Origin of the sequence: Rhodococcus sp. OK519, from assembly GCF_003051005.1 — a bacterium.
In the GTDB taxonomy this organism is placed as follows: domain Bacteria; phylum Actinomycetota; class Actinomycetes; order Mycobacteriales; family Mycobacteriaceae; genus Prescottella.
In genome coordinates, this window is record NZ_QAOW01000001.1 from 453,779 (window position 1) to 510,619 (window position 56,841).

The following is a 56,841-nucleotide window of genomic DNA, read 5'->3' on the forward strand; positions in this document are numbered from 1 at the left end:
GGGTGCCGGTTGCCCTCACACGATCCGCCGACGCCGTGATCGCGGCGTGGGCGGTGCTCAAGTCGGGCGCAGCACTCGCGCCGATCGACACTGCCATCACTCGGGAATCGTTCGTCTCCGATCTTCCGGCGAAGGTGGGGATCACCGATTCCCGCTACCGGGACGCCGACCACGAGGGCGTCGAATGGATCGTGCTCGACGACGCGGCCGACCTGGCGCGGATCGAAGAGCAGCCCGGCAGGCCCGTCTCGTACTCCGAGCGGACCCGCCTGCTCGAGGCGAGCGATCCGGCCGTCACCCTGGCCGACAACTCACTCGTCCTCAGTCACGGACACGCGGTGGCGCTGGCCGAACGGGACCGCGCCACGTACGAGGTCACCTACGAGTCGAGGACCGTATGCCTCGAACCGCTGACGAGTATCTGGGCCGTCACGGAGCTGCTGCTGGCGGCCACGACGGGCGCGGTGACCGTTGTCACCGAAGCCTCGGACAGTAACGTCACCGACGTTCTGGCCGACGAATGGGTGACCCACGCATTCGTGTCGAATGCCTGCGCACAGGCGCTCGACGTGGAAGAACTCGAGGACCTGGACGTCCTGGTGCTCACCGACGGCGAAGGCTCGGAGGGCGCCCCGGACGTCCGACGTGTCGTTGCCGGCGCGAACGCGTGGTCGGTGTGAGGCGATAATGATGGTTTGTTCTGGGCGATGTCGATGTGAGGAATGAGTCACTGTGGTGCGTTGTGAGATGCCGACGAGCGGTACACGAGGTGTTCGGAACGCATGAGCGAGCAGGGTCGGGAGCTGCAGGGAACGGACGGTAACGAGGGGAAGCGGGCGCGCCGCCCGCGCCCCGAGCGTCGGGAACGACCCGCGCGACGGAGTCGTACCCGGACACGGACGTTGCCGCAGTTGCTGGCAGCCGCCGTCGAACGGGCCCCGGCAGCGACCGCCCTGGTCGACGGAGACCGCTCCCGCAGCTACGCCGACCTCGACGCCTGGTCCTCGCGGCTCGCTCGCATCCTCATCGAGCGTGGCATCGGCCCGGGCGACTCGGTGGCCATCGCCGTACCCCGCTCGATCGAATCGGTGTCCGCGGTCTGGGGTGTCGCAAAGTCCGGTGCCGCGTACGTGCCCATCGATCCGAACTATCCGGCCGACCGTGTCTCCCACATGGTGGCGGACTCCGGAGTAGTCCTGGGCCTGACCACCGCCGAGGCTCACGCTTCCCTCCCCGGCGCGGTCGAATGGATGGTGCTGGGTGACGACTTCGAACGCGCCCTCGCGGAGCGCTCACCGGAACCGATCTCCTTCGCCGACCGCACCCGGACCCTGACCGACACCGACGCCGCCTACGTCATCTACACGTCCGGTTCGACAGGGCGCCCCAAGGGTGTCGTGGTCACCCAGGCGGGCCTCGGGGACTTCTGTGCCGAACAGGTGCAGCGGTACAAACTCACCCCGCAATCGCGGACCCTGCACTTCGCCTCGCCCAGCTTCGACGCCTCCGTCCTCGAACTGCTCCTTGCGGTGGGCGCGGGATCGACGATGGTGATCGCGCCACCCACGGTGTACGGCGGCGAGGAACTGGCAGCACTCATCACCACGCAACAGGTCACCCACGGATTCGTGACTCCTGCTGCGCTGGCCTCCGTCGACCCCACGGGTCTGGACACGTTCCTCGACGTCGTCGTCGGCGGTGAAGCGTGCCCTCCGGACCTGGTGGCGCGGTGGGCTGTCTCCGGCCGCAGGTTCTTCAACGGCTACGGTCCCACCGAGACCACGATCATGACGGCGATCTCGGACCCCCTCGTTCCCGGACAGCCGATCACGATCGGCGGCCCGACCCAGGGCATGTCGCTGGTCGTGCTCGACGATCGACTCCGCCCGACACCGGTCGGTGTCGCCGGCGAACTGTACGCGTGGGGCCCGGGCGTCGCGCGTGGCTACCACGACCGGTCCGCGCTCACTGCCGAGCGATTCGTCGCCTGCCCGTTCGGTGAGCCGGGCACCCGGATGTACCGCACCGGCGACGTGGTGCGGTGGAATGCCGAGCAGCAGATCGAGTACGTCGGCCGCTCCGACTTCCAGGTCAAGATCCGCGGTTTCCGCATCGAGCTCGGCGAGATCGAGACGGTCCTCGCCTCGCACGACGACGTCGACTTCGCTGCGGTCATCGCGCACGAATCCGACACGGGCAGCAAGGTTCTCGCCGCCTACGTACGCGCCGTTCCGGGGCGTTCGCTCGACACATCCGTGCTTCCCGAATTCGTGGGCCGGTCGCTGCCGCGCCACATGGTGCCGGCGACGGTGATGCTGCTCGACGAGATCCCATTGACCCCGGTGGGCAAGCTGGATCGACAGGCGCTGCCCGCGCCCATCTTCGAGGCGCGCGAATTCCGCGCACCGGTCGGGACCACCGAGGAACTCGTCGCGTCAGTCTTCGTCGACGTACTCGGCGTCGACCGCGTGGGCCGAGACGACGACTTCTTCGAACTCGGCGGAAACTCCCTCGTCGCGACGCAGGTGGTCTCCCGACTGTCCTCCGCTCTCGACGTGCAGATTCCGGTGCGTACGGTGTTCGAGTCCTCGACCGTGGAGGCGCTCGCAGCGCAGGTCGCGGGCGAATCCCGGGGGGCTTCCCGCAAGGAACTCGTGGCGGGCCCGCGCCCGGAGCGGATTCCTCTGGCGCTCGCGCAGCAGCGGATGTGGTTCCTCAATCGGTTCGAGCCCGAGTCGACGGTGAACAACGTTCCCGTCGCGATCCGGCTCACCGGATCGCTCGATGTCGCGGCGCTCCAGTCGGCCGTGACGGATGTCGTGAGTCGGCACGAGTCGCTGCGGACCGTGTTCCCGGACATCGACGGTGTCGGCTACCAGGTGGTCCGTCCGTCGACCGAGATCGGCGAACTGCTTCCCATCGAGAATGTCTCGGCGGACGGCCTTCTCGACCGGGTCGCCGCTCTGCTGGGGACCGGATTCGATCTCACCGTCGACATCCCGCTGCGGGCCGCGCTGCTCGCGGTGTCGCCGACCGAGCACGCGTTGGTCTTCGTCGTCCACCACATCGCGGCCGACGGCTTCTCGATCGGTCCGCTGACGCGAGACGTGATGGTGGCCTACGCTGCCCGCTCCGCGGGAGTCGAGCCCACCTGGGAACCGCTCGCGGTGCAGTACCCCGACTTCACGCTGTGGCAGCGGGAGGTTCTCGGTGCCGAGAACGATCCGGATTCGGCGATGTCGCGGCAGATCGGCTACTGGACGCAGGCCCTGACGGGCCTTCCGGACCAGCTCGATCTGCCCGCGGACCGTCCGCGCCCCGCGATCGCGACGAACCGCGGTGCCACGCACCGGTTCGGTCTCGACGCCGACCTGTCGGCAGCGATCGACGAGTTCGCCCGCCAGCACGCCGCCACGCCGTTCATGGTGGTGCATGCGGCGCTGTCGGTGCTCTTGGCGCGCCTGAGCGGGACGTCGGACATCGCGGTCGGTACTCCCGTGGCGGGTCGGGGCGAGCAGGTGCTCGACGACGTGATCGGCATGTTCGTGAACACCTTGGTGTTGCGCGCCGATGTGCAGCCGGGAGCGTCGTTCGACGAGTTGCTGACGCAGGTGCGATCGTCGGATCTCGCGGCGTTCGGGCACGCGGACGTGCCGTTCGAGCGTCTGGTCGAGATCCTCGATCCGGCACGCTCACAATCGCGTCATCCCTTGTTCCAGGTGATGCTCACCTTCCAGAACCTCGGGAAGGCTGAGTTCGCGCTCGGCGACCTCGCGGTCTCCGAGGTCGAGTTCGACTCCGCCACAGCCAAGTTCGATCTTCAGGTCACGGTGCTCGAGGCATCGGACGAGTCGGCCTACACGGTCGCGCTCACGTACGCGACGGATCTGTTCGACGCACCGTCGATGCACGCGTTCGGAGACAGGTTCGTGCGCCTTCTCGGCTCGGTCGTCACGGACCCCGAGATCCTCGTCGGCGATATCGAGTTGCTCGAGGATGCCGAGCGGTCACTGGTGGTCGAGGAGTGGAACGCGACGTCTCACCCGGTTTCGGATGACACGTTGGTGGGTCTGTTCGAGGCGCAGGTGGCGCGGACGCCGGACGCGACGGCGTTGGTGTTCGAGGGCGAGGCGCTGAGCTACGGCGAGTTCGCTGCGCGAGTGCATCGGACGGCCCGTCTGCTGGTGGATCGCGGTGTCGGACCCGACTCGCTCGTCGGCCTCGGCGTGCGGCGTTCGTTGGATCTGTTGGTGGGCATGTACGCGGTGCTCGAGGCGGGCGGCGCCTACGTTCCGATCGATCCGGATCAACCGGCCGATCGCAATGGCTACATCCTCGACATTGCTGCGCCCGCGTTGGTGTTGTCGACTGCGCGAGACGGGTTCGAGATTGTGGGGGAGAGGTCTGTCTCCGTCGTGAACCTCGACGACACCGATGTCTCGGAGTATTCGGACGCGCCACTGTCGGACGCGGATCGTGTTGCTCCGTTGCGTGGTTCGAATGTGGCGTACGTGATTTTCACGTCGGGTTCGACGGGTCGGCCGAAGGGTGTGGCGGTCGAGCATGCGGCGATTGTGAATCGTTTGGTGTGGATGCAGGCCGAGTACGGTTTGCGTGCTGATGATGTGGTGTTGCAGAAGACGCCGTTCACGTTCGATGTGTCGGTGTGGGAGTTTTTCTGGCCGTTGCAGACCGGTGCGCGTTTGGTGGTGGCGGCTCCGGATGGTCATCGGGATCCGGCGTATCTGGCGAATGCCATGGTCGATCACGGTGTGACGACCGCGCATTTCGTGCCGTCGATGTTGTCGGTGTTCGTGGCGGAGCCGGCAGCGAAGAGTGTGTCGACGTTGCGGAACGTGTTTGCCTCCGGTGAGGCGTTGCCGGCGCAGACTGCGGATCGGTTCCGGTCGATCTCGGGTGCGGCGCTGCACAATTTGTACGGCCCGACCGAGGCTGCGGTGGATGTGACGTTCCACGAGGTCACGGCTGCCGATACCACGGGTGTGCCGATCGGTGCGCCGGTGTGGAATACGCAGTTGTTCGTGTTGGATGGGCGGCTGTCGCCGGTGCCGGTGGGTGTTCCGGGTGAGTTGTATCTGGCGGGTGTGCAGTTGGCGCGCGGGTATGTTTCGCGGGCGGATTTGACGGCGGATCGGTTCGTGGCGAACCCGCTGTCGGTGTCCGGTGAGCGGATGTACCGCACGGGCGACCTGGTGAAGTGGAATGCTTCGGGTGAGCTGGAGTATTTGGGCCGCACCGATTTCCAGGTGAAGTTGCGTGGTCTGCGGATCGAGCTGGGGGAGATCGAGACGGCGCTCCTCGATCGGCCTGAGGTCTCGCAGTCGGTGGTGCTGGTCAAGAATGATCAGTTGGTCGCGTATGTGGTGGCGGATGATTCGTTCGACGCGGACGCCACGAGGGCTGCTCTGGCGACGAGTCTGGCGTCGTACATGGTGCCGCAGACGTTCGTGGTCCTGGATGCTTTCCCGTTGAATGCGTCGGGCAAGTTGGATCGTAAGGCGTTGCCGGAGCCGGTGTTCGAGTCCAAGGCATTCCGTGCGCCTACGACGCCGACGGAGGAGATCGTCGCGGGTGTGATCGCTGAGGTCCTGGGTCTCGAGCGGGTGGGTCTGGACGACGACTTCTTCGCGTTGGGTGGCAACTCGCTGCTGGGTACGCAGGTGGTGTCCCGTCTGGGTGCGGCACTGGATGCGCAGGTGCCGGTGCGGGTGTTGTTCGAGGCGTCGACGGTGGAGGCGCTTGCCGCGCTGGTTCAGTCGTCGGCTGGTGGTGCGCGGGCGGCGTTGGTTGCCGGTCGTCGTCCGGAGCGGATTCCGTTGTCGTTGGCGCAGCAGCGTATGTGGTTCCTGAACCGGCTCGAGCCTGAGTCCGCAGTGAACAACATTCCGCTCGCAATCAGGCTGTCGGGCGACGTGGATCCCGAGGCGCTCGCGCTGTCGGTGCAGGACGTCCTTGCCCGCCACGAATCGCTGCGGACGGTGTTCCCGGACATCGACGGAGTCGGAAGTCAGCAGATCCTCGGCCCGGACGCCGTCGACTTCGATCTCGGGATCGAGCTGGTCAGCGACGGCGCATTGGCCGGCCGTATCGAGGAGTGGGCGCTCTCGGGCTTCGACCTGACCGCCGAACTCCCGGTCCGGGCTCGGGCTTTCGCACTGTCGCCGACCGAGCTCGTCCTGGTCCTGGTGCTGCACCACATCGCGGCCGACGGCGTCTCGATGGGCCCGCTCGCGCGCGACGTGATGACGGCCTACGCGGCCCGCAGTCAGGGGGAGGCGCCCGGTTGGGCGCCGCTCGACGTGCAGTACGCCGACTACGCGCTGTGGCAGCGCGAGGTTCTCGGCAGCGAGGACGACCCGGACTCGGTGATTGCGGGACAGGCCGCCTACTGGACGTCCGCGCTCGCAGGCCTGCCCGATCAGCTCGACCTGCCGTCGGACCGTCCGCGACCCGCGGTTGCATCCAACGGTGGTGCCACGCATACGTTCTCGATAGATTCCGACCTGCGGTCTCGGATCGAGGACGTCGCCCGCACCCACGCGGCCTCGCCGTTCATGGTGGTGCATGCGGCGCTGTCGGTGCTGCTCGCACGGCTGAGCGGCACCTCGGACGTGGCGATCGGCACCCCGGTCGCCGGCCGAGGCGAGGCCGCGCTCGACGACCTGATCGGCATGTTCGTGAACACGCTGGTCCTGCGCGCCGAGATCGACGGCGGGCAGTCCTTCGCCGACCTGCTCGCGCAGGTTCGGTCCACCGACCTGGCCGCCTTCGAACACGCCGACCTGCCGTTCGAGCGCCTCGTCGAGATCCTCGACCCCGAACGCTCGCAGGCACGGCACCCGTTGTTCCAGGTCGCTCTCGCGTTCCAGAGCGGTGTGGCGGGGCAGGCCCTGGAACTGCCCGGGCTCAGCGTGTCGGGTGTCGACTTCGATATCGCGCTCGCCAAGTTCGATCTGCAGGTAACCGTCTCGGACGTCGTCGACCCCGATTCCGATCGCGCAGGGCTGTCGGTCGAAATGACCTACGCCACCGACCTGTTCGACCCTTCGACCGTCGTCTCGATCAGCGAGCGATTCGTGCGGCTCCTCGACTCGCTCGTCGCCGACGCCTCGGTGCCTGTGGGCGATGCGCTTCTGCTCTCGGATCCAGAACTCGGGGCCCTCACCGCCGTCGCCGGACCGGAGGTGACGCGACTCGAGACCCTGACCGGGATTCTCGGCCGCAACGTGGCGTCGGATCCCGACGCTCCGGCACTCAGCTGCGGCGACATCACACTGACGTACCGGAACCTCGACGAGCGTTCGAGTGTTCTCGCGCGTGAGCTGATCTCACGTGGCATCGGGCCGGAGAGCGTCGTCGCACTGTCGTTCCCGCGTTCCTGGGAGATGGTGCTGTGCGTGTGGGCGGTCGCGAAGACCGGTGCTGCCTTCGTGCCGGTGGATCCGACGTATCCGGAGGACCGAATCGAACATATGGTGACGGACTCCGCTGCGGCGCTGGGTATCGCCGTGGCCGACTCGATCACGGATCTGCCGGGTGCGGTCTCGTGGTGGTCGCTCGACGATCTCGAACGGGCTGCCGTCGAGGCCGGGCATTCCTCGCAGCCCGTCGCCGACCGTGACCGGACGCGACCCCTGCGGCTCGATCACGCCGCCTACGTGATCTACACGTCGGGTTCGACGGGCCGGCCGAAGGGCGTCGTGGTGACACACCGTGGCCTGTCGGGCCTGGTGGATCAGTCCGTGGAGCTGTACTCGGTGACCGCGTCGGATCGTGTGCTGCACATCTGCTCGCCGAGCTTCGACCCGTCGGTGTTCGAGTGGGCCCTCGCCGCGGCGGCGGGTGCGGAGCTCGTCGTCGTACCTCCGACGATCCTCGGCGGCGAGGAACTGCATGCTCTGCTCGCCGATCGCAAGGTGACCGTCGCGATCATCACGCCCGCCGTTCTCGGATCGATGAACCCCGAGGGCCTCGACGACCTGCGTCTGCTGTCCGTCGGCGGCGACGCGTCGACCACCGAACTCGTCGGGACCTGGGCGCCGGACCGGCAGTTCTTCAACGCGTACGGTCCGACCGAGACCACGATCATCTCGACGCGAGGAGAGTTGTTCGCCGGCAAGCCCGTCACGGTCGGTGGGCCGGTCCCCGGCGTGGGCGCACTCGTCCTCGACACCCGACTGCGTCCGGCGCCCCGTGGTGTCGCTGGTGAGCTGTACCTGACGGGGGGTGCGCTCGCGCGCGGCTACCACGGGCGCGCCGCGCTCACGGCGGACCGGTTCGTGGCCAACCCGTACGGCGCTGCGGGAGAACGGATGTACCGCACCGGTGACGTCGTTCGGTGGACCGCGTTGCCGAGCGGAGCGGCGGCGGGCGCCACCGACATGTCGATCGAGTACGTCGGCCGCTCGGACTTCCAGGTCAAGGTCCGCGGCTTCCGAATCGAACTCGGCGAGATCGACAGCGCGTTGACGGACTGCCCCGGAGTGTCGTTCGCGACCACGATCGGTTACCGGATGCCGTCCGGGCAGACCGCGCTGGTGTCGTATGTTCTCGCCGACCGGGTCGACACCGACACGATATCCGCGCACGTCGCGTCGCTGCTGCCGTCGTACATGGTGCCCGCGTCGATCATCGTCCTGGACGAGGTACCGCTCACCGCAGTCGGCAAGCTCGATCGTCAGGCCCTGCCGGCACCGACCTTCGAGGCGCGTGAATTCCGGGCCCCGGTGTCCGAGACGGAGGTGCTCGTCGCGCAGGCTTTCGTGGACGTGTTGGGAGTCGATCGGGCAGGCCTGGACGACGACTTCTTCGACCTCGGCGGAAACTCGCTCGTCGCGACCAAGCTCGTGGCACGGCTCGGGGCGGCCCTCGACACACGGGTCCCCGTCCGCGAGTTGTTCGATGCTTCCACCGTGGAAGCCCTTGCGGCACGCTTGGAATCGTTCACCGGTGCAGTCCGGCACGCACTCGTGGCACGACGTCACGAGGGCAGGATTCCGCTGTCGCTCGCGCAGCAGCGGATGTGGTTCCTCAATCGCCTCGAGCCCGAGTCGGCAGTGAACAACATCCCGATCGCCGTCCGGCTCACCGGAGACCTCGACGTCGAGGCGCTTCGAGAGGCGGTCGTCGACGTCGTGTCCAGACACGACGCACTGCGTACCCGGTATCCCGAGCACGGCGGTGTCGGGTACCAGTCGGTGCTCCCCGTCCAGGATGTGGTGGCCGACTGGGACTTCGGGCCCGAGCAGGTCGGCGCCGCCTCGTTGAACGAGCGGCTGAGCGCAATCGCGCTGACTGCATTCGACGTGACGGCCGAGGTGCCACTGCGGGCGCGTCTGTTCGAACTGTCGCCGTCGTCGTACGTGTTGGCGCTCGTCGTGCACCACATCTCCGCGGACGGCGTGTCGATGGGACCACTGGTTCGCGACGTCATGACCGCGTACGTCGCGCGGGCGACCAGGTCCGCTCCCGGCTGGGCTCCGCTGGACGTGCAGTACGCCGACTACGCCGTCTGGCAGCGCGAGACTCTCGGTTCCGAGAGCGATCCGGACTCGCTGATCGCGAAGCAGATCGCCTTCTGGAAGGCGAAGCTGGCGGGCATCCCGGATCAGCTCGATCTGCCCACGGATCTCCCGCGGCCGGCCGTGCAGTCGTACACCGGCGCGACAGTCGGAGCTTCGGTCGACGCCGAAACACATCGCGGCCTGGTGGAATTGGGCCGCAAGCACGGTGCGAGCCCGTTCATGGTCATGCACGCGGCTTTGGCGGTATTGCTGGCGCGACTGTCGCGCAGCAGCGACATCGTCGTCGGCACCCCGGTGGCGGGCCGCGGTGAGGCCGCGCTCGACGACCTGATCGGCATGTTCGTCAATACCCTCGCCCTGCGCGTCGAGGTCGACCTCGGGGACTCGTTCGTCGATCTGCTCGCACGCGTGCGCAGCACCGATCTCGACGCTTTCGCGAACGACGATGTTCCGTTCGAGCGTCTCGTCGAGGTCGTCAACCCGGTCCGCTCTCGGGCCCGACATCCGCTCTTCCAGGTGGGCTTCTCCTTCCAGAACATGAAGAACGAGGTCCTCGAACTTCCGGGACTCGCGGTTGCTCCGGTCGACGTCGACTTCGAACTGGCCAAGTTCGACCTGCACGCCACGATCGTCGACAACGTGGACGCGAACGGTGATCCGGCCGATTTCAGCGTCGATTTCACGTACGCGACCGACCTGTTCACCGAGGCGACGGTCCGCCGGTTCGCGCAGATGTATGCGCGGATCCTGCGCGGTGTCGTCGCCGATGCGTCGGTATCGGTCGGGGACCTCGAGATGATCGACGTCGACGAGCGTGACCAGGTACTCGGACGGTGGAATGAGACCCGGCATCCGGTCGGGAGCGACCTCACGCTGGTCGATCTGTTCGACGGCCAGGTCGCCGGCGCCCCCCACGCCCCGGCCCTCGTGGCGGCGGGCGAACGGCTCTCGTACGCGGAGTTCGACGCGCGGGTCAACCGGTTGGCCCGTCGCCTGATCGGGATGGGCGTCGGACCGGAATCCCGTGTCGCGCTGGCAATGCGGCGTTCGGTCGACCTGCTCGTCGGCATGTATGCCGTCGCGAAGGCCGGCGGCGCCTATGTGCCGATCGACCCGGACCATCCCGCGGACCGCACCGCTTATATCCTCGAGACGGCGCAGCCGGTCTGCGTGCTGGCCACCGCCCGCGAGGACGTCGAGATGCCTGTGCACCTCCCCGTGCTGCACGTCGACATCATCGACGGCACGGAACTCGACGCCAGTCCCATCACCGATCGCGAACGCACGTCACCGCTGCGACCGGCGAACACCGCCTACGTGATCTTCACGTCGGGCTCGACTGGCAGGCCCAAGGGCGTCGCCGTCAGCCACGCGGCGATCGTCAACCAATTGGAATGGAAGCGCGCCGAATACGGCCTCGACGCCTCGGACGCCGCGCTGCTCAAGACCGCGGCAACGTTCGACCTGTCGGTGTGGGAGTTCTGGTCCGCACTGACGTCGGGCGGACGCCTCGTCGTGGCGTCCCCGGACGGCCATCGGGATCCGGCCTACCTCAACGCACTGATGCGTCAGGAGGGCGTCACGACCCTGCACGCAGTCCCGTCGATGCTGCAGGCGCTGCTCGTCGAATCGGGGGACCGGCTGCCCGAGACACTGCGCCGGGTACTCGCGATCGGCGAGGTGCTGCCGGCCGACACCGCCGCACGCTTCGTGGCGGCGGGGACCGCCGACCTGTTCAACCTCTATGGACCCACCGAGGCCGCGGTATCGGTCACGGCACAGCGCGTCGAGGACACAACCGGGTCCGCGGTCCCCATCGGCGGACCCGAATGGAATACGCGACTGCTCGTCCTCGACGACCGACTGCGTCCCGTCCCGGTCGGCGTGCCCGGCGAGCTGTACCTCGCCGGTGCCCAGTTGGCGCGCGGCTACTTCGACCGCCCGGCGCTGACCGCCGACCGATTCGTCGCCGACCCGTACGGTCCGGCGGGGGAGCGGATGTACCGCACCGGGGACGTCGTCGCGTGGCGTACCGACGGCACCCTCGCCTACGTCGGGCGCGCCGATTTCCAGGTCAAGGTGCGAGGCTTCCGAATCGAACTCGGCGAGATCGAGGCGGCGTTGCGGGTGCGCACCGACCTCGCCGAGGCGGCGGTCGTCGTGCGGAACGACGGCCGATCCGGCGACCGGCTGGTTGCGTACATCGCGTCGACGGGCACCGCGCCGATCGACACCGCCGAACTTGCAGCAAGCCTCGCGGCCGCCCTGCCGTCCTACATGGTGCCGTCGGTCTTCGTCGAACTCGACGCCCTTCCGCTGAACGTGAACGGCAAGATCGACCGCAAGGCACTGCCGGCCCCGGTGGCCGAGACGCGGCAGTTCCGTGCTCCCGTGACGCCACTCGAAAATGCGGTGGCCTGTGCCTTCGCGGACGCGCTCGGGGTCGACGAGGTCGGTCTGGACGACGACTTCTTCGACCTCGGCGGCAATTCGCTCGTCGCGGTGACCGTCGTGTCCGCGCTGCGCGACGCTCTCGACGTCGCGTTGCCGCTGCAGTGGATGTTCGTCGATCCCACGGTGGAGAGCATCGCTGCGCGGATCGAATCCGGTGCGCACACCGTCGCAGACCTGGACGACGACGAGGCCGCCGGCCTCGGAGTGGTGCTGCCGGTGCGGGCCTCGGGAACCTCGGACCCACTGTTCTGCATCCACCCGGTTACCGGGCTGTCGTGGGGCTTCGCCGGATTGGCCGGGTACGTCCACGAGGACCGCCCGATCTACGGGATCCAGTCGCCCGCTCTGAGCGAAGACATTGAGCTGCCCTCGAGCATCGAGGACTGGGCCGCGCTGTACGTCGATCGGATCCGGCGAGTCCAGCCGAGCGGCCCCTACCACCTCATCGGTTGGTCCCTCGGCGGATCGATCGCCCACGCCATGGCGGTACTGCTGCGGGGCATGGGCGAAACGGTGCAGACCCTCGCCATGCTCGACAGCCATGTGGCAGATCCGGAGACGGGCGTCGCCGAGTACGAGGATCCGTCATTGGCCGACCTCCTCGGTGAGTTCGCGGCCGAACTCGCCGGCGGAGACGTCGCGCTCCGACAGTTGGATGTCGAGCGCGTCGACACCATCCTGCGCGGACTGCCGGCACCGTTCGACCGGATCACAGGTCAGGGTTGGGATCGCATTGTCGAGAGCATCTCGCATTCGTTCGGTCTCCTCGACCGCTACCGTCCGGGTGACTTCGACGGAGACCTGCTCTATTTCGGCGCGGACATGGGTGAAGCCGACGGCGTGGCAGGCTGGCGCGATTCCATCCGCGGATCGGTCGACGTGGTCCCGGTCGCGGTGGGACACCGGCAGCTGCTGTCACCGGCAGCACTCGAGGTGGTCGGACCGGAACTCGACCGATACCTGCGTCGCTGACCGGACGCACAGGTGACCGATCATTCCGGAGGGGAACCGGCCACCTGTGGGTTTCACGTCAGCAGTGGACCGCGCCGGGCAGGCTCGGGTCCAGTGCTCGCCGTACCAGGAAGACCGAGCGCGGATCGTCGAGGAGCCCCACATGCGAGACGCTCGCCGCCGGGCAACTGTCCTGGATCCATTGGTTGAGGACGGACGACCCGGGGGCGGGGACCAGGAACGACCCTTCGGGCGGCGTGACGACCGTGTCGCTGCGGGACGCGATGACCCGGTAGTCGATACCGGGCATCGTCTCGCGGCCGGCATTGAGGTCGGAGAGAAACTTCGATCCGATCATCTGCTGATACGTGGCCACCCCGAAGCCCACGCCGGCGAGCCATTCGTTGGTCGGCTCGTCGGTGAGTCGCAGCGAGGTGAAGGCGTCGACGAAGGTTTGCAGGCCGCCGAACGTCGTGCCGTGTGTCGTGGGGCCCAGCATCACCAGGCTGCGGATCTTGTTGCGCGACGGATCACCCTGATCTGCACCACCTTCGAACCGGAGGTACTGTCTCGTCATCGTTCCGCCCTGGGAATGGCCGACGACGTCCACCTGTGCGGCGCCGGTCCGTCCCCGGACCGCATCGACGAAGCCCGCCAGCTCACGCGCCGAGGCACGGATGTCGCCGCGACCCCACGCGCCCGTCGCCCGGCCGTAGTCCAGGGCGAAGACGCAGTAGCCCTCGCGTTGCAATGTGGGGGACAGCGTGCCCCAGCTGCGCATGTCCATGCCGGTGCCGTGGACGAGGATCACCGGACGTGGGTGTCGCGCGGTGGGGCGGCAGTTCCAGTCGTTGGCGCCGGGGGGAGGTATGGGCGAGGCGAGAGCCGACGGTAGGTCGGCTCGGCCCAGCCCTGGATTCGCTGTCGCGGCGGGCGGTGGAAAACCGAGTGCGCCGAGGAAGACCACAGCCGCGGCCGCGAGGAATCTCGCCGCCGGACGCCGCCGAAGAACCATTCGGATGCTCCTGGAGAACAGAAAAGGGGAGGGATGAAGCGCAGCGGACGAAAACCCAACCCTCTGAACTCACTGAAACAAATATCAGATGAAACGCACATCCGCGCCCTGGACGGGGCGAACGTGGAATGGATTCCGGACGGCCCGGTTCCCGGTACGGACCCAGATGCGAATGCCGGGGCGGATCAGCCGGTGGCCGCGGCGCGCCGGTAGCCGCGGATCGCCGGGTAGACGAACACCGCGATCATTCCGAGCGACCAAGCCAAGGTCTGCATCACGGGTATGAACACCGGTCCACCGAGGGCAAGCCCGCGCATCGCGTCGATCGCACACGACATCGGCTGCGCTGCGACCACCGGTTGCAGCCATGTCGGGTATGCCATCACAGGGACGAATCCCGAGTTGAAGAACATCAGGAGTGTGCAGCCGATCGAGACGAGCTCGACCAACGGCGCATCGCCGGAGACCGTCGCGAGAGCGGTCACCATCATGGCGAACCCCATCCCGAAGATGATCGGAAGGATGAGTAGCAGGACGCTCGGCAGGAAGCCTTGGGTGAGACGGAATCCGAGCGCAATTCCCACGATGAGGATCACGATGGTCGTCACCAGGACACGAATTGCCTCGGCCATCATTCGGCCGACCAGTCCGGCAGCCCGATGGATCGGCAGCGTCCAGAATCGGGACAGCAGGCCGGTCTTGCGCTCGACCTTCAGTCCGACCGCGCTGACGATCGACCCGAACATGGCGCCGATCAGGATGATCATCGGGACCTGGCCGTAGATGGCGGCCTGTCCGGTCGCCGCGGTGACGGTGTTGCCGATGACGATGCGGAACATGACGAGCGTCAACGCCGGGTACAGGAGTGCCTGGATCATCGTGGACGGATCGCGCGACCAGCGCGTCAACAGGCGTTTGCACTGGATGAGGCTGTGTCCCCACAGTGCTCGGAGCGACGACTCCGGCCACGGCTGGGTGGGCGCCGGAAAGTCGAACGCATCGGGTGCGATCACCGAAGTGTTCGTGGAGGTCATCGTCGATTCCTGGAACTCGCTCATTTTCGCCTCAAACTCGCCCACACGGCCAACGGTGCGAAGACCACGATCAGCCCCACACACCAGGCAACCGCGGGAAACAGGGTCGACGTATGGACCCCGCCCTCGGCCATGTCACGCATCGCGTACGAGAACTGGGAGATCGGCTGATTACGGACGAACGGACGGATCCATTCGGGGAAACCGGTCTCGGGCACGAAACCGCACGACAGCATGCCGAGGATCAGCTGAGGCAATGTCAGTGCCTGCGCGGTGGCCTCCGGCGACTTCGACAGCGTCCCGATCGCGTCGGCGCCGAGTGACAGGGCGAGGCTGATCGCCAAGGCGAAAAGGCAGAACAAGGCGGCCTGGGCCACGCCTGCACTGAAGCGGAACCCGATGGCGTAGCCGTAGCCCAGCGCGGCCGTCAGGGACAGTGCTGAGCGGACGAGGCCGCTCGTCATCCGCGACAGCAACGGAACCGGGCCGGCCACCGGCATGGTCTTCAAGCGCGTAGTCAGCCCGTGCAGCGCTTCCACCGAGGCGAGCTGGGACGCCGAGATCGCGGTGAAGGCCATGGCCTGCAGCACGATGATCGGCATCAGGAACTGGGCGTAGTCGATTCCCTGAAGCTTCATCACGAACTTCAGGGGAAGGTAGAAACCGATCGTGAAGATCAGCGGCGCGACGAGAGCCACCGCGAGTTCGCCCGTCTTCGCCATCGTCTTGAGGGTCCGGCCGGTCAGCGCGAGCCACTGCTGGAAACCGTTGGGGTCGGGTCGTCGATGTGAGCCGATCCGCCTGGCCGACACCGTCAGCGAGGACTGTCTGGCGCTCGCGGACATCGCGATTCCGTTGGCGGCGCTCTTCGCCGGCGAGGTCATCGGCTGCTCTCCGGCGCCGAGTGGCCGGTCAACGACAGGAAGACGTCGTCGAGCGACGGGCGGCGGAGCGCGATGTCGGCCAGCTCGATACCGGCCGCGTCCAGTCGGCGCAGCGCCTCGGACAACGTCGAGGCGCCGTCGGGTGCCGGGATCGACAATCGGTCGTCGCCCGGGGCGATCTCGGCCCGGGTCTCCGGAGGCACGAGATTGCCCAGCGCATGCACAGCCCACGGCAACTTCTGCGGATCGAGCGGGACAACCTCGCAGAAGCTGCCGCCCGTCCGAGCCTTGAGCTGGTCCGCGGTGCCCTCTGCGATCACCGCGCCCCGGTCGATGACGATGATGTTGTCGCTGAGCAGATCGGCCTCTTCGAGATACTGCGTGGTCAGCAGCACCGTGATGCCCTGTTCCTTGAGTGCGGTCACGAGCGACCAGACGCCCTGACGGCTGCGGGGATCGAGACCGGTGGTGGGCTCGTCCAGGAACACGACTTCGGGACGGACGACGAGGCCACACGCGATGTCGATCCGTCGGCGCATACCGCCGGAGTAGTGGCGGACGGCGCGCTTGCCGGCGTCGAGCAGATCGAACTCGTCCAGCAGCGCCTGGGCGCGCTGCTTGGCGGACCCGCGGTCCAGACCCATCAGACGGCCGAACAGTTCGATGTTCTCCCGCCCCGAGAGAGTTTCGTCGAGGGCGGCGTACTGGCCCGTCATCATGATCGACCGCCGGACCTCCGCAGCGTGCGCGACGACGTCGTGACCGGCCACCATCGCACGCCCGCTGTCGGGACGCAGCAGCGTCGACAGCACCTTGACGGCAGTGGTCTTGCCGGCTCCGTTGGGGCCGAGAATGCCCAGAACCGTTCCGCGTTTGGCTTCGAAGCTGACCCCTTGGAGGGCCTTGACGTCACCGAAGGATTTGTGGACGTCGTCGACCAACACAGCTGCGTCCTGGAATATGGGCATCGACACTCCGCTAGTTCACCTGGGTTGGATGGCTGACCGCCAATCAGGGTCCACGTGTCCATCCGTCCACGTGTACTCCCTCCGCTTCCCGGGAATGTTACCTGGCAGCCGAGCGTCGCGAGCCCCATGCGGCTTCGAGCCCGCCGGGCGGCACACGAGCAGGGGGCGAGACGTTCGACGCTGGTAGCCCGACGCGTCAGTCCCAGATTCCGACCGACTCCAGGTGTCGAACCAGGCGCGTTGCGCCGTCGTCGAAATGAGCACGGGTCTCGGCCGCGACTGCGGCGCGGTCGCCCGCGACCAGGGCGTTGATCACGCGGGTGTGACTCGCCACCGCGTCATCGCCCCACTCCCGATCCGACGAATAGAAGTGAACGGGCGTGTATCGGGTGGCGCCCATCAGGAACCAGGAGAGCTTCCGCGCGCCCGCGAGCCGGTTGAGGATGCGGTGGAAGGCGAACTCCAGCTCTTCGATTCGTGCGGCATCGCCGAGTTCCACCGCACGCCGCAGCTGATCGTTGACGTCGGTCAGTTCGGCGGCGACGTCGTCGTCCATGCAGTCGACGGCCCGGGTGGCCAACTCCTCGGCGATGCGGCCCTGCAGCCAGAACACGTCGTTGACGTCGTCCCGACTCAGAGGGGCGACCACGTATCCACGGTGGGGGACCAGTTCGACCAGTCCCTCGCCGCGCAGGGTCAGCAGTGCTTCCCGCACCGGGGTGACGCTCACGCCGAGCTCCGCGGCGGTCTCGTCGAGTCGGATGAAGTCACCGGGGCGAACCCCACCCGACATGATCACGTTCCGCACGTGCACCGCGACGTCGTCGGACAGCTGCGGTCGACGGCGGAGGTTGCCCGCGGATCGGGGGGAGACCGAGCGAGCTGCGGGCGGGGTCATGGGTACTCCTCTGCGGGGTGCGCGTGCCCGCCTCGGTCAGCCGCGACCGGACCTGGTGAATCCGACTCCGGTCCGGGCTGGTGTGATGCGCGCAACAATCGGATCGGATCAAATATATCGGGCGCCATGCGCGGGGGCGGCACGTGGTCGTGGAGGTCTGGCGGGGCTACCGGGGCAGCCCCGCGTCAGGCGGGGGTGACCCAGACGGTGATGTCGGCCCGTACGACTTCCGCGCCTGTGCGGTCGGTGATCGAGACCGGAATCGTCAGTTCCGTGCCCTCTGTGATCGAGGTGAAGTCCGGGATCGCCTCGAGCGTGGCGTACGCCCGCAGCCGTGACTCTGCCTTCGTGAGGTAGCGGACGTTCATCGACTTGGGGATCCATCGATGCGTCGATGGCACCGTTGCCTCGGCGAGCATGCCCATCGCGGCCTCGGCGAGATTGCACGCAGCGATCGCGTGGAAAGTCCCGATGTGATTGTGGACGCCCCACCACTTGGGGGCCGAGACCTCGCACCGGCCGGGCTCGAGGCGCTCCACCCTGGGGAGCACTGTCGCGAAATACGGGACCCGCACGCACATGCCGATCGAGAACAGTGCGCGCCCGAATCCGTTGGCGGGCAACTTCTGCCAACTTCGGTACGTGGCGGTGGGGGTCGTCGTCATGGCCGAAACCTTACTCTGCGGTAAGTTCCTGGTGTCGGATTTGGCGGCTGACCTCGGACGTCGAGGGGGCTGCGATTTGAACTCTGGGGTCCGCTACGGCATACTGATCGGGTTGCCTTGACCGGGACGCGATCCGTTGCGACCCGAGTCGGGCTGGATGAACGTCGAGCATCAGGTCGAAAGTCCTGGTCACGGCGAGTGCAAGACGGAAGCAGTACCCAAGCTTTGCACCCCTCGCGGGTGCATTCGGTCCGGGTTTCCGCGGCTCCTGGAAGATGATTCCGGGGCCCGGGAATGGACGGCCGGGCGACACGCCCGACCGCGTGGACCGGAGAACCATGACACATGAACAGCGGCAGCGGATCGAGTATGTCTCGGTCGCCATTCCAATGTTCGTGTCGTGTTTCAGCTCGAGGGCTGTGCAGACGAGGTAGCCCCCGGCTCGTTCGGGTTCTACGAAACGCGGCAAGAAAAGGACACTAAGCGTGGCGGGACAGAAGATCCGCATCAGGCTCAAGGCCTATGACCATGAGGCGATCGATGCGTCAGCGCGCAAGATCGTCGAGACGGTGACCCGTACCGGGGCCCGCGTGGTCGGCCCGGTGCCGTTGCCTACCGAGAAGAACGTGTACTGCGTCATCCGCTCGCCGCACAAGTACAAGGACTCGCGCGAGCACTTCGAGATGCGTACTCACAAGCGGCTGATCGACATCCTCGACCCGACGCCGAAGACGGTTGACGCGCTCATGCGCATCGACCTTCCGGCCAGCGTCGACGTGAACATCCAGTGAGCTTGGGAAGACGCAGCGGAGATATCAAATGACTAATCAGATCAAGGGAATCCTGGGCACCAAGCTCGGCATGACCCAGGTCTTCGACGAGAACAACCGGGTCGTCCCGGTCACCGTCGTCAAGGCTGGGCCGAACGTCGTCACCCAGATCCGCACCGAAGAGCGTGACGGCTACAGCGCCGTGCAGCTGGCGTTCGGCGCCATCGACCCCCGCAAGGTGAACAAGCCGACTTCCGGTCAGTTCGCCAAGGCCGGCGTCACCCCGCGTCGCCACGTCGTCGAGTTCCGCGTTGCCGACGCCTCCGAGTACGAGGTCGGCCAGGAACTCACGGCCGAGGTCTTCGAGGACGGCGCATACGTCGACGTCACCGGCACCAGCAAGGGCAAGGGCTTCGCCGGCACCATGAAGCGTCACGGCTTCGCCGGCCAGGGCGCCTCGCACGGTGCACAGGCTGTCCACCGTCGCCCGGGTTCCATCGGTGGCTGTGCCACCCCCGGTCGCGTGTTCAAGGGCATGCGCATGTCGGGCCGCATGGGCTCCGACCGCATCACGACGCAGAACCTCTCGGTCCACAAGGTGGATGCCGAGAACGGTCTGCTGCTGATCAAGGGTGCGATCCCCGGCCGCAAGGGTGGCCTCGTGATCGTCAAGACCGCAGTGAAGGGTGGTGCGTCGGCATGACCGAGACCGCAACCAAGCTGACCCTCGACGTCAAGGCTGCCGGTGGCAAGACCAACGGCACCGTCGATCTCCCCTCCGAGATCTTCGACACGACCGCGAACATCGCACTGATGCATCAGGTCGTCGTCGCGCAGCTCGCTGCGGCACGTCAGGGAACGCACTCCACCAAGACCCGCGGCGAGGTTCGCGGTGGTGGCAAGAAGCCGTACCGCCAGAAGGGCACCGGCCGCGCACGTCAGGGCTCGACCCGTGCGCCGCAGTTCGCCGGCGGTGGCGTCGTCCACGGCCCGCAGCCGCGTGACTACTCGCAGCGCACCCCCAAGAAGATGAAGGCTGCCGCACTGCGTGGCGCCCTCTCGGACCGGGCTCGCAGCGAGCGCATCCACGTGATCACCGAACTGGTTGCCGGGCAGGTCCCGTCCACCAAGTCGGCGAAGTCGTTCCTCGGCGAGATCTCCGACCGCAAGAAGTTCCTGCTGGTCGTCGGTCGCGAGGACATCGCAGCGTGGAAGAGCGTCCAGAACCTGGAAGGCGTGCATCCCATCGCACCCGACCAGCTCAACACCTATGACGTGCTCAACAGCGATGACGTCGTCTTCAGCCTCGAGGCTCTGAACGCCTTCATCGCGGGCCCGGCCAAGAACGAGGAGGAGAGCAAGTGACCACCATCGCCGACCCCCGCGACATCTTGCTGGCCCCGGTCATCTCGGAGAAGTCCTACGGACTGATCGAGGAAGGCACCTACACCTTCCTGGTGCACCCGGACTCGAACAAGACGCAGATCAAGATTGCCGTCGAGAAGGTCTTCGGCGTCACCGTGACCAGCGTCAACACCGCCAACCGTCAGGGCAAGCGCAAGCGGACCCGCTTCGGTTACGGCAAGCGCAAGGACACCAAGCGCGCGCTCGTGACCCTCTCGGCCGACAGCAAGCCCATCGAGATCTTCGGAGGCCCGGTCGCGTAAGCGTCTGGGACTTGACGAGATATAGAGGACGAGAAGACTCATGGCAATCCGTAAGTACAAGCCGACTACCCCGGGCCGGCGCGGCTCGAGCGTCTCGGACTTCGCCGAGATCACTCGGTCGACGCCCGAGAAGTCGCTGGTTCGCCCGCTGCACGGCCGTGGTGGTCGTAACGCCCACGGTCGCATCACCACCCGTCACAAGGGTGGCGGTCACAAGCGCGCCTACCGCTTGATCGATTTCCGTCGTAACGACAAGGACGGCGTGCCGGCCAAGGTCGCTCACATCGAGTACGACCCCAACCGCACTGCTCGTATCGCGCTGCTGCACTTCGCGGACGGCGAGAAGCGCTACATCATCGCCCCCAAGGGCCTGGTGCAGGGCGCCCCGATCGAGTCCGGCGCAGGCGCCGACATCAAGCCGGGCAACAACCTGCCGCTGCGCAACATCCCCACCGGTACCACGATCCACGCTGTGGAGCTGCGTCCGGGTGGCGGTGCCAAGATGGCCCGTTCCGCCGGCGCCAGCATCCAGCTGCTGGGCAAGGAAGGCCCCTACGCCACGCTGCGTATGCCGTCCGGTGAGATCCGTCGCGTCGACGTGCGCTGCCGCGCCACCGTCGGCGAGGTCGGCAACGCCGAGCAGTCGAACATCAACTGGGGCAAGGCCGGCCGCATGCGGTGGAAGGGCGTCCGCCCGACCGTCCGTGGTGTGGTCATGAACCCCGTCGACCACCCGCACGGTGGTGGTGAGGGTAAGACCTCCGGTGGTCGCCACCCGGTCAGCCCGTGGGGCAAGCCCGAGGGCCGCACCCGCAAGAACAAGGCGAGCGACAAGCTCATCGTCCGCCGTCGCCGTACCGGCAAGAACAAGCGCTAGGAGGGAGTGAAGGATGCCACGCAGCCTGAAGAAGGGCCCGTTCGTCGATGACCACCTCCTTGCGAAGGTGGACGTGCAGAACGAGAAGGGCACCAAGCAGGTCATCAAGACCTGGAGCCGTCGTTCCACGATCATTCCGGACTTCATCGGTCACACGTTTGCCGTCCACGACGGACGCAAGCACGTTCCGGTGTTCGTCTCGGATTCGATGGTTGGCCACAAGCTCGGAGAGTTTGCACCGACCAGGACGTTCAAGGGACACATCAAGGACGACCGGAAGAGCAAGCGTCGATGAGTACTGAAACCCAGAACCCCACCGCGAAGGCGGTCGCGCGCCACGTGCGTGTGACCCCCATGAAGGCGCGTCGTGTCGTGGACATCGTCCGCGGCAAGTCGGTTGACGACGCTCTGGCAATCCTCAAGTTCGCGCCGCAGGCCGCAGCCGAGCCGGTCGCGAAGGTGATCGCCAGCGCAGCTGCCAACGCGCAGAACAACCTGAACCTCGATCCCTCCACGCTCGTCGTCGCGACGGCGTTCGTGGACGAGGGTGCGACCCTCAAGCGGTTCCAGCCGCGCGCACAGGGCCGGGCCTTCCGGATCCGTAAGCGTTCGAGCCACATCACGGTCATCGTTGAGAGCCGGGCGAATGTGTCCGCTTCAGCGGGTCGTAACCGCCGGAAGGGAAGTGGTCAGTAGTGGGCCAGAAGATCAACCCGCACGGCTTCCGCCTCGGCATCACGACCGACTGGAAGTCGCGCTGGTACGCAGACAAGCAGTACGCGGAGTACGTCAAGGAAGACGTCGCGATCCGTAAGCTCCTCGCCACCGGCATGGAGCGCGCGGGCATCGCGAAGGTCGAGATCGAGCGCACCCGTGATCGTGTGCGTGTGGACATCCACACCGCACGTCCGGGCATCGTCATCGGTCGCCGCGGCGCCGAGGCCGATCGCATCCGCGCAGAGCTCGAGAAGCTGACCGGCAAGCAGGTCCAGCTGAACATCCTCGAGGTCAAGAACGCCGAGGCCGAGGCTCAGCTCGTGGCACAGGGTGTCGCCGAGCAGCTCTCGAACCGCGTTGCGTTCCGTCGTGCGATGCGCAAGGCCATTCAGTCGGCCATGCGTCAGCCGAACGTCAAGGGCATCCGCGTGCAGTGCTCGGGTCGCCTCGGCGGCGCCGAGATGAGCCGCTCGGAGTTCTACCGTGAGGGTCGTGTCCCGCTGCACACGCTGCGTGCTGACATCGACTACGGCCTGTACGAGGCCAAGACCACCTTCGGTCGCATCGGCGTGAAGGTCTGGATCTACAAGGGCGACATCGTCGGCGGCAAGCGTGAGCTGACCGCCGCCGCTGCGCCGGCCGAGCGCCCGCGTCGCGAGCGCCCGAGTCGTCCGCGTCGCTCCGGTGCCACCGGCACCACCGCGACCAGCACCGAGGCCGGTCGCGCTGCGTCCGCCACCGCCGATGCACCCGCTACGACCGAGCAGAAGGAGGGCTGACGCATGTTGATCCCGCGGAGGGTCAAGCACCGCAAGCAGCACCATCCGAGCCGTTCGGGTGCCGCCAAGGGCGGGACCCAGGTGGCCTTCGGTGAGTACGGCATCCAGGCTCTCGAGCCGGCCTACATCACCAACCGGCAGATCGAGTCCGCTCGTATCGCCATGACCCGGCACATCAAGCGTGGCGGCAAGATCTGGATCAACATCTTCCCGGATCGCCCGCTCACCAAGAAGCCGGCCGAAACCCGAATGGGTTCCGGTAAGGGTTCGCCCGAGTGGTGGATCGCGAACGTCAAGCCCGGACGGGTGATGTTCGAGATGAGCTACCCGAACGAGGAGATCGCCCGCGAGGCTCTGCGTCGCGCGATGCACAAGCTCCCGTGCAAGTGCCGGATCGTCACGAGGGAGGAGCAGTTCTGATGGCAACCACCAGCCCTGCTACAGAGCTCCGCGAGTTGACCGACGAAGAGTTGGTCACCAAGCTCCGCGAGGCGAAGGAAGAACTGTTCAACCTTCGTTTCCAGATGGCCACCGGTCAGCTGGACAACAACCGCCGGCTGCGCACGGTCCGTCACGAGATTGCGCGCATCTACACCGTCCTGCGTGAGCGTGAGCTCGGCCTGGCCTCTGGTCCGGACGCAGGTGACGCGGCATGAGTGAGGAAAAAGCAGTGAGCACCAACAACACTGAAGAGCGCGCGAGTCGTAAGGTCCGTGTCGGATACGTCGTGTCCGACAAGATGGAGAAGACGATCGTGGTCGAGCTCGAAGACCGCGTCAAGCACAAGCTCTACGGCAAGATCATCCGCCGTACGACCAAGGTGAAGGCGCACGACGAGAACAGCACCGCCGGCGTCGGCGATCGCGTTCAGCTGATGGAGACCCGTCCGCTGTCCGCGACGAAGCACTGGCGTCTTGTCGAGGTCCTCGAGAAGGCCAAGTAAGAGCCGAAGAGTGTATCCAGTACGATGGTGGGGTTGCCCTGCGAAAGCAGTGGTGGCCCCACCATCGGCGGGTACGGACCGCGCGCGTCGGGTCGGAAATCTGCCGCGCAAGATTTGGTGACTCGCGTGCGAGGTGCCACATCGAAACAAGCCAGGTCAAGGAGAAGTAAGTGATTCAGCAGGAGTCGCGACTGCGCGTCGCCGACAACACGGGTGCCAAGGAGATTCTCTGCATCCGCGTTCTCGGTGGCTCGTCTCGTCGCTACGCCGGGATCGGCGACATCATTGTCGCCACCGTCAAGGACGCGACCCCGGGTGGAAACGTGAAGAAGGGCGAGGTCGTCAAGGCCGTCATCGTCCGCACCACCAAGGAGCGCCGTCGTCCGGACGGCTCGTACATCAAGTTCGACGAGAACGCTGCCGTCATCATCAAGGCGGACAACGATCCGCGCGGCACCCGTATCTTCGGACCCGTCGGCCGTGAGCTGCGCGAGAAGAAGTTCATGAAGATCGTCTCGCTCGCCCCGGAGGTGCTGTGATGAAGGTGCACAAGGGTGACACCGTGCTGGTCGTCTCCGGCAAGGACAAGGGCGCCAAGGGCAAGGTCATTCAGGCCTACCCGGCGACCAACAAGGTCCTCGTCGAGGGCGTGAACCGCATCAAGAAGCACACCGCGGTCTCCGCTAACGAGCGTGGCGCCTCCTCCGGCGGCATCGTGACGCAGGAAGCCCCGATCCACGTTTCCAACGTCATGGTCGTCGACTCGGAGGGTAACCCCACTCGCGTGGGCTACCGCACCGATGACGAGTCCGGCAAGCGCGTTCGCATTTCCCGGAAGAACGGGAAGGACATCTGACATGACCTCCACTGAGAACAAGATCCAGCCGCGTCTGAAGACTCGCTACCGCGCGGAGATCCGTGACGCGCTGAACGCCGAGTTCGAGTACGCGAATGTCATGCAGATCCCCGGCGTCGTCAAGGTCGTCGTGAACATGGGTGTCGGCGACGCCGCCCGTGACGCGAAGCTGATCAATGGCGCGGTTGCCGATCTGGCTCTGATCACCGGTCAGAAGCCCGAGATCCGCAAGGCCCGCAAGTCCATCGCGCAGTTCAAGCTGCGTGAAGGCATGCCGATCGGTGCGCGCGTCACGCTGCGCGGCGACCGCATGTGGGAGTTCCTGGACCGTCTCGTGTCCATCGCGTTGCCCCGTATCCGCGACTTCCGCGGCCTGTCGGGCAACCAGTTCGACGGCAACGGCAACTACACGTTCGGCCTCAACGAGCAGTCGATGTTCCACGAGATCGACGTGGACAAGATCGATCGTCCGCGCGGTATGGACATCACCGTCGTGACCACCGCCACCAACAACGAAGAAGGCCGTGCGCTGCTCAAGCACCTCGGCTTCCCGTTCAAGGAGAACTGAGCCCATGGCTAAGAAGGCACTGGTCAACAAGGCCAACAAGAAGCCGAAGTTCGCGGTGCGCGCGTACACCCGCTGCCAGAAGTGCGGTCGTCCGCACGCGGTGTTCCGCAAGTTCGGTCTGTGCCGTATCTGCGTTCGCGAGATGGCACACGCAGGCGAGCTGCCGGGCGTTCACAAGAGCTCCTGGTAACCAGCCACAACAGACTTCCGGTCCGCATCCGCGGAACGGTGAAGGTAAGAACCACTTCGTTGTAGGCCCACGATCGGGCCGGCCCCGTTCCTTCCGACAAGTCGGGGGAGCGGGGTCGGTGCCGGTGTTGCATGGGAACCCCAACGAGAAAGGTGCACAGGTCAACTCATGACCATGACTGATCCGATCGCAGACTTCTTGACGCGTCTGCGTAATGCCAACTCGGCGTACCACGATGAGGTGAAGCTGCCGCACTCGAAGATCAAGGCGAACATCGCCGAGATCCTCAAGCGTGAGGGCTACATCGCGGAATACCGCACCGAGGACGCCGAGGTCGGCAAGACGCTGATCGTCGACCTCAAGTACGGCCCGAGCCGCGAGCGTAGCCTCGCCGGCATCCGCCGTGTTTCCAAGCCCGGTCTGCGCGTTTACGCGAAGTCCACCAACCTGCCCAAGGTTCTGGGCGGCCTCGGCGTGGCCATTATTTCCACGTCGTCCGGTCTGCTCACGGATCGTCAGGCGGCCAATCAGGGAGTGGGCGGGGAAGTCCTCGCCTACGTCTGGTAAGGGAGGCCACCAGAATGTCGCGTATTGGAAAGATTCCGGTCGCCGTCCCCGCGGGCGTCGACGTGACCATCGCCGGCCAGGATGTCGCGGTCAAGGGGCCCAAGGGCTCGCTGTCGCTGACCATCGCCGAGCCGATCTCGGTCGCTAAGGGTGAGGACGGTGCCCTCGAGGTCACCCGTCCCGACGACGAGCGTCGCAGCCGTGCGCTGCACGGTCTGTCGCGCACCCTCGTGCAGAACATGATCGTCGGTGTGACCGCTGGTTACACCACCAAGATGGAGATCCACGGTGTCGGTTACCGTGTGGCGCTGAAGGGGCAGGACCTCGAGTTCGCTCTCGGCTACAGCCACGCGGTCCCGATCGAGGCTCCGGAGGGCATCACCTTCGCTGTCGAGTCGCCGACCCGATTCTCGATCACCGGCATCGACAAGCAGAAGGTCGGCCAGATCGCGGCCAACATCCGCCGCCTGCGGAAGTCCGACCCGTACAAGGGCAAGGGCATCCGCTACGAGGGTGAGCAGGTCCGTCGCAAGGTCGGAAAGACGGGTAAGTGATATGAGCCAGACTGCAAACCAGAAAGCCAAGCGGATTCCGCTCGGCAAGGACGCGTCCACGACGCGTCGTCTGTCGAAGGCGCGTCGTCACTTCCGTCTCCGCAAGAAGGTCTCCGGCACCCCGGAGCGTCCCCGCCTGGTGGTGAACCGCTCCGCGCGGCACATCCACGTGCAGCTGGTGGACGATCTGGCCGGCAAGACCCTCGCCTCTGCGTCGACCATCGAAGCCGACGTGCGTGCGGTGGACGGCGACAAGAGCGCTCGCGGTGCCAAGGTCGGTCAGTTGATCGCCGAGCGCGCCAAGGCGGCCGGCGTGGAGACCGTGGTCTTCGACCGCGGTGGCCACACCTACAGCGGCCGTATCGCGGCCCTGGCAGATGCTGCTCGCGAAGGCGGGTTGAAGTTCTGATGACCAACATTAACAACGGAAGGAATGCCTGATGCCGGGACGTCAAAGGCGTGACGGCGGAAGCGGACCCGCCGGACAGAATGGCCCGAACCAGGGCGGCGACAACCGTGGCGGTGGCCGCGATCGTCGTGACAACCGTCGCGACAACGCGGCCGAGAAGTCGAACCACATCGAGCGCGTTGTCTCCATCAACCGCGTGTCGAAGGTCGTCAAGGGCGGTCGTCGCTTCAGCTTCACCGCTCTCGTGATCGTGGGCGACGGCAACGGACTCGTCGGCGTCGGCTACGGCAAGGCCAAGGAAGTTCCCGCGGCCATCCAGAAGGGCGTCGAGGAAGCTCGCAAGAGCTTCTTCCGCGTGCCGCTGATCGGCAGCACCATCACTCACCCCGTCCAGGGTGAGGCGGCTGCCGGCATCGTCATGCTGCGTCCGGCCAGCCCCGGTACCGGTGTTATCGCCGGTGGCGCGGTGCGTGCCGTGCTGGAGTGCGCGGGTGTCTCCGACATCCTCGCCAAGTCGCTCGGTAGCGACAACGCCATCAATGTTGTGCACGCGACGGTTGCCGCCCTCAAGGGTCTGCAGCGTCCGGAAGAGGTTGCAGCCCGTCGTGGCCTGCCCCTCGAGGACGTTGCCCCGGCCGGCATGCTCCGCGCTCGTGCACAGGCTGGGAGCGTGAAGTAATGGCACAGCTCAAGGTCACCCAGGTCAAGAGCACCATCGGTTCGAAGCAGAACCAGCGGAACAGCATGCGCACCCTCGGACTGAAGGGCATCCGTCAGTCCGTCGTCCGCGAGGACAACGCGCAGAACCGTGGTCTGATCAACGTTGTGCGCCACCTCGTCACGGTTGAGGAGGTCTAACCATGACCATCAAGTTGCACCACCTGCGTCCTGCCCCCGGCGCCAAGACCGACAAGACTCGCGTCGGTCGCGGTGAAGGCTCGAAGGGTAAGACCGCCGGTCGCGGTACCAAGGGCACCAAGGCCCGCAAGAACGTTTCGGCCGCCTTCGAGGGTGGACAGATGCCGCTTCACATGCGTCTGCCCAAGCTCAAGGGCTTCAAGAACGCGTTCCGTACGGAGTACCAGGTCGTCAACGTCGGCGATATCGCCCGTCTGTTCCCCGAGGGTGGACAGATCGGTGTTGCCGAGCTTGTCGCCGCGGGCGCCGTTCGCAAGAACGAGCTCGTGAAGGTGCTCGCCGAGGGCGACATCACGGTTGCCGTTCAGGTCACCGCGAACAAGTTCTCGGGCTCTGCGAAGGAAAAGATCGCCGCTGCCGGTGGTACCACCACCGAGCTGTGATCTCGTTCGTCTGATCGCAAGAATGGCCGTAACACCGTCCCTCGGGGCGGTGTTACGGCCATTCTTCGTTCAGCGGTATTCCGGTACAGGCATACTGGTGAGCGGACAGCCCGTGACGGGGCTGTAATTTCATGTGTCACTGTTAGAGTTCTAGAGTTCTGCAATCAACCGGACGGACCAATAGGTTCGCTTCCCTGTCAGTCGTGCGCCCAGGAGGATCTTTGCTTTCCGCCTTTGTCTCGGCCCTCAGGACGGTAGACCTGAGGCGGAAGATTCTCTTCACACTCGGTCTGGTCGCCCTGTATCGCCTCGGCGCGACGCTGCCGTCCCCGGGTGTCGACTACGGAAACGTCCGTGCCTGTATCGACCAGGTTTCCGGGGGTGAGTCGGCCGGCATCTACTCGCTGATCAACCTGTTCTCCGGCGGTGCGTTGCTGCAGCTGTCGGTGTTCGCGATCGGCATCATGCCGTACATCACGGCGAGCATCATCGTCCAGCTCCTCACGGTCGTCATCCCGAAGTTCGAGGAACTCCGCAAGGAGGGCCAGTCGGGCCAGGCGAAGATGACGCAGTACACGCGCTATCTGTCGATCGCGCTCGCGATCCTGCAGTCGACCGGCATCGTCGCGCTCGCGGCACGCGGTCAGCTGCTGCAGGGCTGTAGTCAACCGATCATCGCGGACGAGAGCGTTTTCGGCTTGATCATCATCGTGTTGGTGATGACGGCCGGTGCCGCGCTTGTCATGTGGTTCGGCGAGCTGATCACCGAACGCGGCGTCGGCAACGGTATGTCGCTGCTGATCTTCGCGGGTATCGCCTCGCGTATCCCGTCCGAGGGCAAGGCCATCCTCGACAGCCGCGGTGGCCTGACCTTCGCGCTCGTGTGTGTCGCCGCTCTGGCCATCATCGCGGGTGTCGTGTTCGTGGAGCAGGGTCAGCGTCGCATCCCCGTCCAGTACGCAAAACGCATGGTCGGACGTCGGATGTACGGCGGTTCCTCGACGTACTTGCCGCTCAAGGTGAACCAGGCCGGCGTCATCCCCGTGATCTTCGCGTCGTCCCTGCTGTATCTGCCGAACCTCATCGCGCAGCTCACCGGGTCCAACACGAGCACCGACCCGAGTTGGTGGCAGCGGTTCATCAACGAGTACCTGGTGAACCCGGCCAACCCGGTCTACATCCTGATCTACTTCGGCATGATCGTCTTCTTCACCTACTTCTACGTCGCGATCACCTTCAATCCGGAGGAGCGCGCGGACGAGATGAAGAAGTTCGGCGGGTTCATCCCGGGTATCCGCCCGGGACGTCCCACGGCCGACTACCTGAACTACGTACTGAGCCGTATCACGCTGCCGGGCGCCATCTACCTCGGCACCATCGCTGTCCTGCCGAATCTGTTCCTCGACATCGGCAATTCGGGCGGTGTACAGAACCTGCCGTTCGGCGGTACTGCGGTGCTGATTATGGTCAGTGTGGGCCTCGATACCGTGAAGCAGATCGAGAGCCAGCTTATGCAGCGAAACTATGAAGGGTTCCTCAAGTGAGACTTGTCCTCCTTGGTCCTCCCGGTGCCGGTAAGGGCACCCAGGCCGCGATTCTGTCGGAGAAGCTGGGCGTTCCGCACATCTCCACCGGAGACCTCTTCCGTGCGAACATCGGGCAGCAGACTCCACTGGGCCTCGAGGCCAAGAAGTACCTCGACGCCGGCGACCTGGTTCCGAGCGAGATCACGAACAACATGGTGAAGGCGCGCGTCGCCGAGCCCGACGCCGCCAACGGTTTTCTGCTCGACGGCTTCCCCCGTACGGTCGATCAGGCGAAGGCGCTCGAGGGCATCCTCGAAGGCCTGGACGCCAAGCTCGACGGTGTGCTCGCGTTCGATGTGGACGACGACGTCGTGGTCGAGCGGATGCTCTCGCGCGGTCGCGCCGACGACACCGAGGACGTCATCCGTAACCGCATGCGTGTCTACCGCGAGGAGACGGCGCCACTGCTCGACTACTACGCCGGCCAGATCGTCACCGTCGATGCTGTCGGCGCTGTCGACGAGGTCAACGCACGCGCCCTGGCCGCGCTGGGTAAGTAATGGCGTTCGGTCGCAAGCGCAAGGTCGTTCCGTTCCGCACGGCGGGTGAGCTCGACGCCATGGCGGCGGCGGGCGCGATCGTCGGTGCCGCCCTCGTGGCGGTGCGGGACGCGGCCAAGCCCGGAGTCAGCACGCTCGAGTTGGACCGGGTCGCCGAATCCGTCATCCGCGACGCCGGTGCTGTGCCGTCGTTCCTCGGTTACCACGGGTTCTCCGGTTCGATCTGCTCGTCGGTCAACGACCGAGTGGTGCACGGCATCCCGTCAGCGGACGACATCCTCGTCGAGGGTGATCTCGTGTCGATCGACTGTGGAGCAATCCTCGACGGTTGGCACGGCGATTCGGCGTGGACGTTCGGCGTCGGTCAGCTCAGCGAGGCGGATGCCCAGTTGAGCGAGGCGACACGGCTGTCGATGGAAGCCGGGATCGCGGCGATGGTCGAGGGCAATCGCCTCACCGACGTCTCGCATGCGATCGAGTTGGGGACGCGTGCCGCGGAGTCGGCGCACGGTCGTTCCTACGGCATCGTCGACGGCTACGGCGGTCATGCGATCGGCCGTGAGATGCACATGGATCCGTTCCTTCCGAACGAGGGTGCACCCGGCAAGGGCCCGCACCTGGTGATCGGATCGGTCCTCGCGATCGAGCCGATGCTCACGCTCGGGACGTACGAGACCGAGGTTCTGGGTGACGACTGGACCGTGGTGACCACGGACGGCAGTCGTGCCGCCCACTGGGAGCACACGGTCGCCGTCACCGAGGACGGTCCGCGAATCATGACTCTCCGGCCTGGCGGCAACTGAGCGGAACTTTCTCGATAGACACCGAGCGGGCAGCGACCAGTCGTTGCCCGCTCGGTGTTTTTGCGTTCCCGGCGTCAGCCCTCGAGAAGGACGGTCACAGGACCGTCGTTGACGAGGCTCACCCGCATGTGCTCGCCGAAGCGGCCGACCTCGACCATGGCGCCTAGTTCACGCAGCGCGGAACCGAACGCGTCGACGAGGGGTTCGGCGACCGCGCGCGGTGCGGCGGGTGACCACGACGGCCGTCGACTCTTGCTGGTGTCGGCCATGAGAGTGAACTGGCTGACGACGAGTACGGGTGCTTCGACGTCGGACGCGGACTTCTCCTCGTCGAGGATCCGAAGGCGCCACACCCGGCGCGCGAGGTTCGCTGCGGCGATGGGATCGTCGCCGTGTCCGACACCGAGGAGAACGAGCAGGCCCTGCCCGCCGTCGGGAGGCGAGATTCGGGCGACCTCCTCGCCGTCGACTTCGACGGCCGCCGATGTGACTCGTTGGACCAGGGCGCGCATCTGGTTGTCTCACTCCTTCGGGCTCTGACCGGGGGCGACTCGAGCCGTCATTTGGCCTGGTAGGCAAATGCCGGTAGGATGGATAAACGGTGCGCCCTGCGTATCGGTTGTTTGCGTGTCCGACCTCGTGTCGGAGAGTCGCTCTCGGCCGGAAACTTCCGCAGAGCCACCGCTGTAGCGGATACCGGTGACGGTAACCGATGCACCCATTACGCCACTCAACGGATCGCGGAGGACATGGCTAAGAAGGACGGGGCCATCGAGGTCGAGGGACGAGTAGTCGAACCGCTGCCCAATGCGATGTTCCGCATTGAGCTCGAGAACGGCCACAAGGTCCTCGCACATATCAGCGGAAAGATGCGTCAGCACTACATTCGTATTCTTCCCGAGGACCGCGTCGTCGTGGAGCTGTCGCCCTACGACCTGTCGCGTGGACGCATCGTTTACCGCTACAAGTAAAAGCTTCCCCGGCCACAACCGGCCGGGGACAACTGTGTCCGCCGTCCGGTGGACAGACAACAGGAGATCAGACGCACGTGAAGGTTCAGCCTAGCGTCAAGAAGATCTGCGAGAAGTGCAAGGTGATTCGCCGTAACGGGCGCGTCATGGTGATCTGCGAGAACCTGCGTCACAAGCAGCGTCAGGGTTAATCCCAGCAGCACACGGCTACTTCTAGATCTGCTTGGCAACAAGCGCAAAAGAAGACCTCTCAGCACCAACCACTACCCGGGCCCAGGGAATTGTCCCGAAGGCAGGTAGCGGTCTACCCCCGGCACGGAGGCCGGGGCCCCACTGCGATTCGAACGCGGAGTCTTATACGCAGGGGACGGACTGGGAGCAGACCTCCGAACACCGATAGGAATGCCACATGGCACGTCTCGCAGGTGTCGATCTTCCTCGCGAAAAGCGCATGGAGATCGCACTGACCTACATCTACGGCATCGGCCGTACCACCTCCAAGGAGATCCTGACTGCGACGGGTGTCAACCCGGATCTGCGCAGCAAGGATCTCACGGACGAGGACCTCGCGAAGCTCCGCGAGTACATCGAGGAGTCGGTGAAGGTAGAGGGTGACCTGCGCCGCGAGGTGCAGGCGGACATCCGCCGCAAGATCGAGATCGGCTGCTACCAGGGCCTGCGCCACCGTCGTGGTCTGCCCGTGCGTGGACAGCGCACCAAGACCAACGCCCGTACCCGTAAGGGTCCGAAGCGCACCGTCGCAGGGAAGAAGAAGTAATGCCTCCGAAGTCACGTAGCACCGGTCCCAAGAAGACCCAGAAGGCGCGTCGCAGGGAAAAGAAGAACATCCCGCACGGTGCCGCTCACATCAAGAGCACCTTCAACAACACGATCGTGTCGATCACCGACCCGGCCGGCAACGTCATCTCCTGGGCGTCGTCGGGCCACGTGGGCTTCAAGGGCTCGCGTAAGTCGACGCCGTTCGCTGCTCAGCTGGCTGCCGAGAACGCTGCCCGCAAGGCGCAGGAGCACGGCGTGAAGAAGGTCGACGTCTTCGTGAAGGGTCCGGGCTCGGGCCGCGAGACGGCGATCCGCTCGCTGCAGGCTGCAGGCCTCGAGGTCGGCACCATCTCTGACGTCACCCCCCAGCCGCACAACGGCTGCCGCCCGCCCAAGCGGCGTCGGGTTTAAGTAGCGGGAAGGATAGGTAAAAGAACATGGCACGTTATACCGGACCCATCACCCGCAAGTCGCGTCGTCTGCGCGTCGACCTCGTCGGAGGCGACCAGGCATTCGAGCGGCGTCCTTACCCGCCGGGCCAGCACGGCCGCGCGCGCATCAAGGAGAGCGAGTACCTGCTCCAGCTGCAGGAGAAGCAGAAGGCTCGCTTCACCTACGGCGTCATGGAGAAGCAGTTCCGCCTGTACTACAAGGAGGCGAACAACCGCCCCGGTAAGACCGGCGAGAACCTGCTTCAGATCCTGGAGTCGCGTCTCGACAACGTCGTGTACCGCGCAGGCCTCGCTCGCACCCGCCGTCAGGCGCGTCAGCTGGTCTCGCACGGCCACCTTCTCGTGAACAACAAGAAGGTCGACATCCCCAGCTACCGCGTGTCGCAGTACGACATCATCGATGTCCGCGACAAGTCGCTGGCGACCCTGCCGTTCCAGGTTGCTCGTGAGACCCAGGGCGATCGCCCGATCCCGGGCTGGCTGCAGGTCGTCGGTGGACGCCTCCGCATCCTGGTGCACCAGCTCCCCGAGCGTGCGCAGATCGATGTTCCGCTGCAGGAACAGCTGATCGTCGAGTACTACTCGAAGTAAGGCGTAATACCTGGTAGCGGCCGGCCTCGGCGGGCCGCTACCAGGTCCCAAGCCTTTCCCATCGTGGGCGTCATATGGCGGACGCCCGTACAGGAGGAAATCCAATGCTCATTTCTCAGCGACCCACGCTGACCGAAGAGGTCATCGCTGAAGACCGCTCGAAGTTCGTCATCGAGCCCCTCGAGCCAGGCTTCGGGTACACCCTCGGCAATTCGCTGCGCCGCACCCTGCTGTCGTCGATTCCCGGCGCTGCTGTCACCAGCATCCGTATCGACGGCGTCCTGCACGAGTTCACCACCGTTCCCGGCGTGAAGGAAGATGTCACCGACATCATCCTGAACCTCAAGGGCCTGGTCGTGAGCTCCGAAGAGGACGAGCCGGTCACCATGTACGTCCGCAAGCAGGGCCCCGGGGTCGTGACTGCGGGTGACATCGTTCCGCCGGCAGGCGTCACGGTCAACAACCCGGATCTGCACATCGCAACCCTGAACGACAAGGGCAAGCTGGAGATCGAGCTCGTCGTCGAGCGCGGTCGTGGCTATGTCCCCGCCGTCCAGAACAAGGCGTCCGGCGCCGAGATCGGCCGTATCCCGGTCGACTCGATCTACTCGCCGGTGCTCAAGGTCACCTACAAGGTGGAGGCCACCCGCGTCGAGCAGCGAACCGACTTCGATCGGCTCATTCTCGACGTGGAGACCAAGAACTCCATCACCGCTCGGGACGCGCTCGCTTCGGCGGGCAAGACCCTGGTTGAGCTCTTCGGCCTGGCCCGTGAGCTGAACGTCGAAGCAGAGGGCATCGAGATCGGACCCTCGCCCGCCGAGGCCGATCACATCGCTTCCTTCGGACTCCCCATCGAGGATCTGGACCTCACGGTCCGTTCCTACAACTGCCTCAAGCGCGAGGGTGTTCACACCGTCGGCGAGCTGGTTGGCCGTACCGAGTCCGATCTGCTGGACATCCGCAATTTCGGACAGAAGTCCATCGACGAGGTGAAGGTCAAGCTGCATTCGCTGGGCCTCGCCCTCAAGGACAGCCCTGCGTCCTTCGACCCCACCACCGTTGCCGGCTACGACGCCGCCACCGGGACGTGGAGCGACACGGATGCCGGTTCCTTCAGCGACGCTGAGGGCACCGAGCAGGACTACGCCGAGACCGAACAGCTGTAACCCGTATCACCCGGCACATGGGCAAATGTGCTGGGCGAGCCCAAGAGGAGCTCCAATGCCCAAGCCCAAGAAGGGTGCTCGTTTCGGCGGGTCGGCGTCGCACCAGAAGGCGATCTTCGCCAACCTGGCGACTGCTCTCTTCGAGCACGGCCGCATCACCACCACGGAAGCCAAGGCCAAGGCCCTGCGTCCGTACGCCGAGAAGCTTGTGACCAAGGCCAAGGGTGGAACCCTTGCCGATCGTCGCGAGGTTCTCAAGGTCATCCGCAACAAGGACGTCGTGCACGGCCTGTTCGCGGAGATCGGCCCGTTCTACGCCGACCGCGATGGCGGTTACACCCGCATCATCAAGACCATCCCCCGCAAGGGTGACAACGCTCCGATGGCGATCATCGAGCTCGTCAAGGAGAAGACGGTCACCTCCGAGGCCGATCGCGCTCGTCGCGTCGCGGCTTCGCAGGCTGCCGAGGACAACGTGGTGGAGGCCGTCGAGGCCGACGCCACCGAGGCCGAGGTCGAGAATGCTGACGCCGTGATCGAGGCCGTCGAGGACGAGACCGCGACCGCAGCCGACGCCGACGAGGCCAAGAAGGACTAGTCCACTTGGTTTCGGCACACGCTGAATCGCACGAACCCGTCGTTCCCGCTGGGGACGGCGGGTTCGTGCGATTGCGGCTCGATATTTCCTATGACGGCACCGACTTCTCCGGCTGGGCGCGGCAGCCCGGGCGCCGCACGGTGTGCGGTGAGATCGAGGAAAAGCTGGGCGCGATCATGCGCACTCCGGTGCTACTGACAGTGGCCGGCCGCACCGATGCCGGCGTGCACGCGAGCGGCCAGGTGGCTCACGTCGACGTTCCGGCCGACATGCTTCCGGGCGAACCGTCGCGTCTGGTGCGTCGACTGGCTCGGTTCCTGCCCAAGGATGTTCGGGTGAAGGATGTCTCGTTCGCACCCGAGCACTTCGACGCGCGGTTCTCGGCGATTCGCCGGCACTACGAGTACCGGCTGACCACGGCACAGTACGGCGCCGAGCCGCTACGCGCGCGGGACACCGTCGCGTGGCCCAAGAAGGTCGACATCGACTCGATGCGCGAGGCGTCGTCGCGTCTGCTGGGTCTGCACGACTTCGCGGCGTTCTGCAAACGTCGTGAGGGTGCGACGACGGTCCGCGAACTTCAACGGTTCGACTGGGAGGGTACTGGCGACGCCCTGACGGCCTTCGTCAGCGCCGACGCCTTCTGCTGGTCGATGGTGCGCAGCCTGGTCGGCGCGGCCCTCGCAGTAGGCGAGGGCCGGCGTACGGTCGAGTGGATGGCGGGTCTGCTCGGCGAGCGGGAACGGGCGAGCGCCGTCGCGGTCGCACCGGCCCACGGACTGTCGCTCGTGCGCGTGGATTATCCCGCGGACGAGGAGCTCGCGGCACGCAACGCCGCCACCCGGGAGATGCGCACCGCGATCGAATCGGGGGGGGCGGGCTGCTGCGGCAGCTGATCGGACGAGGCTTGCGCCCTCCGTCGCGGCTCTGCCGGCACGGCCTCCTCGAGATGGATTCGGACCGACTCCTGTTGTCGGTCGACTACCACTACGAGGACATGGCGGAGATCTCGTCCTGGTTCGACGGCGCTCTCATCAGCGAGAACGACCGCACCAAGATCGGGAGAACGAACGCCGAGCGTCTGTTTCGGTTGCCGGGGCCGCGCACTACGTGTGCGCCGCATCGATGCGGTCAACGTGGTGCGTCAGCCCGCGAGCTGCCGGGCGATGACCAGGCGCTGAATCTGGTTGGTGCCCTCGAAGATCTGGGTGATCTTGGCCTCTCGCATGTACCGCTCGACGGGGAAGTCCTGCGTGTACCCGTAGCCGCCGAACACCTGGACGGCGTCGGTGGTGACCTTCATGGCGGCGTCGGTGGCGACGAGCTTCGCGACGGATGCATTGCGCGAGTAGGGAAGTCCGGCGTCTCGGCGGCGGGCGGCATCGAGGTAGGTGGCGCGGGCGGAGTCGACCGCGGCCGCCATGTCCGCGAGCACGAACCCGAGGCCCTGATGGTCGATGATGCGCTTGCCGAATGCCTTGCGTTCCTTGGCATACGCGACGGCGTCGTCGAGTGCACCCTGTGCCAGCCCGACCGCGACGGCGGCGATTCCCAGGCGGCCGGAGTCGAGTGCGCTGAACGCGATGGGCAGGCCCTGGCCGGTCGCGCCGATGAGTCTCTCGGAGGGGACGAAGGCGTCGTCGTAGTGCGCGGCGGTGGTGGGGACGGCGCGCAGACCCATCTTTTCCTCGGGCTTGCCGAAGGTCAAGCCCTCGGTGTCCTTCGGTACGAGGAAGCAGGAGATACCGCGGGCGCCGTCGTCGCTCGTGCGGGCGAAGAGCGTGTAGAAGTCGGCGCGGCCGCCGTTGGTGATCCACGCCTTGCTGCCGTTGATACGGAAGCCGCCGTCGACCTCGGTGGCCCGGCACATCAGGGCGGCGGCGTCGGACCCGGCCTGCGGTTCGGACAGGCTGTAGGCGCCGATGGTCTCGCCGCCGAGCATGTCGGGTAGCCACCTGGCCTTCTGCTCGTCGGTGCCGTGCGTGGCGAGGGCGTAGCACGAGAGGCTGTGCACACTGGTCGCGACGGCGACGGCCGCCCAGCGTGCCGCGATCTCCTCGAGCACCTGCAGGTAGACCTCGTACGGCTGTTCGCCGCCGCCGAACTCCTCCGGGTACGGCAGGCTCAGCAGTCCGGCGCGGCCGAGTGCGGGGAAGACGCCGTCGGGGAACGTCTCGGTCTTCTCGTGCTCGTCGACATTCGGCGCCAAGACCTTGTCCGCGACATCGCGGGTGAGGTCGATGAGGTCGTGGGCTTCCTGGGTGGGCAGCAGGCGTTCGACGGGCACGGAGGTCTCCTCGCGGATTGACGAGATTCGAAAAGTAGTACTGAGAGCGATACTGCAGTACCGTTTCACGTATGGCAACCCCGGTGAAGATGACGGCTCGGCGCATCACGCTCTTCGATGAGCTCGTGGCCCTGATCCTCGCCGAGGGCTTCGCGCACCTCACCCTCGACGACCTGGCCGCACGCCTGCACTGCTCGAAGTCCACGCTGTACCGCCTCGCGGACAGCAAGGAACAGTTGGTCCGGGCTGCGACGGTGCACTTCTTCCGCGGCGCGACCGAGAAGGTCGAGGCGAGCATGGCGGGGGCCGTCGGCGCTCGTGAACGAATCCGGATGTATCTCGAGGCGGTCGGGGAGCAGTTGCGTCCGGCGTCGGCGCGATTCATGGAGGACCTGTCCGACGATCCTGCGGTGCGCGAGGTCTACGAGCGCAACACTCGGTTCGCGGCCCGACGCGTCCAGGAACTCATCACCGAGGGCGTCGCGACGGGAGAGCTGCGCGACGCGCATGCGGCGTTCGTCGGTGACGTCGCCGCGGCCGCGATGGTGAGGATTCAACAACGTCAGGTAGCGGCCTCGACCGGGCTCGACGACGCCGAGGCCTATCGGGAACTGGCGATCCTGCTGACCCGCGGACTCTGACCCGACGCTCTACTATCGGACCGGAGGGGAGCGTGCCGATGACCGAACCGCCACTGCCGATGCGTCCGTTGCGACTCGAGGTGATCGTCGGCAGCGTGCGCGCCGAGCGGTTCGCACCTGTCATCGTCGACTGGTTCGTCGAGCGCGCCCGCGCCCGCGAAGAATTCGACACCGCGATTCTCGACCTGGTCGACGCTGCACTGCCGCAGGATCTTTCGACTACTCCCGAGGTTGATGCCTTCACGGAGCGCATCGGCTGCGCGGATGCGTTCGTCGTGGTCACGAGCGAGTACAACCACGGCTACCCGGCTGCCCTGAAGACGGCGCTCGACACCGTCAAGCACGGGTGGCGCGCCAAACCGATCGGGTTCGTCGCGTACGGCGGAATGTCGGGTGGGCTGCGCGCGGTGGAGCAACTTCGTCAGGTGGTGGCGGAACTGCACATGGTCTCGGTCCGGGAGGCTGTCAGTTTCCACCAGGCGCGCAAACACTTCGACCCCGCGGACGGCGCGGCGAACGACGCGGCGCAGCGGATGATGACCCAGTTGGTGTGGTGGGCTGAGGCTCTCCGGATTCGTCGCGACCACGCCCCGTATCCGGGCTGACCTGTCAGCGGGCGCTGACGAGACTCGCAGGGCGCGGACGTCCGAGGAATGCCGTCTCCGGTGAGATGGTCACCAGCGTCAACTCGACGCTGTGTCGTCCGGCTGTGAGGATCACCCGGTCACCGGACGCGCCGGGCTGGACGATGGACAGGGCCGCTGCCGGCCGTGGCTGTGGAACCGAGGAATGGACATGCAGGGTGGTCACGCCGGGCCGGGCCTGCGGTGCCGGTACTCCGTCCACGACGAGTGTGTCGAATCCTGTTTCGGACCATGAGGATTCGTGGGCGACGCGGAGTCGTGTCGGCGCCCCGACCGCCTCGACCAACGTGGACCATGCGTGGGGCCGGTCGGTGTGGATCAGTACCCGCGCGCCGGTGGCGACTGCCCGGAATACCAACTGCTGGGCGAGGTACACCTCGCCGGCGACCAGGACGTCGCGCACACCGGGGCCGAAGATCCGTGCCGTGACCGCGTTGCCCTGGGAATCCGATCCGACCAGTTGCCCACAACCGGTGACCGGCAGGCACAGGTCGTCGAGCAGATCGCGGGCCCTTGCACGCAGCGGCGTGAGGTCGTCGAGGGCGGGCGACGCGATGGGCAGATGAGCGACGAGCGCGTCGCGGTGCGTGCCCTGCATCGACAGCAATCCCTTCCGCAGTGCGCGCCGGGTGGGCGCGGTCCGGATGGTCCGACGGAACGCGGCGCCGACCAGCATCGAGTCCTTGTCGCTGCCCGGGCGTAGACGCACCGTGACCGTCGTCCCGAGGCCGGGCGCGGCCCACACCGCCGTGAGCAGTTCTCGGCTCAGATGCCGCGGATCGATCGCGTTGCCGATGTTGCACACGCCCTGGAGCGGGACGTGGGACCACTGTTGACCCATCGTGTCGGGGTGGACTCCGCGGCAGATCCGAGCGGCCACCGACTCCACCTCCGATGCCGGCAGGATGCGCGACGGGCACCCCGCGTCGGCGAGAGCTCGGACGACACGACGTGCAGCTACGGAGACCGTACGTGCCGCACCGTCCTCACCCCCTCCACGTCGCGCGACGGACGCCCCGTTCGAGGCCGCATCGAATCGGAGCGCGATCCACACGGTCATGCGGGCCACCGCGGGCAGCGGCCCGATCAGGCTGTCGTAGACGTCGGCTGCGGGGGTTCCGGCGACGGTGCGGCACCCGTGCGCGAGGATGTCGATGCCGCTGAGAGCGACGTCGTGCTGGTTCAGGCATGCTGCGAGCGCCGCGACCGGAACCAGGTCGGGTGAGTCGACGGCGTCGAGGGTGACGCGAGTCCCGTTGCCGGGCGGCGGAATCAGCTCGACGAGCGCGATCACCTGTCCGTCGATCCAATGCAGCCCGACGGTCTCGCCGGGGGCGTGGAAGTCGGTGGTACGGCCGATGACCGGCCTACGGTCGGCGATGTAGCGCAGAGCCGTTGCCGCCCAGGTCACGGCGAACCGGCCTCCGATTCTGGTGAACAGCGTCCCTCCGAGCACCACGCCGACGACGACCGCCGCCCACAGTGGCAGTCCGGCGACCAGTGCGAGCAGACAGACCGCCGTGGCAACCAACTGTGCGACGACCACGGTCGTCACCAGAATTGCGGCAGCCGTGTTCGGACGGCGTCCAGCACGGAAATGGTCCACGGTTCCTCCCCGATACCTGAACCAGGCGGAGCGAGTGGCCGTCCGCCGAAGAGTGCGTTCGAGCGAACTGTACTGTGTCAATCCGAAGCGTGCGCCTCGTGGGGGAGGGAACATGGCTGCACAGCCGACTACTCGATGGCAGGTCAGTGGATATCGATTCCTGGTCCGTCGAATGGAGCATGCGCTCGTCCGCAAGGATGTGCGCATGCTCAGCGACCCCATGCGGTCGCAATCGCGGGCCCTCGGGGTCGGCGTCGTGGTGGCGTGCCTGGTCCTGGCGGGCTGCGCTGCGCTGGCACTCTTCCGGCCGCAGGACAAGATCGGTAACGCGACTGTCGTCGTCGGAAAGGGCTCGGGCGCAATGTTCGTCGTGCTGAACGACGCGCTCCACCCCGTGTTGAACCTCGCGTCCGCGCGGCTGATCGTCGGCGAAGCGGCGCGGCCGGTCACGGTGTCGGCATCGGAGATCGAATCGCGTCCGAGGGGCGCCCTCGTCGGCATCCCCGGCGGGCCTTCGGTGCTTCCCTCGGGTCCTCGCGGCGGTCAGCCGTGGACCGTGTGCGACACCGTCGGCGACGGCGGAACCGGCTCCGTGGCAACGACAGTGGTCGTCGGGGAGCCGGCGTGGAGTGATCGGGTTTTGCCCCTGGGGTCGGATCGCGCGCTCCTCGTGGCGCACGACGATGCCACCTACCTGGTCTATGACGGCCGGCGTGCTCGGATCGACCTCGGGGATCAGGCGGTGACGCGGGCGCTGGGACTCGAAGGGGCACAGCCTCGTCCGATCGGGCGGGGTCTGCTCAATGCGATCCCCGAGACGCCTCCGATCACGCCGCCGATCATCGACTCGCGTGGATCCGCTCCGTCCTACCAGATGGCCGGCCGCACTGTGGGTTCCGTCGTCAAGCTGATGCGGGGCGACGATACTCGCTACTACGTGGTCCTCCGCACGGGCGTCCAGGAGGTCAGTGCCGCGACGGCGCTCCTCATCCAGTTCGCGGATTCGCAGGGACAGTCCGAGATGACGATGATCAGTCCCGATGCGCTCGCGAAGGCGCCGTTGGCGGACGTGCTCGACGTGTCGACGTTTCCCACTACCCCGCCGCGCCTCGTGGACGCGTCGGACGATCCGGTCGGGTGCCTGACGTGGACGCCGCGCGCCCCGGTCCAGGGTGACGATTCCGGAAGCGTCGATGCGGTACTCACCGTTGCGGCGGGGCGTTCGCTGCCGATACCCGACGCTGCGCGCCCGGTACGTCTGGCTCAGGCCGACGGATCCGGTGACCATGCGGATTCGGCCTATTTCTCCCCGGGGAGTAGCGGTTTCGTCCAGACGACGGGCCTCGAATCAGGCAGCGCCCGCAAGGGCGGCCTGTTCTTCGTCGCCGATACCGGTGTCCGGTACGGCGTCAAGAACGTCGACGCGGCGAAGGCCCTGGGATTCGAGGTGCCGGGGGCGCCGGCACCGTGGAGGATCGTCGAACTACTCGCCCCGGGTCCGACTCTCGGTAGGGAAGAGGCACTGGTCGCGCACGATGGCGTCGCACCCGGCTCGGACCCGGCGCCGGTGGCGGCGGGTAATTAGCTGCGCCGACGTGCACGGCGGCGCAGGGGCAGCGAGGCGAGCACGCCGAGAGCCGCGAGTGTGATGATGCCTGCGGTCGCCGCCAGCGCCACGGTGCGTGGCCGAGTATCCGGCGGCGGTGGTGCCGGCGGCGGAGAAATCGACGCCGACGAGTAGCTCTGTTGTGCAACGCTGTCGGACGGAACATCGGCGGTCACGGCCGCAAGAGGATCGACGACACCGTGTCCGACGAACGGGTTCCACCCCTCTGCCGGTGCGTGCGCGGTGGCCTCGATCCTGGCAATCACCTGTCGGGCGCTCAGTTGTGGGTGCCGGGACCGCACCAGTGCCGCGGTCGCGGACACGAGCGGGGCGGCGAAACTCGTTCCGATGAACGGCATCTGCTGTCCCTGCCCGTTGAGCCAGCTGCGCGTCTCGCCGTTACCGTCGGGTGCGAGCGAGACGATGCCGCTGCCGGGTGCGGCCACGTCCACCCACGGCCCGCCCAGGCTGAAGTCGGACGCCGAGCCGTTGGGGTCGACGGAGCCGACAGTCAGGACGTAGTCGTCGTACCAGGCGGGAGTGGCGATGGTGGCCACCGAATCCGACAGATCCGCATCGGGGTTCAGCGGATCGAGCCCGGGGTTCTGCGCGGCGCATCCACCCGATCCGAAGTTGCCGGCCGCAGCGACGACCACCGCGTTCTTCACGGTGGCGGCGTACTCGACCGCGGCGCCCAGCGACTGATCTGCGATGCCGTCGGCGGCCGATCTGCACGCCACTTCGGAGATGTTGACGACGGTGGCGCCGTTGTCGACCGCTTGCCTGATCGCCATCGCCATGGTCTGTGTGTTTCCGTACCCGGAGGTGTTCTGGACGTCGTTCGCGCCGTCTCGGCGCCGGGCTTCCGAGAAATTCGCGCTGGACTGACGGATCGTCATGATCCGCGCGTCCGGTGCTCCGCCCGCGAACCCGGACGCGGGGTCCTGGGTGGCGGCGATCAGACCGGCCACGATGGTGCCGTGCGCGTCGCAGTCCCCGGTGCCGTCGCCGGTCGACACGTAGTCCCCGCCGGGGACCAGCCCGGGCAGGCGGGGATGCCGCCCCACCCCGGTATCGATCACCGCGACGGTCTGACCGACTCCCCGGGCGAGCGGCCAGACTGATTCGAATGCCATCGTGCTTTGTGGCAGAGGCATATTCGGTTCGTTGCGCGACGGCACCGTCGCCGCACATGCGTTGCGCTGCTCGGTGGGCGCGAGCGGGGCCGGACGCGCCGGGCCCGGCAGTCTGGCCGGATCGATCGGCGGGGGGACGGCCGCGCCGCCGAGGGCGCACAAGGACAGCGTCGCGGCGACGCTGAGGAGTGAAACGATCGTTGTCGAGCGAACCCGTCGATGCAGTGCAGGGGCCACGAGGTTCACAGCCCGCGCACGGCAGTGAACAGGCCGGACACCCAGCACACGAGCGGAATGACCGAGGCAATCGCCGCGTAGTCGACGAACTCGGCAGCCCGGCGCTGCACGGGTGAGAACGTGCGGTGGGGCACGACGATGCCCAGCACGCTCGCGGAGACCACGAGAAGCGAGGTCGCGGCGAACAGGGGGAGCGCGGTACTCGGAACCATGGCGGCTGTCGCGGCGGCCAGCAGTACCGGCACGGCGCTGCCGCCCGCGATGAGCGGAACGGCCTGTTCGGCCGAACTGTAGGTGCGTCCGCGGAAGGAGAGCACCGCCGAGGTCGCGACGGCCAGAGCCACACCGGGCCAGTAGATTCCGGTGACCTCGGTCGGGAAGGACACCAGGAGTGCGCCGCCGACAGCGAGGAGCGTCATGCCCGCGACCAGCCCGGTGAGGTAGCGCCGGGCATGGTCGGCGCGAAGCGCGACTGCCGCGAACGACGGTGTGCTTCGCGTGTCGTCGGGATCGTCCTCCGTCGGGTCGATCGACGTGCCCGGTGCCGGTACCGGAGGCAGTGGGAGCTTGGCGAGCATCATCGCGAGCCGGGGGGCGAACACGAGTCCGACGAGAGCGCCACCGATCAGCATCGACCCGACGGATCGCGCCGACTGCTCGGTGAGGACGGCGGTGAGCGTCGCGAGCGATCCGAGCAGCGAGAACGAGACGGCCGCCGAGAACACAGCATGCCCCACTCCTCCGGCGCGCAGAGCCAGGACCGCGCTCGCGCCGACCATGACCAGGCCGAACAGGACGTGCGGCGGCGCCAAGTCGCCGGGCACGGCCAGTGCCCCGGCGGCGAACGAGACCGGGAGCGCCGCGACCCCCAGCGTGACCGCGGCAGCGGCGTCGTCGTACACGCGGTTGGCGATCGCCCCCGCGACGAGGAAGGCCACCACCACGGCGAAGGCGCCGACCGCCCCGATCAGCGCTGCGGTTGCTCCGTCGGTGCGGAGCAGGGTGAACGCCCCCGCAGTGGCGGCCACGATCGCAATCGTCGAGCCCGTCAACCGCGCGATCCGCGGCGACCAGGGATGTGCGTGCCCGGTGTCCGCGACCGCGACGTTGTACATGATGTCGTCGAACAGGGGCTGGGGTGGACTGGCCTCGATGCTGTCGAAGACCAGGAGTTCGCCGTCGAGTACACCGTTGTCCTGCAGACTCGAGGTCGGTGACAGCGGGGGCCTGCCCACCCGGGACAGCGTCCACCGAGATGGTCGGATGCGATCGTCTGTGACAGCGAAGTCGTTTGCGGCACTGTGTCTTTCGACCATGTCGGCGATGCCTGGAACGAGGAGTTCGACCGGCACCGAGTTCGGGAGCGCGAGGTCGATCTGGGTGTGCGGCGCGAGAATCGTCAGTCGGCACAGGTCGGAGACGCCACGTGGTCGGGCGCCTGTCGTGCCGTTCGGCATCTGGTCGTCACGCAGCACTGTCACGATGTTCCCCCCGGAATCTGCGATTCGGATCCCCATCCGAACAAGTCGTTTCGCAAACACCGGCACTGTACCGAATTCTCCGGAGCACCTCACAGACGCCTCGGCTGGGGGCCCGGGCCACGGCCCGTCAGCACATTGTCGGGGGCGTGCGGTAGTTTCCTGTTCGCGAGTCCGAAGCCCGTGGGGGGTGACTCGGGGTGGCGGTTGCGTCGCTCCGAGCGGGGGACTTGCGGTCTTCTAGGGGTGGAAGCATGGGCACTGCACGTTTCGTGCGCAAGGCGCGACGGGAATCGCCGCGCACACCCGGTGGCGAGGTGAGCCTCCAGACGCCCCCCGAGATTCCCCGGATCACTCCCGGCAACCTGATGTCCAAGTTGCTTCCGATCGTCATGGTCGCGGCCATGATCGGGATGGTGGCCCTGATGTTCACGTCGGGCATGGCGGCCAGTCCGATGTCGCTGCTCTTCCCGGTGATGATGCTCGTGTCCACCCTCGGCATGCTCGCCGGATCCGGTCGTGGCGGGGGTGCGAAGGCCGGTGAGACGAACGAGGATCGCAAGGATTACCTGCGCTACCTCGACCAGCTGCGACGTGACGCTCTGGACACGGGTCGGCAACAGCGTGAGGCGCTCGAGTGGAGCCACCCCGACCCCGACACGCTGTGGACACTGTCGGGCACCTCCCGGATGTGGGAGCGCCGGAGCTCCGACGCCGACTTCTGCCACGTGCGGGTAGGGCGCGGCAGCCAGCGGTTGGCCACTCGCTTGATTCCACCCGAGACGGGGCCGGTCGAGGATCTCGAACCGGTGTCCGCGGTCGCGCTCCGGCGTTTCGTGCGTGCCCATTCGGTCGTCTCCGACCTGCCGACCGCGGTGTCGCTGCGGGGATTCGCGGCGATCGGTCTCGACGGCGACAGGGCTGCGGCGCGGGATCTGGCGCGCGCATTGTTGCTGCAGCTGTGCACGTTCCATGGACCGGATCTGTTGCAGGTCGCCTTCGTGTGCGGGCCGGACACGGGGAGCGAATGGGACTGGGCCAAGTGGCTCCCGCACGCGCAGCACCCGGACGCTGTGGACGGGCTGGGGACGGCCCGGATGATCTACGGCTCGCTCCTGGAACTCGATGCGGCGCTGGGTGCGCAGTTGTCGATGCGCGGGCGGTTCTCCCGCACCGCATCGCCCACCGCGGGTGTTCCGCAGGTCGTGATCGTGATCGACGGCGGAATTCTGGACGGTGACATCTCGATGGTCGCCGACGGCGGACTCGATTCGGTGACCCTGGTCGACCTCAGTGGATACTGCCCGCGACTCACCGCGACCCGAGGGCTGCAGTTGGTGGTGTCCGGCGGTGCGCTCGGTGCTCGTGGCGCCGCCGGCGTCGAGACCTTCGCGCGCGGAGACGCCCTCACCGCTCGAGAGGCGTTGTCCGCTGCGCGGCGCCTCGCGCCCCACCGAATCGCGGGCGTCGCTTCGGGGGACTCGGACGCCGAGACCGACGGACCGGCCGCCGCCGGGTGGAGTCAGTTGCTCGGTGTCGGCGACGTCGGGCAGTTCGATCCTGCGCGAGCCTGGGTGCCCCGGCAAGGGCGTGATCGGCTTCGGGTGCCGATCGGTGTCGGAGTCGACGGTAGCCCCGTCGAACTCGACCTCAAGGAAGCTGCCCAGAACGGCATGGGACCGCACGGGCTGTGCATCGGCGCAACGGGATCGGGAAAGTCCGAGTTTCTCCGCACACTCGTGCTCGGACTGCTCGCGACGCATTCGCCCGAGGCACTCAACCTGGTGCTGGTCGACTTCAAGGGTGGCGCGACCTTCCTGGGACTGGACGAGGCCCCGCACGTCGCCGCGGTCATCACGAACCTTGCCGAGGAAATCGCGATGGTGGACCGGATGCGGGATGCACTGGCGGGCGAGATGAACCGCCGACAGGAACTGCTGAGGGCGGCAGGCAATTTCGCGAACGTCACCGACTACGAGAAGGCGCGCATCGCGGGTGCCGACCTGGCTCCGCTTCCGGCTCTGTTCATCGTCGTCGACGAGTTCTCCGAACTGTTGAGCCAGCAACCCGAGTTCGCGGACCTGTTCGTCGCGATCGGCCGGCTCGGGCGGTCCCTGCAGATGCATCTGCTGCTCGCGAGCCAGCGCCTCGAGGAAGGCAAGCTACGCGGTCTCGACAGCCACCTGTCCTACCGGATCGGGCTGAAGACGTTCTCGGCCAACGAGTCCCGAACCGTCCTCGGAGTTCCGGACGCCTACCACCTTCCCGCGTCGCCAGGCGCCGGATACCTCAAGTGCGACTCCGCGGAGATCGTACGGTTCCAGGCCTCGTACGTGTCCGGGCCGTACGAGAGGGAGCACGTGCGCGGCGTGGCGAGCACCGCGGCGCCGGCCGCCGACCTCCAGCTGCGGGTGTTCACCGCGGAGCCTGTCGCGCTGCCCGCCCACGACGAGCCGCTCATCTCGAGCACTCCGGCCGTGCAACCCGAGGTGGAGGCCGCCGACGCGCGATCGCTCCTCGAGGTGCTGGTCGATCGGATCCGGGACTGTGGACCCGCAGCGCACGAGGTGTGGCTGCCGCCGCTCGATACGTCGCCCACGCTCGACAGGTTGCTGCCGTCCTCCCGATCGGGTGATCCGGCGCAGGCAGCCGAGCCGCTGCGCGCCCCGATCGGCGTGATCGATCGCCCCTTCGATCAGCGCCGCGACCTCCTCCTCGTCGACCTCGCGGGATCGACGGGCAACGTCGCCGTCGTCGGTGGTCCGCAGTCGGGCAAGTCGACGGTCATCAGAACGCTGATCCTGTCGATGGCGGCGACACACTCACCGCGCGAGGTGCAGTTCTACTGCCTCGATTTCGGCGGTGGCACCCTGGCCGGCCTGTCCGGGCTGCCGCACGTCGGATCCGTGGCGAACCGCCTCGACATCGACCTCGTCCGTCGTACCGTCGCGGAGGTCGCGACCGTGGTCCGTCGCCGCGAACTACGGTTCCGTGAACTGGGAATCGAGTCGATGGCGGAGTTCCGTCGTCGGCGTGCGGACGATACGTCCGCCGACGGGGTGCGGGGGGATCCGTTCGGGGACGTCTTCCTCGTCGTGGACGGCTGGCCGAGCATTCGCCAGGATTTCGAGGCACTCGAGGCGCAGATCGCCGCACTCGCAGGTCAAGGGCTCTCATTCGGCGTCCATGTCGTTCTCGCGACGCCTCGGTGGGCCGACATCAGACCTGCGCTCAAGGATCAGCTGGGCACGAGAATCGAACTGCGACTGGGCGACCCGGCCGACTCCGATGTCGGCCGGGCGAAGGCAATGCTGGTTCCTGCAGGACGACCGGGACGGGGCATGACGCGCGACGGCCTGCACCTGCTGTCGGCGCTACCGCGACTGGACGGTGTCGCGAGCGGTGGCGACCTCAGCGGGGGTGTCGCCGATGCGGTGGAGCGAATACTTGCGCTGGGGTCGGGGGAGTCGGCGCCGCCTGTCCGAATGCTGCCGGAACGGGTACCGCGCGTAAACGTACTGTCCGCGCTCGCCGATCGGTGGCCCGAGGAAGGTCCGTGCCTGTCAGTGCCGATCGGCATCGACGAGGCCGAACTCGCCCCGGTCCGTGTCGACTTCTCCGATCAACCGCACGTCCTCGTGTTCGGTGACAGCGCGTGCGGTAAGACGACGCTGTTGAGGGGAATCTGCCTAGGGCTGATGGAGTCGAACTCCCCGAAACAGGCGAAGCTGATCATCGGCGACTATCGCCGAACGCTTCTCGGGGTGGTGGAGGGCGATCACCTCGCGGGATACGCGGCTTCCGCGACGACATTCACGACGATGATGAACGACCTGGCAGCCATCCTCGCGAGCCGGATGCCGGGCCCGGACACCACGCAACAGCAGTTGCGTGAACGGTCGTGGTGGTCGGGGCCCGAGATCTACGTCGTGGTGGACGACTACGACCTTGTCGCGACGTCGAGCGGCAACCCGTTGACGCCGCTGCTCGACTACCTCGCCCATGCGAAGGACCTCGGGTTGCACGTGGTCATCGCGCGTCGTTCAGGCGGAGCATCGCGGGCGCTCTACGAACCGGTCATGGCACGCATCCGGGATCTCGTTCCGGCGGGCATCGTCATGAGCGGTAACCGTGACGAGGGCAACCTCGTCGGTACCGTCCGCCCGTCCGCCATGCCGCCGGGACGCGGGACGTTCGTGACGCGTGCGGGGACGTCGCTGGTCCAGTTCGCATGGTTACCTCCACTGTGACGGCGGAGGTGGCGACTGGCACGGTGCGCCTCCTCGTGCACTTCGCCAACGACGAAATGCGCGACTGTCTGGACGCCATCGACGACGAGTTCGTCAGTACGGGTTCGTATCTCGTGCCGACCGTCGAAGCGCTCGCCGCTGCGATCTGCCGGGCCGTCGAAAGCCGGCCCGGACACGACGGTGTCGTCGATGAACTGACCGTCACGTATCCATCGCACTGGGGAAACGCCCGCCGCGCAGTGCTCGAGGCTGCGGCGCGGCGCACCGCGAACGACGCGCGCGCTGTACCGATCGCGCTGGCCGTGCCCGGTCCGGTCGATGCGGTCGGTTGGACCGTCGTCGAGTGCGCCGAGACATCGACCACGGTTGTGGCCGTCCGTCGTGACACGCGCGGCGAGTCGAAAATCGTGGGGTGTGCATTGGCGCCGCGTACAGGGACCCTCGATCTGGGAGCCGATCCCGGCCAGGTCTCGGTGATCGACCGACTGATCGGTGAGGTGGGCGCGATCGTGTTCGTCGTCGGCGTCTCCGCGGACACGGTGGCCGATGCGCTGGCGAGGTGTGCGGGCCGGGACGTACGGGTGGTGCCGCAGGCGGCACTCGTCGCCTGTCCCGAACCTCCTCGATCATTCTCGGCCACAGCGGAATCCGATCCCATCGCGCCGACGTCGTGGCTCGACCGGGTTCCCGCGCAGGAGGACCTCGCGCGTACGACGCGGCGGCCGCGGCTGATCGGTGCGGCGCTCACGGTGGTGGGACTGCTCGTCGTCGCAGCATCGGCGATCTCGGTGCAGCAGGTGTGGGGATCGGATCCACCTCGCGACGCGGCGCCGCTGCGCCGGGTCGAAACCGGCAGGCTCAGTACGGAACTACCCACGTCGTGGCAGGTCCGCGACGACCGACGCGGACGCCTGGAGTTGGTGCCGGACGACGGGCAGGAGGGGCGAATCGTCCTCGTGCCGACCGACCTTCCGGACGGCTCCGGCCGCGATGCGGTGGTCCGCGGGCTCGAACGCAAGATCGGTGAGAGAGGAACCGAGGGGCCGTTCTCCGATTTCGCTGCCGACGTCGAGTTCGGAGGGCGGCTGTCCGTCGGATACGTCGAGTCGCCCGTCGACGGGTCTCGGGTGCGGTGGTTCGTGCTCGTGGAGGACGACGTGCAGGTGAGCGTGGGCTGTCAGTACCGGGGCGTCGCGTGGGAGGCGATTGCCGCAGTCTGCGAGCAGACGGTCCGCGCCGTGGTTGTCGCTCCGTCCCGGTGATACCTCTCGCCGTCAAGTCGTCCGAAAAAGTCTCGGGACGAATGGAACCGAACGCACCGGTCGATGCGTCGAACCATATGTAGGCGCGAACTGGTAGAGGCTGAGGCTGGCTGTGGCTGTTTCACGGGGGGCCGCCCCGCCCCGGGCCGGGACGCGGAAACGCGAAAACGATTCCGAAGGAGTCAGAGTGAGCGATCAGATGAAGACCACAGTCGCGACCATGGAGGACACGTCGCGTCGCGTCAGCGACGTCCGAGAGGAGATCGCAGGGCTGCTCGGAAACCTTCGTTCCGAGGTGGACGGGATCCGTGGAGCGTGGGAGGGATCGGCGGCGATCGCGTTCCACAGTCTCATGGAGCGCTGGGACGGCAGTGCCAAGAAGCTCAACGATGCCCTGCAGTCGATCGGCGAGAACATCAAGTCCAACAGTGCGACGTTCGATACCACGCAGCAGGACCACACGTCGTCGCTCAACAACGTCGCGGGCAGCCTGAACATCTGATTTCGCCGGGCCCCAGACATGCCGGGCCCCAGACATACCGGATCACAGACACAGAGGAGCAGCAGCACATGATGCGTTATTCGTTCGGTCAGATCGAGGCGCTCCAGCTTCGAATCGATGCTCTCCAGAAGGAGATGAACGGGAAGCTGGGCGATCTGAAGAGTTCCATCGCGCCGATGGTCGCGGAGTGGGACGGCGCAGCGTCTGCGGCCTACCAAGAGCACCAGGCCAAGTGGGATTCGGCCGCCGACGAGCTCAACCAGATCCTCGACGCCGTGGGCCGTGTCGTCGGCCAGGGCAATGCGGACATGCAGCAGGTGAACACCGCCGCTGCCAACAGCTGGGCGTAGCCTCCGCACTACGCCTGAACCGTGTGCCCCGACGGATGGAGAGCCGTCGGGGCACACGCGTGTCGGTAGGGATATCGGTCGAGAAGCATTGCCGCCGAGCATCCGTCGGCGGATACTGGCGTGATCCGAATGCGGTGGCGCCACGCGCCCGGCCGGGAGGCGGATCATGGCAGCAGTGAGTTCTCACGAGGGACCACGGCCCGAAGGCGCGCTCGTGCCGGTGACGGCGGAGACACAGGCGGCTCTCGCGCGGGCCGACGAGCACAGCGCCCACAACTACAGTCCGCTCCCGGTGGTGATCGAGTCCGGTGCGGGCGCCTGGGTGCGCGGGATCGACGGTGTCGAGTACCTCGACGTGCTGGCGGGCTATTCGGCGCTGAACTTCGGGCACGCGCATCCCGCGCTCGTGGCAGTCGCCCGCGAGCAAATCGGCCGGCTCACGCTGACCAGTCGCGCCTTCCAACACGACCGGTTCGCCGACTTCTGCTCCGATGTCGCGCGCTTGTGCAACAAGGATGCGGTCCTGCCGATGAATACCGGCGCCGAGGCCGTCGAGACCGCGCTCAAGCTTGCGCGCAAGTGGGGCTACGACATCAAGGGTGTCGAGCGTGAACGTGCGGAGATCATCACGTTCACGGGGAACTTCCACGGTCGGACGATCGGGGTCGTCGGGTTCTCCACCGATCCGGACGCGCGTGACGGCTTCGGGCCCTTCCCGCCAGGCTTCCCGTCGGTCGAGTACGGCAGCGCGGAGGCGTTGGCGGCGGCGATCACGGACGACACCGTCGCGGTTCTCGTCGAGCCGATCCAGGGAGAGGCGGGAGTCCTGGTTCCACCCGACGGCTACCTGGCCGCGGTGCGGACGTTGTGCGACGAGCACGGTCTCCTCTTGATCGCCGACGAGATCCAGAGTGGTCTGGGGCGCACGGGGGAGACGTTCGCGTGCGATCACGAGTCGGTCGTCCCCGACGTCTATGTGCTCGGCAAGGCGCTCGGCGGCGGCATCGTGCCGGTGTCCGCGGTCGTCGCGAACCGCGACGTCATGGACGTCATCCATCCGGGACAGCACGGCAGCACGTTCGGCGGCAACGCGCTCGCGTGCGCGGTCGGCAGTGCGGTGGTGCGATTACTCGAGACCGGCGAGTATCAGGAATTGAGCCGCGACCTCGGGGAGCATCTGCATCGGCTGCTGGCGGAACTACCCCCCGACAGGGTGTCGGAGGTCCGCGGGCGGGGGCTGTGGGCGGGCGTGCAGTTGGCGCAGGGACAGCCGTCGGCACGCGTGATCTGTGAGCGGCTGCTGGCCCGCCGGGTGCTGGCGAAGGACGCGCACGAGGGGACGATCCGAATCGCGCCGCCGCTGGTCATCTCCCGTGCCGATCTCACATGGGCTGTGGAGCAGCTGGCCGATGCGCTGGCGTGATCCCAGGGCGCTTTGACCCTGCCGGGCGGGAGCCGGTAGTCTTCTACGTCGGCGTGTCATCTCTCGCTGCGCATTCGTGTGCGGAGGGGAAATGGTTCTCGGGTCTCAACTGGCCGCCGAGAATCAGCCGTGCATTGCACGAGGCACGCCAGGCCAGCAGTTGAACCAACAGACGAGGAAGTTCTGTGTCTACGTATTCCCCGAAGGCCGGTGACGTGACCCATTCGTGGCACGTCATCGACGCCACCGACGTGGTGCTCGGTCGCCTTGCCGTGCAGGCAGCCAACCTGCTCCGTGGCAAGCACAAGCCCACCTTTGCGCCGCACATCGACGGTGGCGACTTCGTCGTCATCATCAACGCTGACAAGGTTGCCATCAGCGGCAACAAGCGTACGGACAAGTTCCTGTACCACCACTCCGGACATCCGGGTGGCCTGAAGTCCCGTTCGGTCGGCGAGGTTCTCGACAAGAACCCGGATCGCCTCGTGGAGAAGGCCGTCGTCGGCATGCTCCCGAAGAACAAGCTGGGCCGCGCCATTGCGGGCAAGCTCAAGGTCTACGCAGGCCCGACCCACCCCCACACCGCGCAGCAGCCGGTTCCGTTCGAGATCAAGCAGGTCGCCCAGTGAGCAACGAAGACTTCAACGAGGCCGTCGAGGTCGCGGCTGACGAGATCACGGAGTACACCTCGGAGTCCGAGGCCACCGAGGTTGACGAGGCTGCTCCGCAGGCTCCGATCGTCATCGATCGCCCGGTCCAGACCGTCGGTCGTCGTAAGGAAGCGGTCGTCCGCGTCCGCCTCACCCCCGGCACCGGCCAGTTCACGCTCAACGGCCGCACCATGGAGGATTACTTCCCCAACAAGGTGCACCAGCAGCTGATCAAGGCTCCGCTGGTCCTGGTCGAGCGTCCCGAGTCGTTCGACATCGTTGCACTGCTGCACGGTGGCGGACCGTCCGGACAGGCCGGCGCGCTGCGTCTCGCCATCTCCCGTGCGCTCATCGAGGTCACCGCCGAGGATCGCCCCGCGCTCAAGCGCGCCGGCTTCCTGACGCGTGACGCCCGCGCCGTCGAGCGTAAGAAGTACGGCCTGAAGAAGGCCCGCAAGGCATCTCAGTACTCCAAGCGCTGATGTGTCGCCGGAGCCGGCATTCGTGCCGGCTCCGGCACCTGTTCTTCCACGAGAGCAGGCGTTCGAAGAGCTCACTCGCTTCCGGACGCCTGCTTTCGTGTTTCACCTGAATGCTTGCCCAGATCTGGAGGGGTCGGAATCTATGGGTCGTATGTTCGGCACGGATGGCGTGCGGGGCTTGGCGAATGCCGAGTTGACCGCAGAGTTGGCGTTGAAGGTCGCCGCCGCAGCAGCGGAGGTTCTCGCGCCACCCGGATCCGGGTCGCAGCGACCTGTCGCCGTCGTGGGCCGCGACCCGCGGGCCAGCGGTGAAATGCTCGAGGCCGCCGTCACCGCCGGACTCACCGCGGCCGGTGTCGATGTCGTGCTGGTCGGAATCCTCCCGACGCCCGCCGTCGCGTACCTCACCGACGCATACGGTGCCGCACTCGGAGTGATGATCTCGGCGTCGCACAACCCGATGCCGGACAACGGCATCAAGATCTTCGCGGCGGGCGGGCACAAGCTCGACGACGAGATCGAGGACCGGATCGAAGCCGCGATCGCGGCCGGGCCGTCTCGACGGCCCGTCGGCGCCGGCATCGGCCGCGTCGACGTTGCGTTCGACGCAACCAGCCGATACCTCTCTCATCTCGCCCAGGCGCAGGGTGCCGGCCTCGACGGACTCACAGTCGTTGTCGACTGCGCGCACGGCGCCGCCTCGACGGTTGCGCCCGAGGCCTACCGCGCGGCGGGCGCGACGGTGATTGCGATCAGCGCCGAGCCCGACGGTCTGAACATCAACGACGGCTGCGGTTCGACGCACCTCGAGGTGCTGCAGCGCGCGGTCGTCGAGCACGGCGCCGACCTGGGTCTGGCCCACGACGGCGACGCCGACCGGTGTCTCGCGGTGGACGCAACCGGCGCAGTCGTCGACGGTGACGCGATCTTGACCGTCCTCGCGATCGGTATGCGTGACTCCGGCGAACTCGTCGAGAACACCCTGGTCGCCACCGTCATGAGCAATCTCGGCCTGCACATCGCGATGCGCGAGGCCGGCATCGAACTACGGACCACCGCGGTCGGCGACCGGTACGTGCTCGAAGAACTGCGCGCGGGCGGCTTCAGCCTCGGCGGCGAGCAGTCCGGGCACGTCGTTCTCCCGGGCCACGGCACGACGGGCGACGGCGTCCTCACCGGTTTGCGGTTGATGGGCAGGATGGCGCAGACCGGAGCGTCGCTCAGGACGCTCGCGGCGGCGATGACGTCGCTGCCCCAGGTTCTGATCAACGTGCGGGTCGCGGACAAGGCCGCCGTCGCGGTGGCACCGCAGGTCCGCTCTGCGATCGAGGTCGCGGAGGCCGAACTCGGCGACACCGGTCGGGTGCTGCTGCGGCCGTCGGGCACCGAGCAGCTGGTGCGGGTGATGGTCGAGGCCGCGGATCAGGACGTCGCGCAGCGAATCGCGGAGACCCTCGCCGGGTACGTCGCTTCGGCCTGACGGAACCGCACGACCGTCTGCTGCGTCGAAATGGGCATAGGAGTCCAGATCGACAGCGCAGAAGGCGGAACCGATGGCAGATGTGGTCGCGATCGACGTCGCGAGAGTACGGGCAGCGGCACGGTCGCTGCAGGCGAGTACGGATGGTTCCGGCGCCCTGGTGTGGCAGGTGGGCCAGTGCCAGTTCGGCACAGGTCTGGCCGATCCCGGTCGTGAGCGCGCGATCCGTGACGGCTACCTGCGGTTGGCGCGTGCGATCGGGGTGTTCACGACAGGCTCCGCGTCCATTGCGCGAGGTCTGACCGACACCGTCGACGCGTACGAACGCGGGGACGCCGACAATGTCGTCGCGCTCAGGGCGCTGTGATGGATGCCCTCCTGCGAGCATCCGCGGACGGACTGCAGTTCTTCGCAGTGTTCCTTCCCCGTGCGGCGTTCGTGGCCGAGCGCGCGGGCACGGGCGACCGGTTGCCGAACTGCGCCGAGATCGAGTCCCGGTACTACCAGCAGAGCGACATCCGGCTCGACGCCCTCGCGGCCGACCTCGACGTCGTCACGCGGGGCGCGGCAGACATCGAGCGGCAGTGCGGCGACCAGGAGCGGATCCGGTCCGAGATCGCGCAGGCGTGGCAGGGACAGGCGGCCGATTCCGCCTCGACCCATCTCACCGAACACCTGCGGCGCGCGGCGCGGCTGCGTCAGGACCTCGACGATGTGCGGTGCGCGCTGGTGGAGGCGGATCGTG

Annotated in this window: 58 protein-coding genes (2 of these 58 only partly in view); 47 read left to right on the forward strand and 11 right to left on the reverse strand. The window is 66.8% G+C overall.

Annotation, left to right across the window (positions count from 1 at the left end; all coding sequences use genetic code 11):
• Both C8K36_RS02155 and C8K36_RS02160 read left to right on the forward strand, forming a co-directional pair.
• On the forward strand, positions 1–680 hold the 3' end of the coding sequence (locus C8K36_RS02155; protein WP_107982794.1) for a non-ribosomal peptide synthetase. Its footprint begins 9,988 nt before the window's first position; 680 of the gene's 10,668 nt are visible here — the last part of the coding sequence; its start codon lies off the left edge, out of view; its stop codon occupies positions 678–680.
• A 102-nt stretch (positions 681–782) separates the two neighbouring features.
• Complete coding sequence (locus C8K36_RS02160) at positions 783–12,971, forward strand: non-ribosomal peptide synthetase (protein WP_107982795.1); 12,189 nt, start codon at positions 783–785, stop codon at positions 12,969–12,971.
• A 58-nt stretch (positions 12,972–13,029) separates the two neighbouring features.
• Here C8K36_RS02160 and C8K36_RS02165 read toward each other — a convergent pair whose 3' ends face one another.
• From C8K36_RS02165 to C8K36_RS02190, 6 genes are all read right to left on the reverse strand, one after another.
• Positions 13,030–13,965, reverse strand: a complete 936-nt coding sequence (locus C8K36_RS02165; RefSeq protein WP_107982796.1) for an esterase/lipase family protein — start codon at positions 13,963–13,965, stop codon at positions 13,030–13,032.
• A 185-nt stretch (positions 13,966–14,150) separates the two neighbouring features.
• A complete protein-coding gene (locus C8K36_RS02170) occupies positions 14,151–14,999 on the reverse strand; it encodes an ABC transporter permease (RefSeq protein WP_181319325.1) in 849 nt (282 codons plus the stop codon).
• 20 nt (positions 15,000–15,019) lie between these two features.
• Positions 15,020–15,883: an ABC transporter permease gene (locus tag C8K36_RS02175; protein WP_107982798.1), complete on the reverse strand. Its 864-nt coding sequence runs from the start codon at positions 15,881–15,883 to the stop codon at positions 15,020–15,022.
• A complete protein-coding gene (locus C8K36_RS02180) occupies positions 15,880–16,851 on the reverse strand; it encodes an ATP-binding cassette domain-containing protein (protein ID WP_107983700.1) in 972 nt (323 codons plus the stop codon). The genes C8K36_RS02175 and C8K36_RS02180 overlap by 4 nt, the downstream gene beginning before the upstream one ends.
• 196 nt (positions 16,852–17,047) lie before the next feature.
• Positions 17,048–17,749 (reverse strand): GntR family transcriptional regulator, encoded by a 702-nt coding sequence (locus tag C8K36_RS02185; protein WP_107982799.1) that lies wholly within the window; start codon positions 17,747–17,749, stop codon positions 17,048–17,050.
• Between the two features lie 185 nt (positions 17,750–17,934).
• Positions 17,935–18,414, reverse strand: a complete 480-nt coding sequence (locus tag C8K36_RS02190; protein WP_107982800.1) for a hotdog fold domain-containing protein — start codon at positions 18,412–18,414, stop codon at positions 17,935–17,937.
• A gap of 485 nt (positions 18,415–18,899) precedes the next feature.
• Here C8K36_RS02190 and rpsJ point away from each other — a divergent pair, with 485 nt between their 5' ends.
• The 24 genes from rpsJ to map all read left to right on the forward strand — a co-directional run bounded on the left by rpsJ (position 18,900) and on the right by map (position 31,501).
• Positions 18,900–19,205, forward strand: a complete 306-nt coding sequence (gene rpsJ, locus C8K36_RS02195; protein ID WP_003938093.1) for a 30S ribosomal protein S10 — start codon at positions 18,900–18,902, stop codon at positions 19,203–19,205.
• 28 nt (positions 19,206–19,233) lie between these two features.
• On the forward strand, positions 19,234–19,887 hold the full coding sequence (rplC, locus tag C8K36_RS02200) for a 50S ribosomal protein L3 (protein ID WP_107982801.1): 654 nt from the start codon (positions 19,234–19,236) through the stop codon (positions 19,885–19,887).
• Positions 19,884–20,549 carry a 50S ribosomal protein L4 gene (gene rplD / locus C8K36_RS02205; protein WP_107982802.1) on the forward strand — a complete coding sequence of 222 codons (666 nt, stop codon included), beginning with the start codon at positions 19,884–19,886 and terminating at the stop codon, positions 20,547–20,549. The genes rplC and rplD overlap by 4 nt, the downstream gene beginning before the upstream one ends.
• Positions 20,546–20,851: a 50S ribosomal protein L23 gene (gene rplW, locus C8K36_RS02210; RefSeq protein WP_005518367.1), complete on the forward strand. Its 306-nt coding sequence runs from the start codon at positions 20,546–20,548 to the stop codon at positions 20,849–20,851. Before rplD ends, rplW begins: the two co-directional genes overlap by 4 nt.
• A 40-nt stretch (positions 20,852–20,891) precedes the next feature.
• Positions 20,892–21,728, forward strand: coding sequence for a 50S ribosomal protein L2 (rplB, locus tag C8K36_RS02215; RefSeq protein WP_107982803.1), 837 nt, complete (start codon positions 20,892–20,894; stop codon positions 21,726–21,728).
• 13 nt (positions 21,729–21,741) lie between these two features.
• Positions 21,742–22,023, forward strand: a complete 282-nt coding sequence (gene rpsS, locus C8K36_RS02220; protein WP_005518370.1) for a 30S ribosomal protein S19 — start codon at positions 21,742–21,744, stop codon at positions 22,021–22,023.
• A complete protein-coding gene (gene rplV, locus C8K36_RS02225) occupies positions 22,020–22,424 on the forward strand; it encodes a 50S ribosomal protein L22 (protein ID WP_107982804.1) in 405 nt (134 codons plus the stop codon). Before rpsS ends, rplV begins: the two co-directional genes overlap by 4 nt.
• Positions 22,424–23,224, forward strand: coding sequence for a 30S ribosomal protein S3 (rpsC, locus tag C8K36_RS02230; protein ID WP_107982805.1), 801 nt, complete (start codon positions 22,424–22,426; stop codon positions 23,222–23,224). The genes rplV and rpsC overlap by 1 nt, the downstream gene beginning before the upstream one ends.
• 3 nt (positions 23,225–23,227) lie before the next feature.
• Entirely contained in the window at positions 23,228–23,644 is a 417-nt protein-coding gene (rplP, locus tag C8K36_RS02235; RefSeq protein ID WP_107982806.1) for a 50S ribosomal protein L16, read from the forward strand.
• On the forward strand, positions 23,644–23,880 hold the full coding sequence (rpmC, locus tag C8K36_RS02240; RefSeq protein WP_107982807.1) for a 50S ribosomal protein L29: 237 nt from the start codon (positions 23,644–23,646) through the stop codon (positions 23,878–23,880). The genes rplP and rpmC overlap by 1 nt, the downstream gene beginning before the upstream one ends.
• A complete protein-coding gene (rpsQ, locus tag C8K36_RS02245; protein ID WP_107982808.1) occupies positions 23,877–24,167 on the forward strand; it encodes a 30S ribosomal protein S17 in 291 nt (96 codons plus the stop codon). Before rpmC ends, rpsQ begins: the two co-directional genes overlap by 4 nt.
• A 170-nt stretch (positions 24,168–24,337) precedes the next feature.
• Positions 24,338–24,706 (forward strand): 50S ribosomal protein L14, encoded by a 369-nt coding sequence (gene rplN, locus C8K36_RS02250; RefSeq protein WP_107982809.1) that lies wholly within the window; start codon positions 24,338–24,340, stop codon positions 24,704–24,706.
• The gene (gene rplX / locus C8K36_RS02255; protein ID WP_107982810.1) at positions 24,706–25,023 is read left to right on the forward strand and encodes a 50S ribosomal protein L24; all 318 of its coding nucleotides are present in this window, start codon (positions 24,706–24,708) and stop codon (positions 25,021–25,023) included. The genes rplN and rplX overlap by 1 nt, the downstream gene beginning before the upstream one ends.
• A gap of 1 nt (position 25,024) precedes the next feature.
• Complete coding sequence (rplE, locus tag C8K36_RS02260) at positions 25,025–25,591, forward strand: 50S ribosomal protein L5 (protein WP_107982811.1); 567 nt, start codon at positions 25,025–25,027, stop codon at positions 25,589–25,591.
• 4 nt (positions 25,592–25,595) lie between these two features.
• Complete coding sequence (locus tag C8K36_RS02265; protein WP_107982812.1) at positions 25,596–25,781, forward strand: type Z 30S ribosomal protein S14; 186 nt, start codon at positions 25,596–25,598, stop codon at positions 25,779–25,781.
• Between the two features lie 168 nt (positions 25,782–25,949).
• On the forward strand, positions 25,950–26,348 hold the full coding sequence (gene rpsH / locus C8K36_RS02270) for a 30S ribosomal protein S8 (protein WP_107982813.1): 399 nt from the start codon (positions 25,950–25,952) through the stop codon (positions 26,346–26,348).
• 14 nt (positions 26,349–26,362) lie between these two features.
• Positions 26,363–26,902, forward strand: coding sequence for a 50S ribosomal protein L6 (rplF, locus tag C8K36_RS02275; RefSeq protein ID WP_107982814.1), 540 nt, complete (start codon positions 26,363–26,365; stop codon positions 26,900–26,902).
• A 1-nt stretch (position 26,903) separates the two neighbouring features.
• Entirely contained in the window at positions 26,904–27,311 is a 408-nt protein-coding gene (gene rplR / locus C8K36_RS02280) for a 50S ribosomal protein L18 (protein WP_107982815.1), read from the forward strand.
• 31 nt (positions 27,312–27,342) lie between these two features.
• Entirely contained in the window at positions 27,343–27,990 is a 648-nt protein-coding gene (gene rpsE, locus C8K36_RS02285; protein WP_107982816.1) for a 30S ribosomal protein S5, read from the forward strand.
• A complete protein-coding gene (gene rpmD / locus C8K36_RS02290; protein ID WP_107982817.1) occupies positions 27,990–28,169 on the forward strand; it encodes a 50S ribosomal protein L30 in 180 nt (59 codons plus the stop codon). The genes rpsE and rpmD overlap by 1 nt, the downstream gene beginning before the upstream one ends.
• Before the next feature lie 2 nt (positions 28,170–28,171).
• Entirely contained in the window at positions 28,172–28,612 is a 441-nt protein-coding gene (rplO, locus tag C8K36_RS02295) for a 50S ribosomal protein L15 (RefSeq protein WP_107982818.1), read from the forward strand.
• A gap of 221 nt (positions 28,613–28,833) precedes the next feature.
• The gene (secY, locus tag C8K36_RS02300; RefSeq protein WP_107982819.1) at positions 28,834–30,156 is read left to right on the forward strand and encodes a preprotein translocase subunit SecY; all 1,323 of its coding nucleotides are present in this window, start codon (positions 28,834–28,836) and stop codon (positions 30,154–30,156) included.
• Positions 30,153–30,698 (forward strand): adenylate kinase, encoded by a 546-nt coding sequence (locus C8K36_RS02305; RefSeq protein ID WP_107982820.1) that lies wholly within the window; start codon positions 30,153–30,155, stop codon positions 30,696–30,698. Before secY ends, C8K36_RS02305 begins: the two co-directional genes overlap by 4 nt.
• On the forward strand, positions 30,698–31,501 hold the full coding sequence (gene map, locus C8K36_RS02310) for a type I methionyl aminopeptidase (RefSeq protein WP_107982821.1): 804 nt from the start codon (positions 30,698–30,700) through the stop codon (positions 31,499–31,501). Before C8K36_RS02305 ends, map begins: the two co-directional genes overlap by 1 nt.
• A gap of 74 nt (positions 31,502–31,575) precedes the next feature.
• On the opposite strand, the gene dtd is transcribed toward map, so the two are convergent.
• On the reverse strand, positions 31,576–32,013 hold the full coding sequence (gene dtd / locus C8K36_RS02315; RefSeq protein WP_107982822.1) for a D-aminoacyl-tRNA deacylase: 438 nt from the start codon (positions 32,011–32,013) through the stop codon (positions 31,576–31,578).
• Positions 32,014–32,250: 237 nt separating this feature from the next.
• Here dtd and infA point away from each other — a divergent pair, with 237 nt between their 5' ends.
• The 8 genes from infA (at position 32,251) to truA (ending at position 36,958) form a co-directional block, all read left to right on the forward strand.
• Complete coding sequence (gene infA, locus C8K36_RS02320) at positions 32,251–32,472, forward strand: translation initiation factor IF-1 (RefSeq protein ID WP_003418601.1); 222 nt, start codon at positions 32,251–32,253, stop codon at positions 32,470–32,472.
• Positions 32,473–32,549: 77 nt separating this feature from the next.
• Positions 32,550–32,663, forward strand: a complete 114-nt coding sequence (gene rpmJ / locus C8K36_RS02325; protein ID WP_003938068.1) for a 50S ribosomal protein L36 — start codon at positions 32,550–32,552, stop codon at positions 32,661–32,663.
• A 218-nt stretch (positions 32,664–32,881) separates the two neighbouring features.
• A complete protein-coding gene (gene rpsM, locus C8K36_RS02330; protein WP_107982823.1) occupies positions 32,882–33,250 on the forward strand; it encodes a 30S ribosomal protein S13 in 369 nt (122 codons plus the stop codon).
• Positions 33,250–33,663, forward strand: a complete 414-nt coding sequence (rpsK, locus tag C8K36_RS02335; RefSeq protein ID WP_107982824.1) for a 30S ribosomal protein S11 — start codon at positions 33,250–33,252, stop codon at positions 33,661–33,663. Before rpsM ends, rpsK begins: the two co-directional genes overlap by 1 nt.
• 26 nt (positions 33,664–33,689) lie before the next feature.
• Positions 33,690–34,295 carry a 30S ribosomal protein S4 gene (rpsD, locus tag C8K36_RS02340; RefSeq protein ID WP_107982825.1) on the forward strand — a complete coding sequence of 202 codons (606 nt, stop codon included), beginning with the start codon at positions 33,690–33,692 and terminating at the stop codon, positions 34,293–34,295.
• A gap of 104 nt (positions 34,296–34,399) precedes the next feature.
• Positions 34,400–35,464 carry a DNA-directed RNA polymerase subunit alpha gene (locus C8K36_RS02345; RefSeq protein WP_107982826.1) on the forward strand — a complete coding sequence of 355 codons (1,065 nt, stop codon included), beginning with the start codon at positions 34,400–34,402 and terminating at the stop codon, positions 35,462–35,464.
• A gap of 55 nt (positions 35,465–35,519) precedes the next feature.
• Positions 35,520–36,062, forward strand: coding sequence for a 50S ribosomal protein L17 (gene rplQ, locus C8K36_RS02350; protein ID WP_107982827.1), 543 nt, complete (start codon positions 35,520–35,522; stop codon positions 36,060–36,062).
• Between the two features lie 71 nt (positions 36,063–36,133).
• Entirely contained in the window at positions 36,134–36,958 is an 825-nt protein-coding gene (truA, locus tag C8K36_RS02355; protein ID WP_181319435.1) for a tRNA pseudouridine(38-40) synthase TruA, read from the forward strand.
• 248 nt (positions 36,959–37,206) lie between these two features.
• Here truA and C8K36_RS02360 read toward each other — a convergent pair whose 3' ends face one another.
• Positions 37,207–38,349, reverse strand: coding sequence for an acyl-CoA dehydrogenase family protein (locus C8K36_RS02360; protein WP_107982829.1), 1,143 nt, complete (start codon positions 38,347–38,349; stop codon positions 37,207–37,209).
• A gap of 71 nt (positions 38,350–38,420) precedes the next feature.
• Between C8K36_RS02360 and C8K36_RS02365 the strand changes: the two genes are divergently transcribed.
• Complete coding sequence (locus C8K36_RS02365; RefSeq protein ID WP_107982830.1) at positions 38,421–38,990, forward strand: TetR/AcrR family transcriptional regulator; 570 nt, start codon at positions 38,421–38,423, stop codon at positions 38,988–38,990.
• Positions 38,991–39,028: 38 nt separating this feature from the next.
• Positions 39,029–39,595: an NAD(P)H-dependent oxidoreductase gene (locus C8K36_RS02370; protein ID WP_258194750.1), complete on the forward strand. Its 567-nt coding sequence runs from the start codon at positions 39,029–39,031 to the stop codon at positions 39,593–39,595.
• Positions 39,596–39,599: 4 nt separating this feature from the next.
• Here C8K36_RS02370 and eccE read toward each other — a convergent pair whose 3' ends face one another.
• A complete protein-coding gene (gene eccE / locus C8K36_RS02375) occupies positions 39,600–41,240 on the reverse strand; it encodes a type VII secretion protein EccE (RefSeq protein WP_107982831.1) in 1,641 nt (546 codons plus the stop codon).
• A 112-nt stretch (positions 41,241–41,352) separates the two neighbouring features.
• Here eccE and eccB point away from each other — a divergent pair, with 112 nt between their 5' ends.
• Positions 41,353–42,825, forward strand: coding sequence for a type VII secretion protein EccB (gene eccB / locus C8K36_RS02380; protein WP_107982832.1), 1,473 nt, complete (start codon positions 41,353–41,355; stop codon positions 42,823–42,825).
• Here the strand turns inward: eccB and mycP are convergent.
• Both mycP and eccD read right to left on the reverse strand, forming a co-directional pair.
• Positions 42,822–43,982, reverse strand: a complete 1,161-nt coding sequence (gene mycP, locus C8K36_RS02385) for a type VII secretion-associated serine protease mycosin (protein WP_420910830.1) — start codon at positions 43,980–43,982, stop codon at positions 42,822–42,824. The genes eccB and mycP overlap by 4 nt on opposite strands.
• 242 nt (positions 43,983–44,224) lie before the next feature.
• Positions 44,225–45,700: a type VII secretion integral membrane protein EccD gene (gene eccD / locus C8K36_RS02390; protein ID WP_420910831.1), complete on the reverse strand. Its 1,476-nt coding sequence runs from the start codon at positions 45,698–45,700 to the stop codon at positions 44,225–44,227.
• 251 nt (positions 45,701–45,951) lie between these two features.
• Between eccD and eccCa the strand changes: the two genes are divergently transcribed.
• From eccCa to C8K36_RS24655, 10 genes are all read left to right on the forward strand, one after another.
• Positions 45,952–49,947, forward strand: coding sequence for a type VII secretion protein EccCa (gene eccCa, locus C8K36_RS02395; protein WP_107982835.1), 3,996 nt, complete (start codon positions 45,952–45,954; stop codon positions 49,945–49,947).
• On the forward strand, positions 49,929–51,209 hold the full coding sequence (locus C8K36_RS02400; protein WP_107982836.1) for a type VII secretion-associated protein: 1,281 nt from the start codon (positions 49,929–49,931) through the stop codon (positions 51,207–51,209). Before eccCa ends, C8K36_RS02400 begins: the two co-directional genes overlap by 19 nt.
• A 187-nt stretch (positions 51,210–51,396) precedes the next feature.
• Positions 51,397–51,711, forward strand: coding sequence for a WXG100 family type VII secretion target (locus C8K36_RS02405; RefSeq protein ID WP_107982837.1), 315 nt, complete (start codon positions 51,397–51,399; stop codon positions 51,709–51,711).
• A 68-nt stretch (positions 51,712–51,779) separates the two neighbouring features.
• Complete coding sequence (locus C8K36_RS02410) at positions 51,780–52,061, forward strand: WXG100 family type VII secretion target (RefSeq protein WP_107982838.1); 282 nt, start codon at positions 51,780–51,782, stop codon at positions 52,059–52,061.
• Between the two features lie 214 nt (positions 52,062–52,275).
• On the forward strand, positions 52,276–53,484 hold the full coding sequence (rocD, locus tag C8K36_RS02415) for an ornithine--oxo-acid transaminase (RefSeq protein ID WP_107982839.1): 1,209 nt from the start codon (positions 52,276–52,278) through the stop codon (positions 53,482–53,484).
• 185 nt (positions 53,485–53,669) lie between these two features.
• Positions 53,670–54,113: a 50S ribosomal protein L13 gene (rplM, locus tag C8K36_RS02420; RefSeq protein ID WP_107982840.1), complete on the forward strand. Its 444-nt coding sequence runs from the start codon at positions 53,670–53,672 to the stop codon at positions 54,111–54,113.
• On the forward strand, positions 54,110–54,616 hold the full coding sequence (gene rpsI, locus C8K36_RS02425; protein WP_107982841.1) for a 30S ribosomal protein S9: 507 nt from the start codon (positions 54,110–54,112) through the stop codon (positions 54,614–54,616). The genes rplM and rpsI overlap by 4 nt, the downstream gene beginning before the upstream one ends.
• Before the next feature lie 142 nt (positions 54,617–54,758).
• The gene (glmM, locus tag C8K36_RS02430) at positions 54,759–56,096 is read left to right on the forward strand and encodes a phosphoglucosamine mutase (protein ID WP_107982842.1); all 1,338 of its coding nucleotides are present in this window, start codon (positions 54,759–54,761) and stop codon (positions 56,094–56,096) included.
• Positions 56,097–56,169: 73 nt separating this feature from the next.
• Positions 56,170–56,463, forward strand: coding sequence for an N-acyl-D-amino-acid deacylase (locus C8K36_RS02435; RefSeq protein WP_107982843.1), 294 nt, complete (start codon positions 56,170–56,172; stop codon positions 56,461–56,463).
• Positions 56,463–56,841, forward strand: partial view of a hypothetical protein gene (locus C8K36_RS24655; RefSeq protein ID WP_181319327.1) — the beginning only. It continues 1,115 nt past the right edge of the window; only the first 379 of its 1,494 coding nucleotides appear in the window; its start codon is at positions 56,463–56,465; its stop codon lies off the right edge, out of view. The genes C8K36_RS02435 and C8K36_RS24655 overlap by 1 nt, the downstream gene beginning before the upstream one ends.

What these genes read in the sequence shown, in the direction of transcription:
- rpsE (WP_107982816.1), top strand. Translation starts at nt 27,343, where the DNA reads ATGCCGGGACGTCAAAGGCGTGACGGCGGAAGCGGACCCGCCGGACAG.
- glmM (WP_107982842.1), top strand. Translation starts at nt 54,759, where the DNA reads ATGGGTCGTATGTTCGGCACGGATGGCGTGCGGGGCTTGGCGAATGCC.
- rpsS (WP_005518370.1), top strand. Translation starts at nt 21,742, where the DNA reads ATGCCACGCAGCCTGAAGAAGGGCCCGTTCGTCGATGACCACCTCCTT.
- rpmD (WP_107982817.1), top strand. Translation starts at nt 27,990, where the DNA reads ATGGCACAGCTCAAGGTCACCCAGGTCAAGAGCACCATCGGTTCGAAG.
- C8K36_RS02180 (WP_107983700.1), bottom strand. Translation starts at nt 16,851, where the DNA reads ATGCCCATATTCCAGGACGCAGCTGTGTTGGTCGACGACGTCCACAAA.
- rplO (WP_107982818.1), top strand. Translation starts at nt 28,172, where the DNA reads ATGACCATCAAGTTGCACCACCTGCGTCCTGCCCCCGGCGCCAAGACC.
- C8K36_RS02160 (WP_107982795.1), top strand. Translation starts at nt 783, where the DNA reads ATGAGCGAGCAGGGTCGGGAGCTGCAGGGAACGGACGGTAACGAGGGG.
- dtd (WP_107982822.1), bottom strand. Translation starts at nt 32,013, where the DNA reads ATGCGCGCCCTGGTCCAACGAGTCACATCGGCGGCCGTCGAAGTCGAC.
- rplX (WP_107982810.1), top strand. Translation starts at nt 24,706, where the DNA reads ATGAAGGTGCACAAGGGTGACACCGTGCTGGTCGTCTCCGGCAAGGAC.
- C8K36_RS02165 (WP_107982796.1), bottom strand. Translation starts at nt 13,965, where the DNA reads ATGGTTCTTCGGCGGCGTCCGGCGGCGAGATTCCTCGCGGCCGCGGCT.
- C8K36_RS02185 (WP_107982799.1), bottom strand. Translation starts at nt 17,749, where the DNA reads ATGACCCCGCCCGCAGCTCGCTCGGTCTCCCCCCGATCCGCGGGCAAC.
- map (WP_107982821.1), top strand. Translation starts at nt 30,698, where the DNA reads ATGGCGTTCGGTCGCAAGCGCAAGGTCGTTCCGTTCCGCACGGCGGGT.
- C8K36_RS02345 (WP_107982826.1), top strand. Translation starts at nt 34,400, where the DNA reads ATGCTCATTTCTCAGCGACCCACGCTGACCGAAGAGGTCATCGCTGAA.
- C8K36_RS02410 (WP_107982838.1), top strand. Translation starts at nt 51,780, where the DNA reads ATGATGCGTTATTCGTTCGGTCAGATCGAGGCGCTCCAGCTTCGAATC.
- C8K36_RS02175 (WP_107982798.1), bottom strand. Translation starts at nt 15,883, where the DNA reads ATGACCTCGCCGGCGAAGAGCGCCGCCAACGGAATCGCGATGTCCGCG.
- rpsH (WP_107982813.1), top strand. Translation starts at nt 25,950, where the DNA reads ATGACCATGACTGATCCGATCGCAGACTTCTTGACGCGTCTGCGTAAT.
- rplC (WP_107982801.1), top strand. Translation starts at nt 19,234, where the DNA reads ATGACTAATCAGATCAAGGGAATCCTGGGCACCAAGCTCGGCATGACC.
- rplE (WP_107982811.1), top strand. Translation starts at nt 25,025, where the DNA reads ATGACCTCCACTGAGAACAAGATCCAGCCGCGTCTGAAGACTCGCTAC.
- mycP (WP_420910830.1), bottom strand. Translation starts at nt 43,982, where the DNA reads ATGGCATTCGAATCAGTCTGGCCGCTCGCCCGGGGAGTCGGTCAGACC.
- rplV (WP_107982804.1), top strand. Translation starts at nt 22,020, where the DNA reads ATGAGTACTGAAACCCAGAACCCCACCGCGAAGGCGGTCGCGCGCCAC.
- rplB (WP_107982803.1), top strand. Translation starts at nt 20,892, where the DNA reads ATGGCAATCCGTAAGTACAAGCCGACTACCCCGGGCCGGCGCGGCTCG.
- C8K36_RS02400 (WP_107982836.1), top strand. Translation starts at nt 49,929, where the DNA reads ATGGTTACCTCCACTGTGACGGCGGAGGTGGCGACTGGCACGGTGCGC.
- C8K36_RS02435 (WP_107982843.1), top strand. Translation starts at nt 56,170, where the DNA reads ATGGCAGATGTGGTCGCGATCGACGTCGCGAGAGTACGGGCAGCGGCA.
- rplP (WP_107982806.1), top strand. Translation starts at nt 23,228, where the DNA reads ATGTTGATCCCGCGGAGGGTCAAGCACCGCAAGCAGCACCATCCGAGC.
- rplQ (WP_107982827.1), top strand. Translation starts at nt 35,520, where the DNA reads ATGCCCAAGCCCAAGAAGGGTGCTCGTTTCGGCGGGTCGGCGTCGCAC.
- rpsD (WP_107982825.1), top strand. Translation starts at nt 33,690, where the DNA reads ATGGCACGTTATACCGGACCCATCACCCGCAAGTCGCGTCGTCTGCGC.
- C8K36_RS02370 (WP_258194750.1), top strand. Translation starts at nt 39,029, where the DNA reads ATGACCGAACCGCCACTGCCGATGCGTCCGTTGCGACTCGAGGTGATC.
- infA (WP_003418601.1), top strand. Translation starts at nt 32,251, where the DNA reads ATGGCTAAGAAGGACGGGGCCATCGAGGTCGAGGGACGAGTAGTCGAA.
- rplR (WP_107982815.1), top strand. Translation starts at nt 26,904, where the DNA reads ATGAGCCAGACTGCAAACCAGAAAGCCAAGCGGATTCCGCTCGGCAAG.
- rpmC (WP_107982807.1), top strand. Translation starts at nt 23,644, where the DNA reads ATGGCAACCACCAGCCCTGCTACAGAGCTCCGCGAGTTGACCGACGAA.
- rpsM (WP_107982823.1), top strand. Translation starts at nt 32,882, where the DNA reads ATGGCACGTCTCGCAGGTGTCGATCTTCCTCGCGAAAAGCGCATGGAG.
- rplF (WP_107982814.1), top strand. Translation starts at nt 26,363, where the DNA reads ATGTCGCGTATTGGAAAGATTCCGGTCGCCGTCCCCGCGGGCGTCGAC.
- C8K36_RS02170 (WP_181319325.1), bottom strand. Translation starts at nt 14,999, where the DNA reads ATGACCTCCACGAACACTTCGGTGATCGCACCCGATGCGTTCGACTTT.
- C8K36_RS02190 (WP_107982800.1), bottom strand. Translation starts at nt 18,414, where the DNA reads ATGACGACGACCCCCACCGCCACGTACCGAAGTTGGCAGAAGTTGCCC.
- rpsQ (WP_107982808.1), top strand. Translation starts at nt 23,877, where the DNA reads ATGAGTGAGGAAAAAGCAGTGAGCACCAACAACACTGAAGAGCGCGCG.
- C8K36_RS02365 (WP_107982830.1), top strand. Translation starts at nt 38,421, where the DNA reads ATGGCAACCCCGGTGAAGATGACGGCTCGGCGCATCACGCTCTTCGAT.
- rpsK (WP_107982824.1), top strand. Translation starts at nt 33,250, where the DNA reads ATGCCTCCGAAGTCACGTAGCACCGGTCCCAAGAAGACCCAGAAGGCG.
- eccB (WP_107982832.1), top strand. Translation starts at nt 41,353, where the DNA reads ATGGCTGCACAGCCGACTACTCGATGGCAGGTCAGTGGATATCGATTC.
- eccCa (WP_107982835.1), top strand. Translation starts at nt 45,952, where the DNA reads ATGGGCACTGCACGTTTCGTGCGCAAGGCGCGACGGGAATCGCCGCGC.
- C8K36_RS02265 (WP_107982812.1), top strand. Translation starts at nt 25,596, where the DNA reads ATGGCTAAGAAGGCACTGGTCAACAAGGCCAACAAGAAGCCGAAGTTC.
- rplD (WP_107982802.1), top strand. Translation starts at nt 19,884, where the DNA reads ATGACCGAGACCGCAACCAAGCTGACCCTCGACGTCAAGGCTGCCGGT.